At 70.4% G+C, this 57,671-nt stretch carries 51 protein-coding genes (1 of these 51 running past the window's edge); 15 read left to right on the forward strand and 36 right to left on the reverse strand.

Features of this window, described 5'->3' with window-relative positions:
• Positions 1-64: 64 nt before the first annotated feature.
• A complete protein-coding gene (locus tag ACFW0G_RS16400; RefSeq protein ID WP_378326080.1) occupies positions 65-2,524 on the reverse strand; it encodes a M14 family zinc carboxypeptidase in 2,460 nt (819 codons plus the stop codon).
• A 180-nt stretch (positions 2,525-2,704) separates the two neighbouring features.
• Between ACFW0G_RS16400 and ACFW0G_RS16405 the strand changes: the two genes are divergently transcribed.
• Positions 2,705-3,397, forward strand: a complete 693-nt coding sequence (locus tag ACFW0G_RS16405) for a DUF998 domain-containing protein (protein WP_378326081.1) — start codon at positions 2,705-2,707, stop codon at positions 3,395-3,397.
• 219 nt (positions 3,398-3,616) lie between these two features.
• Here the strand turns inward: ACFW0G_RS16405 and ACFW0G_RS16410 are convergent, their stop codons facing one another.
• From ACFW0G_RS16410 to ACFW0G_RS16430, 5 genes are all read right to left on the reverse strand, one after another.
• The gene (locus ACFW0G_RS16410) at positions 3,617-5,194 is read right to left on the reverse strand and encodes an FMN-binding glutamate synthase family protein (RefSeq protein WP_378326082.1); all 1,578 of its coding nucleotides are present in this window, start codon (positions 5,192-5,194) and stop codon (positions 3,617-3,619) included.
• A gap of 46 nt (positions 5,195-5,240) precedes the next feature.
• The gene (locus tag ACFW0G_RS16415) at positions 5,241-5,417 is read right to left on the reverse strand and encodes a CsbD family protein (RefSeq protein ID WP_378326084.1); all 177 of its coding nucleotides are present in this window, start codon (positions 5,415-5,417) and stop codon (positions 5,241-5,243) included.
• A 66-nt stretch (positions 5,418-5,483) separates the two neighbouring features.
• Positions 5,484-6,323: a hypothetical protein gene (locus ACFW0G_RS16420; protein ID WP_378326085.1), complete on the reverse strand. Its 840-nt coding sequence runs from the start codon at positions 6,321-6,323 to the stop codon at positions 5,484-5,486.
• Positions 6,324-6,546: 223 nt separating this feature from the next.
• A complete protein-coding gene (locus ACFW0G_RS16425) occupies positions 6,547-6,993 on the reverse strand; it encodes a nuclear transport factor 2 family protein (protein ID WP_378326086.1) in 447 nt (148 codons plus the stop codon).
• Positions 6,994-7,079: 86 nt separating this feature from the next.
• On the reverse strand, positions 7,080-7,529 hold the full coding sequence (locus tag ACFW0G_RS16430) for a DUF6294 family protein (protein WP_378326087.1): 450 nt from the start codon (positions 7,527-7,529) through the stop codon (positions 7,080-7,082).
• Positions 7,530-7,816: 287 nt separating this feature from the next.
• Here ACFW0G_RS16430 and ACFW0G_RS16435 point away from each other — a divergent pair, with 287 nt between their 5' ends.
• The 7 genes from ACFW0G_RS16435 to ACFW0G_RS16465 all read left to right on the forward strand — a co-directional run bounded on the left by ACFW0G_RS16435 (position 7,817) and on the right by ACFW0G_RS16465 (position 14,851).
• Positions 7,817-8,803: a LysR family transcriptional regulator gene (locus tag ACFW0G_RS16435; RefSeq protein ID WP_378326088.1), complete on the forward strand. Its 987-nt coding sequence runs from the start codon at positions 7,817-7,819 to the stop codon at positions 8,801-8,803.
• 66 nt (positions 8,804-8,869) lie between these two features.
• Positions 8,870-9,631 (forward strand): 3-oxoacyl-ACP reductase FabG, encoded by a 762-nt coding sequence (gene fabG / locus ACFW0G_RS16440; RefSeq protein WP_378326089.1) that lies wholly within the window; start codon positions 8,870-8,872, stop codon positions 9,629-9,631.
• A gap of 13 nt (positions 9,632-9,644) precedes the next feature.
• Positions 9,645-10,097: a MaoC family dehydratase gene (locus tag ACFW0G_RS16445; protein ID WP_378326091.1), complete on the forward strand. Its 453-nt coding sequence runs from the start codon at positions 9,645-9,647 to the stop codon at positions 10,095-10,097.
• Positions 10,098-10,211: 114 nt separating this feature from the next.
• A complete protein-coding gene (locus ACFW0G_RS16450; protein WP_378326093.1) occupies positions 10,212-11,237 on the forward strand; it encodes a phosphotransferase family protein in 1,026 nt (341 codons plus the stop codon).
• A 1-nt stretch (position 11,238) separates the two neighbouring features.
• A complete protein-coding gene (locus ACFW0G_RS16455; RefSeq protein ID WP_378326094.1) occupies positions 11,239-12,459 on the forward strand; it encodes an acyl-CoA dehydrogenase family protein in 1,221 nt (406 codons plus the stop codon).
• The gene (locus tag ACFW0G_RS16460) at positions 12,456-13,643 is read left to right on the forward strand and encodes an acyl-CoA dehydrogenase family protein (protein ID WP_378326096.1); all 1,188 of its coding nucleotides are present in this window, start codon (positions 12,456-12,458) and stop codon (positions 13,641-13,643) included. Before ACFW0G_RS16455 ends, ACFW0G_RS16460 begins: the two co-directional genes overlap by 4 nt.
• The gene (locus tag ACFW0G_RS16465; protein WP_378326097.1) at positions 13,640-14,851 is read left to right on the forward strand and encodes an acyl-CoA dehydrogenase family protein; all 1,212 of its coding nucleotides are present in this window, start codon (positions 13,640-13,642) and stop codon (positions 14,849-14,851) included. Before ACFW0G_RS16460 ends, ACFW0G_RS16465 begins: the two co-directional genes overlap by 4 nt.
• Positions 14,852-14,905: 54 nt before the next feature.
• Here the strand turns inward: ACFW0G_RS16465 and ACFW0G_RS16470 are convergent, their stop codons facing one another.
• From ACFW0G_RS16470 to ACFW0G_RS16585, 24 genes are all read right to left on the reverse strand, one after another.
• Positions 14,906-15,751, reverse strand: a complete 846-nt coding sequence (locus tag ACFW0G_RS16470) for a helix-turn-helix domain-containing protein (protein ID WP_378326098.1) — start codon at positions 15,749-15,751, stop codon at positions 14,906-14,908.
• Between the two features lie 86 nt (positions 15,752-15,837).
• Positions 15,838-16,476 carry a TetR/AcrR family transcriptional regulator gene (locus tag ACFW0G_RS16475; protein ID WP_378326099.1) on the reverse strand — a complete coding sequence of 213 codons (639 nt, stop codon included), beginning with the start codon at positions 16,474-16,476 and terminating at the stop codon, positions 15,838-15,840.
• Between the two features lie 62 nt (positions 16,477-16,538).
• A complete protein-coding gene (locus ACFW0G_RS16480; RefSeq protein ID WP_378326100.1) occupies positions 16,539-17,510 on the reverse strand; it encodes a phosphotriesterase in 972 nt (323 codons plus the stop codon).
• A 5-nt stretch (positions 17,511-17,515) separates the two neighbouring features.
• Complete coding sequence (locus tag ACFW0G_RS16485; RefSeq protein ID WP_378326101.1) at positions 17,516-19,171, reverse strand: AMP-binding protein; 1,656 nt, start codon at positions 19,169-19,171, stop codon at positions 17,516-17,518.
• 87 nt (positions 19,172-19,258) lie between these two features.
• Positions 19,259-20,278, reverse strand: a complete 1,020-nt coding sequence (locus ACFW0G_RS16490) for an NADase-type glycan-binding domain-containing protein (protein WP_378326102.1) — start codon at positions 20,276-20,278, stop codon at positions 19,259-19,261.
• Positions 20,275-20,802 carry a phage tail protein gene (locus ACFW0G_RS16495; protein WP_378326103.1) on the reverse strand — a complete coding sequence of 176 codons (528 nt, stop codon included), beginning with the start codon at positions 20,800-20,802 and terminating at the stop codon, positions 20,275-20,277. Before ACFW0G_RS16495 ends, ACFW0G_RS16490 begins: the two co-directional genes overlap by 4 nt.
• On the reverse strand, positions 20,802-22,751 hold the full coding sequence (locus tag ACFW0G_RS16500; RefSeq protein WP_378326104.1) for a putative baseplate assembly protein: 1,950 nt from the start codon (positions 22,749-22,751) through the stop codon (positions 20,802-20,804). Before ACFW0G_RS16500 ends, ACFW0G_RS16495 begins: the two co-directional genes overlap by 1 nt.
• Positions 22,748-23,164: a GPW/gp25 family protein gene (locus ACFW0G_RS16505; protein WP_378326105.1), complete on the reverse strand. Its 417-nt coding sequence runs from the start codon at positions 23,162-23,164 to the stop codon at positions 22,748-22,750. The genes ACFW0G_RS16500 and ACFW0G_RS16505 overlap by 4 nt, the downstream gene beginning before the upstream one ends.
• Positions 23,164-23,511 carry a PAAR domain-containing protein gene (locus ACFW0G_RS16510; RefSeq protein WP_378326106.1) on the reverse strand — a complete coding sequence of 116 codons (348 nt, stop codon included), beginning with the start codon at positions 23,509-23,511 and terminating at the stop codon, positions 23,164-23,166. The genes ACFW0G_RS16505 and ACFW0G_RS16510 overlap by 1 nt, the downstream gene beginning before the upstream one ends.
• Before the next feature lie 41 nt (positions 23,512-23,552).
• On the reverse strand, positions 23,553-25,304 hold the full coding sequence (locus ACFW0G_RS16515; RefSeq protein WP_378326107.1) for a VgrG-related protein: 1,752 nt from the start codon (positions 25,302-25,304) through the stop codon (positions 23,553-23,555).
• 3 nt (positions 25,305-25,307) lie between these two features.
• Positions 25,308-26,015, reverse strand: a complete 708-nt coding sequence (locus tag ACFW0G_RS16520) for a LysM peptidoglycan-binding domain-containing protein (RefSeq protein WP_378326109.1) — start codon at positions 26,013-26,015, stop codon at positions 25,308-25,310.
• Between the two features lie 47 nt (positions 26,016-26,062).
• Positions 26,063-26,488, reverse strand: a complete 426-nt coding sequence (locus ACFW0G_RS16525) for a phage tail protein (RefSeq protein ID WP_378326111.1) — start codon at positions 26,486-26,488, stop codon at positions 26,063-26,065.
• Positions 26,489-26,514: 26 nt separating this feature from the next.
• A complete protein-coding gene (locus ACFW0G_RS16530; RefSeq protein WP_378326113.1) occupies positions 26,515-28,431 on the reverse strand; it encodes a hypothetical protein in 1,917 nt (638 codons plus the stop codon).
• 499 nt (positions 28,432-28,930) lie between these two features.
• Complete coding sequence (locus ACFW0G_RS16535; RefSeq protein ID WP_179956874.1) at positions 28,931-29,089, reverse strand: DUF6760 family protein; 159 nt, start codon at positions 29,087-29,089, stop codon at positions 28,931-28,933.
• The gene (locus tag ACFW0G_RS16540) at positions 29,086-29,541 is read right to left on the reverse strand and encodes a hypothetical protein (protein WP_378326115.1); all 456 of its coding nucleotides are present in this window, start codon (positions 29,539-29,541) and stop codon (positions 29,086-29,088) included. The genes ACFW0G_RS16535 and ACFW0G_RS16540 overlap by 4 nt, the downstream gene beginning before the upstream one ends.
• Positions 29,542-29,575: 34 nt before the next feature.
• Complete coding sequence (locus tag ACFW0G_RS16545; RefSeq protein WP_378326116.1) at positions 29,576-30,013, reverse strand: phage tail protein; 438 nt, start codon at positions 30,011-30,013, stop codon at positions 29,576-29,578.
• A 21-nt stretch (positions 30,014-30,034) separates the two neighbouring features.
• Positions 30,035-31,555 carry a phage tail sheath family protein gene (locus ACFW0G_RS16550; RefSeq protein WP_378326117.1) on the reverse strand — a complete coding sequence of 507 codons (1,521 nt, stop codon included), beginning with the start codon at positions 31,553-31,555 and terminating at the stop codon, positions 30,035-30,037.
• A gap of 31 nt (positions 31,556-31,586) precedes the next feature.
• Complete coding sequence (locus ACFW0G_RS16555) at positions 31,587-33,452, reverse strand: DUF4157 domain-containing protein (RefSeq protein WP_378326118.1); 1,866 nt, start codon at positions 33,450-33,452, stop codon at positions 31,587-31,589.
• A gap of 6 nt (positions 33,453-33,458) precedes the next feature.
• Positions 33,459-35,462 (reverse strand): ATP-binding protein, encoded by a 2,004-nt coding sequence (locus tag ACFW0G_RS16560; RefSeq protein ID WP_378326119.1) that lies wholly within the window; start codon positions 35,460-35,462, stop codon positions 33,459-33,461.
• Positions 35,459-36,133: a DUF4255 domain-containing protein gene (locus tag ACFW0G_RS16565; RefSeq protein WP_378326121.1), complete on the reverse strand. Its 675-nt coding sequence runs from the start codon at positions 36,131-36,133 to the stop codon at positions 35,459-35,461. Before ACFW0G_RS16565 ends, ACFW0G_RS16560 begins: the two co-directional genes overlap by 4 nt.
• Positions 36,130-39,234 carry a hypothetical protein gene (locus ACFW0G_RS16570; RefSeq protein ID WP_378326123.1) on the reverse strand — a complete coding sequence of 1,035 codons (3,105 nt, stop codon included), beginning with the start codon at positions 39,232-39,234 and terminating at the stop codon, positions 36,130-36,132. The genes ACFW0G_RS16565 and ACFW0G_RS16570 overlap by 4 nt, the downstream gene beginning before the upstream one ends.
• A 107-nt stretch (positions 39,235-39,341) precedes the next feature.
• On the reverse strand, positions 39,342-39,959 hold the full coding sequence (locus ACFW0G_RS16575; protein ID WP_378326125.1) for a response regulator transcription factor: 618 nt from the start codon (positions 39,957-39,959) through the stop codon (positions 39,342-39,344).
• Positions 39,960-40,043: 84 nt separating this feature from the next.
• Complete coding sequence (locus ACFW0G_RS16580; RefSeq protein ID WP_378326126.1) at positions 40,044-41,348, reverse strand: hydrolytic protein; 1,305 nt, start codon at positions 41,346-41,348, stop codon at positions 40,044-40,046.
• Between the two features lie 656 nt (positions 41,349-42,004).
• Positions 42,005-43,786 (reverse strand): BTAD domain-containing putative transcriptional regulator, encoded by a 1,782-nt coding sequence (locus ACFW0G_RS16585; protein WP_378326127.1) that lies wholly within the window; start codon positions 43,784-43,786, stop codon positions 42,005-42,007.
• Between the two features lie 151 nt (positions 43,787-43,937).
• On the opposite strand from ACFW0G_RS16585, the gene ACFW0G_RS16590 reads away from it, so the two are divergent.
• Positions 43,938-46,712 carry a BTAD domain-containing putative transcriptional regulator gene (locus ACFW0G_RS16590; RefSeq protein WP_378326128.1) on the forward strand — a complete coding sequence of 925 codons (2,775 nt, stop codon included), beginning with the start codon at positions 43,938-43,940 and terminating at the stop codon, positions 46,710-46,712.
• Between the two features lie 14 nt (positions 46,713-46,726).
• On the opposite strand, the gene ACFW0G_RS16595 is transcribed toward ACFW0G_RS16590, so the two are convergent.
• Positions 46,727-47,542 (reverse strand): hypothetical protein, encoded by an 816-nt coding sequence (locus tag ACFW0G_RS16595; RefSeq protein ID WP_378326214.1) that lies wholly within the window; start codon positions 47,540-47,542, stop codon positions 46,727-46,729.
• A 384-nt stretch (positions 47,543-47,926) separates the two neighbouring features.
• On the opposite strand from ACFW0G_RS16595, the gene ACFW0G_RS16600 reads away from it, so the two are divergent.
• The 3 genes from ACFW0G_RS16600 (at position 47,927) to ACFW0G_RS16610 (ending at position 51,157) form a co-directional block, all read left to right on the forward strand.
• A complete protein-coding gene (locus ACFW0G_RS16600; protein WP_378326129.1) occupies positions 47,927-49,195 on the forward strand; it encodes an XRE family transcriptional regulator in 1,269 nt (422 codons plus the stop codon).
• A 135-nt stretch (positions 49,196-49,330) separates the two neighbouring features.
• Entirely contained in the window at positions 49,331-49,444 is a 114-nt protein-coding gene (locus tag ACFW0G_RS16605) for a hypothetical protein (RefSeq protein ID WP_378326215.1), read from the forward strand.
• A gap of 423 nt (positions 49,445-49,867) precedes the next feature.
• Entirely contained in the window at positions 49,868-51,157 is a 1,290-nt protein-coding gene (locus ACFW0G_RS16610) for a DUF222 domain-containing protein (protein WP_378326217.1), read from the forward strand.
• Positions 51,158-51,210: 53 nt separating this feature from the next.
• On the opposite strand, the gene ACFW0G_RS16615 is transcribed toward ACFW0G_RS16610, so the two are convergent.
• Positions 51,211-51,465, reverse strand: a complete 255-nt coding sequence (locus ACFW0G_RS16615; protein WP_378326130.1) for a hypothetical protein — start codon at positions 51,463-51,465, stop codon at positions 51,211-51,213.
• 192 nt (positions 51,466-51,657) lie between these two features.
• Positions 51,658-51,840, reverse strand: coding sequence for a hypothetical protein (locus tag ACFW0G_RS16620; protein WP_378326131.1), 183 nt, complete (start codon positions 51,838-51,840; stop codon positions 51,658-51,660).
• Between the two features lie 297 nt (positions 51,841-52,137).
• Here ACFW0G_RS16620 and ACFW0G_RS16625 point away from each other — a divergent pair, with 297 nt between their 5' ends.
• The 3 genes from ACFW0G_RS16625 to ACFW0G_RS16635 all read left to right on the forward strand — a co-directional run bounded on the left by ACFW0G_RS16625 (position 52,138) and on the right by ACFW0G_RS16635 (position 54,998).
• Positions 52,138-52,941 (forward strand): SDR family oxidoreductase, encoded by an 804-nt coding sequence (locus tag ACFW0G_RS16625; protein WP_378326132.1) that lies wholly within the window; start codon positions 52,138-52,140, stop codon positions 52,939-52,941.
• A 121-nt stretch (positions 52,942-53,062) separates the two neighbouring features.
• The gene (locus tag ACFW0G_RS16630) at positions 53,063-53,953 is read left to right on the forward strand and encodes a helix-turn-helix transcriptional regulator (protein WP_378326133.1); all 891 of its coding nucleotides are present in this window, start codon (positions 53,063-53,065) and stop codon (positions 53,951-53,953) included.
• Between the two features lie 211 nt (positions 53,954-54,164).
• The gene (locus ACFW0G_RS16635; protein ID WP_378326134.1) at positions 54,165-54,998 is read left to right on the forward strand and encodes a helix-turn-helix transcriptional regulator; all 834 of its coding nucleotides are present in this window, start codon (positions 54,165-54,167) and stop codon (positions 54,996-54,998) included.
• An 18-nt stretch (positions 54,999-55,016) separates the two neighbouring features.
• Here the strand turns inward: ACFW0G_RS16635 and ACFW0G_RS16640 are convergent, their stop codons facing one another.
• The 3 genes in view from ACFW0G_RS16640 to ACFW0G_RS16650 are tightly spaced (each overlapping or abutting the next) and all read right to left on the reverse strand, a layout consistent with a single transcriptional unit that may run on beyond the window.
• Entirely contained in the window at positions 55,017-56,573 is a 1,557-nt protein-coding gene (locus ACFW0G_RS16640; protein WP_378326135.1) for an acyl-CoA carboxylase subunit beta, read from the reverse strand.
• Complete coding sequence (locus ACFW0G_RS16645; RefSeq protein ID WP_378326136.1) at positions 56,570-57,355, reverse strand: SDR family NAD(P)-dependent oxidoreductase; 786 nt, start codon at positions 57,353-57,355, stop codon at positions 56,570-56,572. Before ACFW0G_RS16645 ends, ACFW0G_RS16640 begins: the two co-directional genes overlap by 4 nt.
• Positions 57,352-57,671 carry the final stretch of an SDR family oxidoreductase gene (locus tag ACFW0G_RS16650; RefSeq protein WP_378326137.1) on the reverse strand. 433 nt of this gene lie beyond the right edge of the window, so 320 of the gene's 753 nt are visible here — the last part of the coding sequence; its start codon lies off the right edge, out of view; it ends in the stop codon at positions 57,352-57,354. The genes ACFW0G_RS16645 and ACFW0G_RS16650 overlap by 4 nt, the downstream gene beginning before the upstream one ends.

The following is a 57,671-nucleotide window of genomic DNA, read 5'->3' on the forward strand; positions in this document are numbered from 1 at the left end:
CCTTCACAGCGCTCAACGCTGTGAAGGCCCCCTTCACGGCATCACAATCCACAAAGGACAGCCGTTACCGGACTCCGCGCTCCTTCGCCGCGGCCGCCGAACGGGTGCAGACCTCACCGACGTCGACGGTCTGGCCTCGGTCGGCGTACACGTCCGCCACGCCGACGAGCTGCCCTCGCGGCGAGGTACACGTCAGCTGGTACGCCTCCTTCGGCCCGTACGTCGGCGGAACCGGCGACGCGAACGAGACGCCGCCCGTCCAGTCGTCGGCCACGGCCGGGTCCGCCTGCGCGTAGTTCACCAGCACCGCCTTGTAGTCCCCGGCGGGCGGGTCGAACAGCACCGCGTGCTCCGACGTGGTCCCGCCGTTCGCCGACGACGTCACGAGGTTGCCCGCGGCGTCGTAGACGTAGAGGTCCCAGTCGGTGTTCGGGCTCTTCCACGCCACGTCGACGCTGAACTTCCCGTTGTCGGCCTTCGGCAGGCCGTCGACGTGGAAGGTGAAGCTCTCCGACGTCGCATCGGCCGGGTACTTCTTGTTCACCGCGGGCACGCCGGGCGGGTTGGCCACCGCGAATCCGGCCTGCGGCGGGCCCTGCGGGTCACGGCCGTAGCGGCCCGCGACGTAGGGCCGCGTCGACGGGTTGACCGACCACGCGAACCGGCCGCCGGTCGTGGTCAGCGACGAGTCCAGCTTGTCGGTGACGTAGATCGGGGGCTTCGTCGAACCGTCCGGCTGCAGGACCGGCGACGTCGGCGTCTGGAACGTCTTGTGCAGCTTGAGCTGGTAACCCCGCGGCGCCGAGCCGATCAGCGTCGAGTGCGCCGCCGGGTCGGCGGTGTTGGCCAGCATGTCCAGGAACGCCTGCCGGTTGCCGCCGTGCCCGGCGCCCGGCGCGGGCTTCAGGCCCGCGTACTCGGCGACGACACCGTCGGCGTAGGGCGGGTGGAACTCGGTCCCGCCGATTTCGAACGTGAAGCCCCAGCCACCGGTGGCCCAGTACGACCAGTCCTCGGTGCTGCCGGTGGTGTCGTACAACGCCCACGACGGTTCGCTCTTGTACTGATTGCGTGACGCCATCTGGTCGCCGAGCGCCTTGTAGGCGGGTTCGTCCAGCGGGGCACGGACGTCGGCGACGCCGGGCACGCGCAGGACGAGGTTCGAGTAGGTGTGCAGCGTCAGCAGGTTCGTGACCTGACGGCTCGACACGATCGAGCGCACGTTCCGCGTCTCCGGCTCGGAGAACGGGCCCGCACCACGGAAGGTGTCACTGCGCCACAACGTCGACGCGCCGTTGCCGCCCCAGAAACCGGCGTAGTTGCGGTTCGGGTCGGTACCGCGCTCGCGGCCGCCCGGGTTCGCCTTGCACACGCCGGTCGCGAACTCCTTCGGCGAGTCGGCGACGTTGCAGTTCTTGCGCTTCATCTCGTAGTCGAAGCGGGTGAAATCGCCCTTCGGCTCGGCCTCGCGGGAGATCTCGAAGCCGTCCGGGTTGATGATCGGGACGACGATGTTCCGGGTCCTGCCGACCAGCCCGCGGATCGCCGGATCGCGCTGGTAGCCGTTGATCAGCTCGTACGCCCATTCCATCGCGTGCTCACCGGCGGGCCATTCCCGCGCGTGGTGCACGCCCATGGTGAAGTCGACCGGCTTGCCGTCCGCGAGGTTCCGCACGTCGGTCGCGATCTCCATACCGACGACGTCGCGGCCTTCCCAGGTCGGCTCCGGCAGGGTGAACGCCGAGACGAGCGCGGGGTTCTTGCGCGCCAGCTCCTTGATCTCGTACTCGTAGTCGTAGAGGTGCCGGTAGCTCGTGCGGCCCGACGGGAGCGCCGAGCCGGGTGTCTTCGCCGCGTAGTCGCGGTCGGTTTTCGCGTTCTGCACCGACTTCGCGGACAGATCGGGCTGGATCACACTGGACTTGAACCCGCTGTCCGCCAAGGTCTTGCGGTCCGTGTCGTTGGCGAGGACGACCTCGACGCCGGTGGCGTCGGCCTTCTCCGTTACGTCGAGGCCGAGCCTCAGCAGCTTGTCCTTGTCCGTCTTCGCCGGGGTTTCGACCCGGACGAGCTCGGCGCGCTGCGGTGCCGCCGCCGTGCCCGTCGGCGTGCCCTGCGGGGTGAGGGCGAGGAAGTCGACGCCCAGCACCGCCTCCCGCGCGTTCCCGCCGTAGCGGCAGGCCTGCACGACGAGTTCTTGGCCCTTCTTCACGAAACTCTCGGCGAGTTCGTGGGTGCGCAGCGCCGCCGAGGCGGCCACGACGGCACCCGTCGCCTTGTCGAACACCGCGAGGTCCCAGTCCCCTTCCGGGCCCGGCGAGGGCGCCAGCCTCGCCTGGATCAGACCGTCCACGGTGGATGTCAGTTCGCGGCGGTCGGTGCCGGCGGTGCCCTTCGGCACCGGCGCGGCGAAACAGGACCGCGGCACCGAACGGTCGGCGCGGACGACGTTCTCCGCGGCGTGCGCGGTGGCGGCCGGAAGCGCGACGACGGCACCCGCGAGCACGGTCGCCGACGTCAGCATCACTAGTCTTCGTCTTGGTGAATTCCCCACAGCTTATGACCTCCTACCAGGAGAAACCGGCGCTTCGGACGCGCCGGCGGCGATCGACACTAACGGCGCGAAACGGCGCGAGGTACCGCCGGAAGTCGGGGGCGTGCGCGGTTCACCGGTGTCTCAGCTTCGGCTCGTTAGAGTCGGATCATGACCTTGACGCGGCGTTCCTCGATGACCTGGCTCGCCTGCCTGGTGGCGGTGGCCGCCGGCGCGACGCTGATCCTCACGCTGCAGCTCGTCCCGCCGACCGACGCGATCAGCGCGACTCGGCGCACCATCAGCGAGTACGCGCTGAGCGAGGCCAAGTGGGTCTTCGACGTCGCCGTCGGCCTGATCGCGCTCGGCTCGGTGGCCGGGTTCGCCACGCTCCGCCTGCGCGGCGCGCTCCCGGCGGCCACGGCGGTGTTCGGTACACTGTGGACGATCGGGCTCGTGGTGATCGTGGCGTTCCCCAAGAACGACTGGGCGATCGGGCCGAGCGCGAGCGGCACTGTGCACCGGTTCGCCAGCGTCGTGACCTTCGTGTGCCTGCCACTCGCGGTGCTCTTCGCGGCCCGCGCCGCCTTCCCCGCCGCACCGCGACGCCGCCTGCTCGCGCGGCTGCTCGCCGTCGCGTCGCTCGGCTGGTTCGGGATCATCCTCGGCGCGATCGCGGTCGCGGCGGGAACGGGCGCGCGCTGGTGGCTGCTGATCCCGCTCGGGCTGGTCGAACGCGGGATGGCCCTGACCGAGCTGCTGGCGTTGCTCGCGCTGGTGGCACCCGTCCGTTCCCCTGCGCCCCTGGTCACCCCGCTCGCGACGCACCCGTCGAAGGTCGCGGCCGGCGGAACCGGCACCTGAGCCCGTGCGCCCTTCCAGAGCGGACCCCGAGCACCGGCAGCGACCCGCTCGGAGCCCACTCCGCCGGGGGCAGTAGGCCGGCGGGGTCTGGGCCGGCCTGCCCGGAACGCAATTCTGTTCCCGCGCCGACCGCCGCACAGCACCCCGGACGAAACCATGTCGTCCCTGGTCAGCGGCCGGACAGAGCGGAAAACGAAACCCGGGCCGGACGCGGTGGGGTCAGCCGAAGGTGTCCGGATCCGCCGCGTGCCAGTCCTCCGCCCAGGTGGCGGGCGGATCCGCGGTGAGGACACCGGGCTCCAGCCATTCGTACAACTCGGCGTAGGAGCGCACGGTCGTCGCGTCGAGCCGTTTGCGCAGCAGGTGCGTGTTCAGCCGCGCGGGATCGGCCACCCCCATCGAGGCCATGATCTGCTGGGCCGACCGCACGGTCGCCCGCTGGAAGCGGTAGACCCGCTCCGTCTTGTCCCCGACGTCGAGCGCCCGCGCCCGGCGCGCGTCCTGCGTCGCGACCCCGACCGGGCAGTGGTTGGTGTGGCACCGCTGCGACTGGATGCAGCCGACCGCGAACATCATGGCGCGCGCGGCGTTGGTGTAGTCCGCGCCCTGGATGAGCCGCTTGACGATGTCGCCGCCGGTGGCGACCTTGCCTGCCGCGCCGATGCGGATCCGGTCCCGCAGCCCGGCGCCCACGAGTGCGTTGTGGACGGTCATCAGCCCGTCGGTCAGCGGCGCCCCGATGTGGTCGGAGAACTCGAGCGGCGCGGCACCCGTGCCGCCCTCGGCGCCGTCGACGAGGATGAAGTCCGGGGTGACGTCCTCGGCGAGCATCGCCTTGCACACCGCCAGGAACTGCCTCCGCGAGCCCACGCAGAGCTTGAAACCCGCCGGTTTCCCGCCCGCGAGCTCACGCATCCTGGCGATGAACAGCACCAGCTCGCGCGGAGTCGAGAAAACCCGGTGGTACGGCGGCGAAACCACGGTCCTGCCCTGGGGAACCTCCCGCACCCTGGCGATTTCGGCGTTGACCTTGCCGCCGGGCAGGACTCCCCCGATGCCGGGTTTGGCGCCCTGGGACAATTTCAGCGACACGCAACGCACACTGTCCACAGCGGACTTGTCGGCGAACTCGGCGGCGTCGAAGCCCCCGTCGCGCGTGCGGCAGCCGAAGTACCCGGTGCCGATCTCCCACACCAGGTCACCGCCGGGCCGCAGGTGGTACTCGGAAAGCCCGCCTTCCCCGGTGTCATGGGCGAAACCGCCTTTCGCCGCGCCGGCGTTGAGCGCCAGGATCGCGTGCGAGGACAGCGACCCGAAGCTCATCGCGGAAACGTTGAGCAACGCCATGTCGTAGGGCTTCCGGCAGGCGGGGCCGCCGATCCGCACCCGGGGTGGCTCCGGGGCGGGTTCGACGGGAGTCATCGAATGCGCGAACGACTCGTACCCGTCGGCGTAGACGTCGCGCTCGGTGCCGAACGGCGATTCGTCCTCGGTGGCCTTCGCCCGTTCGTAGACGATGCTGCGCACGTCACGGTCGAACGGCCTGCCGTCGGTGTTGCGCTCGACGAAGTACTGCTGGACCTCCGGCCGGATCGCCTCCAGCAGATAGCGGAGATGGCCGAGCAGCGGATAGTTGCGCAGCACCGCGTGCCGCCGCTGCGTCAGGTCGTACCAGCCGACCGCGGTCAGCGCGGCCAGCGGCACGGCCGCGAAGCACCACCACGGCGAAACCAGCGCCGCCGCCAACGCGGCCGTGACCGCCGCCGCGGTCAGTCCGAGGACAAGGGCGAAACGCACGCACCGAACCTAACCGAGCGCGGGTACGGCCGCACGCCGCGGCCGGTCAGTCCTTCAGGCCCTTGATGGCGTCCTTGGCCTTTTCCGCGGCCTGCTTGACCGCGCCCTTGGCCTGCTCCGCCTTGCCCTCGCCCTGCCACTGCTCGTTGCCGGTGGCGTTGCCGAGCGCCTCCTTGGCCTTGCCCTTGAGCTCCTCGCCCTTGTTCTCCATCTTGTCGTTCATCGAGGCTCCTTTCCCATCACCGCGGCCGACGCGGCCGCGGGCTGACCTCGCGCCCCGATTACCCCGTCACCGGATGGCTACACCTCCGTTCCGCGCCCGGTCGAGTGATCCGCGCAACCACCGTTCGAGGGCGAGCAGCTCATCGGCGGGGAAGGGGCCGCGCGCCCAGCGTTCGGCGTACTCGTCCTCGCCGAACCGGGTGAGCAGCGCCCGTGCCGCGCCGGCCACCGTGCGGACGAGCTCGTGGAGCGGCAGGTCCGCGGTCAGGAGCTCGTGCCCGTCGTTGCCCGGCAATCCGAGTGGGCGCGCCCAGTCGACCGCCAGGACACGTACGTGCGCGTGACCGCTGGGATCGGTGGTGATCAGCCAGCGGTACTCGATCGGCTCGCCGTCCCAGGACACCCGTACGCTCCGCTCGCCGGTGGTGAGCAAGAGCAGGGCGGCGAGCATGTCGCGCAGGGCCGGGGTGAGGTAGGAGGCGTACAACCGCCTCTCCCCGCGGCTGTCCCCCAGCACGGCGAGCAGCCAGCCGGTACCCACGAGATCGAGCGCGCACGTGAACGTGTCCGCCGCCCACGGCCGGAAATGATCCCCCAGCGGTTTTTCCGTCAGCAGAGTGCGGAGGTACGCCATCTCCGGCTGGGGGATCGAACGGGACAGATAGACCTCGTCGAGCGGCTCGACGAGGGCGCGTAACTCGCGCGAGGCCTTGGCGGGCAACGCGAACAGTGCCAACCGCAGTGCTTCCCGCCGCACCACCGGGTCGTCCCATCGGCAGCCAGGACACGTGCAGTCTTCGGGCGTGTAATCGTCGAGTGCGCGTACCGGACCGCGCACGAACCGGGCCCAGCCCGCGAGTGCTTCGGCGATCGCGCCGGGCCGCAGCCGGGCACGCTCCAGAACCACGATCGCTTGTCGCGTCGAGGCGGAAACCCGGGACACCTGCCGGATCGGCGGTTGTCCTTGTCCGCGCCGGATCGGAGAATCGGCGCGCAGCCGCGCGGGGCGCCTACGCGGCATTGCCCTTTCTGGTCGTCATGACCGTCATCCTCGCACAGAACTCTCGTTCGCGGTCACATCGGCCCGACGCGCACCGAAGGACGCCCTCGTCGCGGCGAATCACCGTCTCCTAGGACGCGTTCGAGACGCCGCCCAAGCCCTGTGCCCAGCTGCGTTCCTCGCTGCGGCGGGAGATCCGCCAGCCCTCCGGGGTGCGGACGTACTCGTCGAGGTACCACATGCCCAGCAGCGCGATCCGCGGATCGCCGTCCCCGACCGGCAGCGCGAGCGGGTTCAGGCACATCACCCGGCCCGTCGCCCGGTCGCCATCGACGCGGATGTCCGGGTTGGCGATCAGATGCTGGAACGCGGGCAGCATCGCCAGGCTCCGCGCGAGCCATTCCTTGACCTCGGCACGGTCGCCCTCGATGCCGCCGAACGCCGTGTAGTCGATCCGCGCGTCGTCGGTGAAAATCCGGTCCAGTGCGCCGAAATCCCGGGTGTCGATCGCGGTCGCGTAGGCCACCAGCAGATCCTGGATCTCCAGCCGGTCGGAAATCTCCTGAATGTCGAGCACCTGGCCTCCTGGAACACCGCGACGGGGACGTGATCACTCTACCCAGCGCGGAGACCGCGTGCCGGGAACCCGGGCCAGGGCAAAAGTCAGCAGTGGCTTCGCATGCGCATGCTGTTGATCCGGTCGAAGATCCCCGCGTTGAAGTTCCCGCTGGCGAACCACCAGTGCCACTGGTTCTTGATGGTGCCTTCGACGAATTTGGTGTCACCGCCATGATGCACCGGAGCCAGGATGATGCTGGAATCATCCAGGGTGTCCACCCACATCAGCCACGCGTCATTGGTGTCACTGCTGACTATCGCCGCCTCGAAGGACGCGCTGCCGTCCCGTCTGAGGGTCCATTTCGCGCGCTCCATGGCGCAGTCCCCCACCGTGATGCGTCCCCAGCTGAACGAACACCAGTCGTTGTTCGCGCAAACGGCTTGTACGGTCGCCGGCGTCTGCGTGGTGGCCGATGCCGGAGCGGCGACGACGCCACTGCCCGCGAGCACGAGCGCCGCCACGACGGTCAGTACCCGACGTGATTTGGTCATCATGTTTTTCTCCGCCAGAGGTTGCCGAACCTGTGCCGAATTCGGGGGAACCGGGGAAACCGGTCCCGAAATCGCGTTCCAGAACTTCGGGAAAAGCCGTTCGGGAAAGCACCCCCTTTCCACGGCTCCGCTCCGCGAATTCGCACCGGAGCGGTCCGGGTTTCAGTATCCTCGCGGCCGGGTCGCTTCGTCCAAGTCGCAATCACAATCGGCCGATAGGTCGACGTTATGCGCGCGACCCGGGCGCTAGACTCGACACGCCGGCCGGCGCGGTGGTGCGGAGGGTGGTCGTGGTGGAGTTGCGTCGCCTGCGTTACTTCCTGGCCGTCGCCGAGGAGGGCGGTTTCACCCGCGCGGCCGCCCGGCTGCACGTCAGCCAGCCCGGGCTGAGCCAGCAGATCCGTGCCCTGGAACGGGATGTCGGCGGTCCCCTGTTCGAGCGCCTGCCCGGCGGGGTCCGGCTCACGCCCGCGGGCCACGCCATGCTCGAACCGGCCCGCCGCGCGATGGCGGCGGTGGCCGACGGCCTGCTCGTCGCCCGCGACCTGGCCGGTGGCGCCAGTGGCTCGCTGCGGGTGGGCATGATCTACGGCGCCGCCGGCGCGGTGACCCAGCCGATCCTGTCCGCGTTCGCGAAGGCGTTTCCGGACGTCCGGCTGAACTTCCGCGCGGAACTCCCGGTCGGCCGGGCGTATTCCGCGCTGCTCGAGGACGAGGTGGACGTGGCGTTCACCCGGCTGCCGCTGCACCCGCAACGACACGCCTGGACCGTGCTGTACGAGGAACGCCGTGTGCTGGTCGTCCACGAGCACCATCGGCTCGCCAGAACGAGCAGCGTGACCATCGAAGAGGTACTGCCACTGCCCATCCTGTCCGCCAACCCCGCCGGCACCGCGCCGGAGGTCAACGACTACTGGCAGCTCAACGAATACCGCAACGGCGAGCCGCCCCCGCTCTTCCTCACCGAGGCGTGGTCGGTCCTGGAAGTCGCCTACACCCTGTTGCAGCATCCGGACGTGGTCGCCACCTGCGCGGACGTCGCGCGCCGGCACCACCCGCTGCCGGGCACCCCGCTGCTGTTCATCGACCTCCTGGAAGGCGGCGCCAGCAAGGCTGTCGTCGCTCGCCGTCGCGGCGACCATCGGCCCCTCGTCCGGGCGTTCTGCCACATCGCCGCCACCGTCGCGCACCAGCCCGGTGCCCCGCCCGCCGGTTTTCGCCCCCCGGACACCGCCGGCAGGCAAGAGGTCGAATCCTGGGGCACACCGGGTGACTGAGCGCTTATTCATCGGTTATGTTGAGGATCAGCAGCCCCCGCTTTCTCAACGACGAGGAGTTCACCCGTGAGCGAGTCCCCCTCCCGTGTCGCCATCGTGACGGGCGCAGGCCGCGGCATCGGCGCCGCGGTCGCCAAGCGCCTGGCCGCCGACGGGTTCGCCGTCGGCCTGCTCGACCTCGACGAGGCCGGGGTCAAGGCGGGCGCCGAGGCGATCGTCGCCGGCGGCGGCAAGGCCGTCGGTGTCACGCTCGACGTCAGCGACGCCGAACAGGTCGACGCCGCCGTCACCCGGGTCGCCGAGGAGCTCGGCGCGCCGACCGTGCTGATCAACAACGCCGGCATCACCCGGGACAACCTGCTGTTCAAGATGACCGAGCAGGACTGGGACTCGGTGCTGAACGTGCACCTGCGCGGCTCGTTCCTGATGACCCGCGCGGTGCAGAAGTACCAGACGCAGGAGAAGTGGGGCCGCATCGTCAACCTGTCGAGCACGTCGGCGCTGGGCAACCGCGGCCAGGTCAACTACTCCGCGGCCAAGGCGGGGATGCAGGGCTTCACCAAGACACTGGCCATCGAGCTGGGCAAGTTCGGCGTGACCGCGAACGCGATCGCCCCCGGGTTCATCGCCACCGACATGACCGCCGCGACCGCGGAACGGCTCGGCATGTCCTTCGAGGACTTCAAGGCCGCGGCCGCGTCGCAGATCCCCGTGCAGCGGGTGGGTACCCCGGACGACATCGCGAACCTCGCCTCGTTCCTGGTCAGCGACGGCGCCGGGTTCATCTCCGGGCAGGTCGTCTACGTGGCCGGCGGCCCGACGGACTGAGGGAGGAACGACGATGCGCGAGTTCTCTTCCCTCGACGAGTTCGCCGGGGCGGTCGGCGAGCACCTCGGGTACAGCGACTGGCTGACGATCACCCAGGAGCGGGTGGACCTGTTCGCCGACGCCACCGACGATCACCAGTGGATCCACGTGGACGCCGAGAAGGCCGCCGCGGGCCCGTTCGGCACGACGATCGCGCACGGCTTCCTGACCCTGTCGCTGATCTCGGGTTTCGTCGGCAAGATCTACCGGGTCCACGGGATCAGGATGGGCATCAACTACGGCCTCAACAAGGTGCGGTTCCCCCAGCCGGTCAAGGTCGGCGCGAAGATCCGGGCCGGGGCCGAGCTGGTCGAGGTCACCGACGTGCCCGGTGGCAAGCAGGGCGTGGTGCGGTGGACCATCGAGATCGACGGCGAGCCGAAGCCCGCGTGCGTCGCCGAAATGGTCGCGCGGCTCATCGCCTGAAACCCGGCCGTGAAAGCCCAGGCCGGGGCGGGGTTTCCGACCAGCACTGTACGACATACCGACTGGTCGGTACCCTGACGGCGGACGTCGACCACCGAGCAACGAGGAGACCGGATGAGCCGGACCGACCCACCGGGTCTTGACCTGGGCGCGCTGCGTGCCCACCTGGACGAGCACCGGCCGGGGCTGGTCACCGGGGAGCTGGGCGCCGACGTCGTCGCGGGCGGCCGGTCGAACCTCACCTACGTGGTGAGCGACGGCCGGTCGCGCTGGGTGGTCCGCCGCCCGCCGCTCGGCCACGTGCTGCCCACCGCGCACGACATGGCCCGCGAGTTCCGGGTGATCTCGGGCCTGCACGGCACCGCCGTCCCGGTGCCGGAAACGGTGCTGCTGTGCGAGGACCCCGACGTGCTCGGCGCGCGGTTCTACGTCATGGAGTTCGTCGAGGGCACGCCGTACCGGTCCGAGGCCGAACTGACCGCGCTCGGACCCGAGCGCACGCGGAAGATCGCCGACGCGCTGGTCGACACGCTCGTCGACCTGCACGCGGTCGACCCGGAGCCGGTCGGGCTCGGCGATTTCGGGCGCCCGGAAGGGTTTCTGGAGCGGCAGCTGCGGCGGTGGAAGAAGCAGCTGGACGGCTCCCGCAGCCGGGATCTCGAAGGCTTCGACCTGCTGCACGACCGGCTGGCGGCATCGCTGCCCGCGTCGGGGAAGCCGTCGATCATCCACGGCGACTACCGGCTGGACAACGTGCTGGTCGACGGCGAGGACCGCATCACCGCCGTGCTGGACTGGGAGATGTCCACCCTCGGCGACCCGCTGACCGACCTCGCGCTGCTGGTGGCCTACGCCGAGCGGGACAAGGCGTCGGCGCGGTTCGTGTCCACCGCGAGCGCGGCACCCGGGTATCCGACCTCGGACGAGGTGGTCGCGCGGTACGCCGAGCGGTCCGGGCGGGACGTGTCCGCGCTCAACTGGTACGTCGGGTTCGCGTTCTTCAAACTGGCGGTGATCCTCGAAGGCATCTACTTCCGGTTCAGCCAGGGCAAGACCGTCGGAGCGGGATTCGAGAACGTCGGCGGCGCCGTCGTTCCGCTGATCACGCACGGCAACGAGATTCTCAAAGAGGAGAAGTAGCGTGGATTTCGCCTTTGACGCCAAGACCGAGGAACTGCGCGGCAAGCTCCTCGACTTCATGGACTCGCACATCTACCCCGCCGAGCCGGTCTTCGAAGAGCAGCTCGCGGCCGCCACCGACCCCTGGGCCACCGCCCCGATCGTCGAGGACCTCAAGAAGGCCGCCAGGGAACGCGGCCTGTGGAACTTCTTCCTCCCCGGCGACCATGGCGCGGGCCTGACGAACCTCCAGTACGCCCCGCTCGCGGAGATCACCGGCCGCAGCATCCGGCTGGCGCCCACCGCGCTGAACTGCGCCGCGCCGGACACCGGGAACATGGAGGTGCTCTCCATGTTCGGCTCGGACGAGCAGAAGAAGCAGTGGCTGGAACCGTTGCTGGAGGGCGAGATCCGGTCGGCGTTCGCGATGACCGAGCCCGACGTCGCCTCCTCGGACGCGCGCAACATCTCCACCAGCATCCGCCGCGATGGCGACGAGTACGTCATCAACGGCCGCAAATGGTACATCTCCGGCGCGATGAACCCGAACTGCAGGATCTTCATCGTGATGGGCAAGACCGATCCGGACGCCGCCCCGCATCAGCAGCAGAGCATGATCCTGGTCCCGCGTGACACGCCGGGCCTGACGATCAAGCGCGGTATGCACGTGTTCGGCTACACCGACGGCGATCACGGCGGCCACGCCGAGGTCCTGTTCGACGACGTCCGCGTGCCCGCCGAGAACCTGATCGCCGCGGAGGGCGCCGGGTTCGCCATCGCGCAGGCACGGCTCGGCCCCGGCCGGATCCACCACTGCATGCGGGCGATCGGGATGGCCGAGCGCGCGCTGGAGATGATGTGCCGCCGCACGATGTCGCGGGAGGCGTTCGGCAAGCCGATCGCCGAGCAGGGCGTGGTGCAGGACTGGATCGCCGAGTCGCGGGTGCGCATCGAGCAGCAGCGGCTGCTGGTGCTCAAGACCGCGTGGCTGATGGACACCGTGGGCAACCAGGGCGCGCACACCGAGATCCAGGCGATCAAGATCTCCACGCCGATCACCGTCGAGTGGATCGTCGACAAGGCGATCCAGGCACACGGCGCGGGCGGGGTCAGCCAGGACTTCGGGCTCGCCGAGATGTGGGCCGGGGTGCGCACGCTGCGGCTGGCCGACGGCCCGGACGAGGTGCACAAGCGCTCGCTGGCGCGGCGTGAGCTGAAGAAGTACCGGACGGAGGCTCGATGAGCACGATCACCGCTGACAACCTGCGCGGGCGGGTCGCGGATTTCCTTGCCGCACATGACTTTTCGACCATGGAACGGCTGGAGTTCCTGCGGGCGCGGTTCGACGCCGGGCTCGCCTGGGTCCACTTCCCCGAGGGCCTCGGCGGGCTCGGCGCGGCGCGGGCACTGCAGTCCGTTGTGGACGAAGAGTTCGCCGCGGCTGGCGCGCCGGACAACGACCCGCGCAAGAACGTCATCGGGCTCGGCATGGCCGCGCCGACCATCCTCGCCTTCGGCACGCCGGACCAGCGCTCCCGCTACCTCCGTCCACTGTGGACCGGCGAGGAGATCTGGTGCCAGCTGTTCAGCGAGCCGGGCGCGGGATCCGATCTCGCGGCGCTGGGTACCAGGGCGGTGCGGGACGGCGACGACTGGGTCGTGACGGGCCAGAAGGTGTGGACCTCCGGCGCGCATATGGCACGCTGGGCCATCCTGGTCACCCGCACCGACCCGGACATCCCGAAGCACCAGGGCATGACGTACTTCCTGTGCGACATGACCGCGCCGGGCGTCGAGGTCCGGCCGCTGCGCCAGATCACCGGCGAGGCGGAGTTCAACGAGGTTTTCCTCACCCAGGTGCGGATCCCGGACGCGCAGCGGATCGGCGCCGTCGGCGAGGGCTGGAAGGTCGCGCAGACCACGCTGATGAACGAGCGGGTCGCGATCGGCGGCACGGTGTATCCGCGTGAGGGCGGGATGATCGCCCCGGTCGTGAAGACCTGGCGGGAACGTCCCGAACTGCGCACGCCGGAGCTTCAGGACCGGCTGGTGAAGCTGTGGGTGGAGGCGGAAACGCTGCGGCTGGCCGGGACCCGGCTGCGGCAGCAGCTCGCCTCGGGGGCGCCGGGGCCGGAGGGTTCGGCGATGAAGGTCGCGTTCTCCGAGCTGAACCAGGCGGTGTCCGGGCTGGAGATCGAACTGCTCGGCGAGGACGGACTGACCTACGACGACTGGACGTTCCGGCGTTCGGAGTCGGTCGACTTCACCCGCCGCAGCCCCGGATACCGCTATCTGCGGGCGAAGGGCAACTCGATCGAGGGCGGCACCTCGGAGGTGCTGCGCAACATCATCTCCGAACGTGTCCTCGGCATGCCGTCGGAACCGCGTGTGGACAAGGACGTCGCCTGGAAGGACCTTCCCCGATGAGCGAGGCGCGCGAGCCCGAGGTACTTACTACCGCCGAGGGCGCATCAGCAGAGCCCGAGGTACTTACTACCGCCGAGGGCGCATCAGCAGAGCCGGATCTGCTCTATTCCGAGGTCGAGGAGGACCTGCGGGCGAGCGTGCGGGATCTGCTCACCGACCAGGCGTCCCCGGCGGCGGTGCTGAAGCGGGCCGAGACGGCCGAACCGTACGACCTGAAGCTGTGGCGCACCCTCGCCGCGGACCTCGGCGCCGCCGGGCTCGCGGTGCCGGAGGAACTGGGCGGGCACGGCGCGTCGGCGCGGGAGGTCGCGGTGGTGCTGGAGGAACTCGGCCGGTCGGTGGCACCGGTGCCGTTCCTGGGCAGTGTCGTGCTCGCGACGTCGGCGCTGCTCGGCGCGGACACGACGGACGCCGTGGTCGGCGAGCTGCTCCCCCGCCTCGCGGCCGGTGACCTGATCGGTGCGCTGGCCGTGCCGCTGACCACCGCCCCGGACGCGGAATTCCCTTCCGCCGTCACGGTGAACGCCGACGGGTCGCTGAGCGGCCGGGTCGGCAAGGTGGCGGACGCGTCGGCCGCGGAACTGCTCGTGGTCCCGGCCATCGGGCCGGACGGACCGGGGCTCTACGCGGTCGAAACGGCGTCCTCGGGTGTTTCGGTGACGGAGCTGGTGTCGCTGGATCTGACCCGGCGGGTCGCCGACGTCGTCCTGGACAACGCGCCCGCGCGGGTCGTGGCTTCCGGCACCCACGCTCCGGCGGCGTTGACGTACGCGCTGACCACGGCGGCGGGGCTGCTCGCGTCGGAACAGCTCGGCATCACCGAATGGGCGCTGACGGAGACCGCGGAGTACCTCAAGACGCGTTACCAGTTCGGCCGTCCGGTGGGTTCCTTCCAGTCGCTGAAACACCGGCTGGCCGATCTGTACACCGATCTGGTGAACGCCAGGGCCGCCGCGCGCTACGCGGCCGACGCGCTCGCCACCGGCAGCGAGGACGTCCCGGTCGCGGTCGCCGTCGCCCAGGCCTCGGGCGCCCCGATCGCGGTGCACGCGGTCGAGGAGGCCGTCCAGCTACACGGCGGGATCGGCATGACGTGGGAACACCCGGCGCATCTGTACCTCAAGCGCGCCAAGGCCGACGAACTCGCGCTCGGCACCCCCGCCCGGCACCGGGCCCGGCTCGCCCAGCTGGTCGACCTGCCCGCGTGAGCTGAAGGGGACTTTCCTCGCATCGCATGTGAGGAAAGTCCCCTTCAGCTCGTCTCACGCACGGAAAGTCCCCTTCAGCTCTTGGAGCCGCACGCGGGATTCCTTTTCGGACAACGAATTCGCGAGCAGCTGCCGGGACAGATCCTGGTAGAGCCGGACGCCTTCGGAATCGTGCATGAACGTCCGCACGAAATGGTTTTCCAGGAAGATCGCCGGGGAGAACCCGTCGAACTCGTAGCGCACGTAGTTCCCGTGCATGCCCCCGTGGAAACCGGTCCCGGTGGGCACGATCCGCAGCACGACGTTGTCGAGTTCGCTCAGCGCCAGCAGGTGGTCGCACTGCCGCGTCATCGCCTCGGCGTCGCCGACGCGGATTTCGAGGGCGTGTTCGCTGATGAGGGCGAGCAGTTTCACCGGATCGGGCCGGGTGAGGACCTCCTGCCTGCCGAGGCTGAGCACGAGCCGGGTGTCGATCTCCTCCGGGCCGATCACGGTCTTGGTCCACAGTTCGCGGGCGTATTCGGCGGTCTGGAGCAGTTCCGGCAGGACCATCAGCGACCACGCGGTGACCCGCTCCGCGGCCCGCTCGTAGCCGAGCGCGGTCCGCTGTGCCAGCGGCAGCCGTCCGGCCAGGGTCGCCAGCCAGTCGGTCTCCCCCGCGTGCCGCGCCAGCCGCAGGGTCTGTTCGTAGCGCCGGCCGGTGACCTCGAGCGCGCCGAGCAGCCGCACGACCTGTTCCGGGCTCGGCACCTCGGTTCCCCGTTCCCAGGCGGCCAGTGCCGACGGCGCGATGCCGAGCATGGCCGCCAGCCGGTCCGGTGCGACCTCGAGGTCCAGGCGGACGCCGCGCAGGGCCGCGGACAGGGCCCTGGCGCACGGGGAAGCGGTCTTCGGTTCCATGCGGTAAGCGTACGAACACCGTCTATTCCCTGATCGGGCCACGGAGTTACGACTCGTACACACCCCGGCCCGGCACCGGGGCCCGCTCAGGAACGGCCGGGCGGCCGGATGGCGTCGAGGAGGAGGTCGGCGTAGTGGTCGCCGATCTGCCGGGCCGACAGCGAACCGCCGCGCCGGTACCACGAACCGAGGTGGTGCACCGAGCCGAAGAAGAAGTCGACGATCACGTCGGCGGGCTTGTCCGAGCGGAACTCGCCGGACGCCTGTCCTTCCTCGATCATCGAGCGGAACCGCTCGTGGTACTTGCGCCGCTCGGCCCGCACCGCCTTCTGTTTCTCGGCGCTGAGCTGGTGCATCGACTGCAGGAAGATCGTGTTGTCGTCCAGGTTGTCGATGCTGCTCACGACGACGTCCGAAGCGGCGGCGGCCAGGCGTTCACGCAGGGGCGCGTCACTGGAGGCGACGCCTTCGAGCTGCTTCGTCTGCTCGCGCAGCACGCGGGCGTAGATCTCGTAGAGCAGGTCGTCCTTGGAGCCGAAGTAGTGGTACATCGCCCCCTTGGTGACGCCGGCCGCCTCGACGATCTCCTGCACCGACGTGCGGTCGAAGCCCTTCTTGGCGAACAGTTTCGTGGCGTGCTGGAGCAGCCGCCGGGGCACCGCGGCCTGGTCTTCGCCCGGTGTTCCGGCCGCGTCGCCCGTTTTGCGGGCAGTCGCTCTGGTCACGGCCCGACCCCCTTCGTGGTACTGGGACGATCAGCATACCGGCTGGTCGGTCCCCCGCCCGGTCACCCACCGCCCAGGAAGCGCCTCGGGGTGTCGACCAGCATCGTGGTGATGTCCTCCTCCGGCACGCCACGCTCGCGCAACGCGGGCAGGACGTCCTTGACGATGTGCAGGAAATGCCAGTTCGGCGCCAGCGACGGGATCTTGTCGTAGTCGACCCAGTCGATGTAGCAGGACGCGTCGTGCGAGAGCACCATGCTGCTCGCGTAGCCGTGTGCGCACATCGCCGCGACGGTCGCGACCCGTTCTTCGAAGGACAGCAGCTGGTCGAGCCCGAAGCGGTCCATGCCGAGCAGCGACCCGCGATCGGCGAGCGCCTTCAGGTAGTCCAGATCCGTACTGTCGCCGGAATGGCCGATCAGCACCCGGCGCAGATCGACGCCCTCGGACGCGAAGACGTCCTGCTGGTCCAGGCCACGCCGGGTCCCCGCGTGCGTGTGGGTCATGATCGGCACCCCGGTTTCGAGGTGTGCCATGGCCACCGCGCGCAGGACCCGTTCCACGCCCGGCGTCAGGCCGGGCTCGTCGGTGGCGCATTTGAGGATTCCCGCCTTGACACCGGTGTCCGCGATGCCGTTCCTGATGTCCCCGGTGAACATCCCGACGAGCGGTTCGTCCCCGTCGAACATCGTCCCGGGCCCGCGGAGGCGCAGGTAGTGCGGGACGTCGTTGTAGGTGTAGAGCCCGGTCGCGACCACGATCGAGAGGTCGACCTCGGCGGCCACGCGTTGTACGCGCGGGATGTAGCGGCCCAGTCCGATGACGGTGGGATCCACGATCGTGTCGATCCCCGCCGCTTTCAGTTCCCGAAGCCGCCGGATCGCTTCGGCAACGTGTTCCTCTTCGTGGAAACCGCCGTGCTCGGGGTAGTTCGCCATGAATTCGGGGCTCAGCACGAACAGGTGCTCGTGCATGAGCACCCGGCCCAGCGCACCAGCGTCCACCGGCCCGCGCACGGTCTCGACGACGGCCATCGGCGCTACCCCCTCGCCCGCAGTTCGCGGCGGAGGATCTTGCCGCTCACGGTTTTCGGCAGTTCGCCGAGTACTTCGATCGTCCGCGGATATTTGAACGCCGCGAGCCGTTCCTTGCAGTAGGCCACGAGTTCCCGCGGATCGGCGGTCACCCCGGGTGTCGCGCTGACGTAGGCCTTCACGCTTTCCCCGCGATAGGCGTCCGGCACGCCGACGACGGCGGCTTCGCGCACGGCGGGATGCGTGTAGAGGACGTCCTCGACCTCGCGGGGCCACACCTTGAACCCGGAGGCGTTGATCATGTCCTTCTTGCGGTCCACGACGTAGACCCAGCCGCGTTCGTCCATGAACCCGATGTCGCCGGTCAGCAGCATTCCACCGGGCAGCGCGGTTTCCGTCGCTTCGGGCTGGTTCCAGTACCCGGACACGACCATCGGGCCTTCGACCGCGATCTCCCCCGCCTGCCCGAACGGCAGCTCGCGGTACTCGTCGTCGAGGATGCGCACGAGTGCGCCCGGCACGGGCAGGCCGATCGAGATCGTCCCCGACTCCGGGTCGATCGGCGCTTCGAGGGAGCCTGGCACGGTAACGCAGCCCGCGGTCGTCTCGGTGAGGCCGTAACCGTTGTGGATGTAGTGCCCGAACTTCTCCCGGAATCCCTCGACGATCGCGGGCGGCAGCGCGGCGCCGCCGGAATAGAGCAGCCGGAACGACGCGAAATGCTCACGGGTGACGCCGGGATGCGCCATCAGCGCCATGTACGCCGTCGACGGGCCGACCGTGTAAACCGGCTTGTGTTCCAGGAACGCGTCAAGCACGACGCCGGGGTCGAACCGGTAGGCCAGCGACAGCGTTCCGGCGATGTCGATCGCCGACGCGAGTTCGCAGACCATGCCGGTGATGTGGAACAGCGGCGCGAGCGCGAACAGTGTCTCACCCTCGGGCAGCCCGCTGAACACACGCAGCGTCGCGGCGTTCGTGCCGATATTGCCGTGGGTGTTGGTCGCGCCCTTCGGTTTGCCGCTCGTGCCGGAGGTGTAGCTGATCAGCGCGACGTCGTCGAGGGCGAAGCCGGGGTCGGGCAGGCGCGGGCCGGTGCTCGCGCGGGCGACCGCCAGCAGGTCGTCGGCGCCGGGCGTCGGCTCGCGCTTCACCTTGCCGAGCACGCGCGGATCGTCACGGGTCTGGAATTCGAGTTCGCTCGTGGTCAGCGCGATTTCCACCGGGGTGCCCGGGACGACCTCGGCGAGGTAGCGGTTCCACGCGCCCTGCGAGCACACGACCGCCTTCACGTGTGCGTCGGTCAGTACGTGGGTCAGCTCGGCCGCGCGGTACATGGGATTGACCGGGACGACGATGCCGCCCGCCTTCCAGGCGCCGAACAGGGCGAGGACGAACTGCGGGATGTTCTGCAGCACGATCGCGAGCCGGTCGCCGTGCCCGAAACCGGACGCGCGCAGATGCCTTGCGATGCCGTCGGAAAGCTCGTCGACGTCCTGATAGGACAGTGCGGCGTCGAAGTACGCGATGGCGGTGTTGCCCGGTGCGCGTTCGACGCTCCGCCGGAACGTCTCCGGCAGCGTGGTCGCCTCGACCGGCCCGGCGGCTTTCATCCGTTCGTCGTAGCTCGCGAGCCACGGCTTGTCCTCGTACCAGCTCACCCAGTGACCTCCTTTGGACACCGACCAGTCGGTATGCCGACGCTAGAAGCCGATCGCGACGACGTCAAGCCGCCGATCTCGCGTGATTCAGCAGCGGCCGAAGAATTCCACCTCGCCGAGGGCGACCAGCTTTCCGGGACCGGCGCCATAGGCCCCGGCGATGGTGAGCCGGATGCCGGTCACGTCGGAGATCGCCAGCGCGGTGTGCTGTGGCCCCGGCTGGTCGGCCAGCCGCAGGGTGGTGTTCTGCTGCCTCCCGTCCTCGGTGATCGCGGTGAGTTCGAGTTCCGACGGCCGGGCCTGGGTGTTGAAGACCTCCCGTTCGGCCGACGCCCCGTCGTTCACCACGACGTCGAGCAGCCGGCACGGGCGCCCGAACTTCGCGTCCAGATGTTCCCCTTGCGCGGGCGCGGGTTTCGCGGGTGCCCAGAACCTGTTGGTGAACCCGTCCATGGCCAGCTTCGCCGGATGCCCGTCGGCCTCGCTGGAGGCGGTGAGCGTCTCGGGGGTGAGGGCCACCGGCGTGGTGGTCTTGTCCTTCACCGCGGTCACGACGTCCGGTCCGTAGCGGACCGCCGCGCCCACCAGCAGCGCCAGGATCACCAGCACCAGCAGGAAGACCGGGAAGCGGATCCGCCTGCCCCGGAATCGTGGCAGGCGCAGGCGCCGCCACCACGGGATCCGCCGGACCTCGACCGCGGTTTCGCCGAGGACCGCGCCGCAGCGACGGCAGAACCGGCGGCCCGGCGCGTTGGGGGTACCGCAGTTCGGGCACGGGCGGTCGTCCGGGCCGACCGGGACCTCGGCGTCACCCGGGGCGCGGACGACGGGGCGCTTCTCGACCGGTTTGCCCGGTCGCACGGCCCCCGGCTGCTCGACGCCCGGTTGCCCTGCCCGCGGCTGCTCGGTACCTGGCTGCGCGACGTCCGGCTGCCGGTCGTCGACCGGAGCGGGAGCGGCAGGGGTGGGTTCCACCGCGGGCGCGGCCGGTTCGGGTGGCTTGTTCCAGTCCAGATAGGCCCCGCAGTTCCCGCAGAACGCCTCCCCCTCGGTCACCGGCGACCCGCACACCTCGCACCGCCGCACCGTCCCACCGACCGCGTTCATGCTGACAGCCCTCCGATTTCCACGGTGAACGGCACATGCGCCGGACAGGATTCGGCGACCACATGCTCGACGTCGTGCCGCCGGACGGCAGCCGGATCCGGTACCCGCAACCGGATCGACAGCATCGGCGCGGCGGGCGCGGGCAGCGCCGAGCCCGCGGTTTCCGACCAGCTCACCCCGCCCGGATCCGCGATGTCGACCTCGCCGCCGAACTCCGAGCGCAGCCGTTCGGCCAGCCCGCTCCTGGTTCCCCGCCGCCGATGCCGCGCCACCGCACGAGCCACCGGTTCCCGCTCGGACGGCCGGTCGGCGGCCACCCAGAACCCGAGCAGCGGCAGGAAATCCACTGGGGCCAGCGCGGGGTCGAAATAGGCGTGGAGGTTGTCCAGTACCGACAGCACCGGCGCCAGCACCTCGTCCAGTCCGGCCGTGAAGTGCTGCGCGAGCCGATCACCGGCGTACAGCCCGGGCAGTTGTTCCCCGAGCGGGTACCGGCTGGGCAGGCCGGGCACCGAAGCACGCATCAGGCGCCCTCCGTGACGGTGACCTGGTGCTGGTAGGAGAAGATCAGCGCGGTGCGGGAGATCTCCAGCACGTTCACCGGTTCCCCGCGCCTGCCGGTGATCGGGTCCGCGGGGAACATCCGCAGTTCGTCCACAACGGACACTCCGGGCGCCGCGGCGAGCACGGCGTGGACCTCGCCGAACTGCACCGGCCGCCCGAACGGCCAGCCCGTCCCGTCCGGCCCGCCCCGCACCGGGTTGAGGTACCGGTACAGCGCGTCCAGCGCCGACCGCCGGGCCTGGTCGGCCGAACCGGACGCGCGCAACCGCGCCACCACCGTCAGGCCCTGGTAGTACGGCGGTTCGACAAGCACCCGGGTGCCGACCAGCCTGCGTTCGTCGAGGCTCCCGGCGACCGCGGCGAGCATTTCCCTGGGCGGGATCAGCTGTTCGAGCCGCAGTTCGTCACCGACGTCGGCGGTCGCGTCAGGGACGACGAGCACCCGCACCGCCGGTCCGCCGGGGCCGGCGTCCGCGGCGGGCACGCACCGGACCCTGGCCGCCGCGGGCGCGGCGCCGCGCGCGATCAGCTCGAAATCATCCACCGTGACCGCGCGTTCCTGGGTGCGCAACGCCAGCGGCCCGCGCAGTTTGGCCGCTTCGACCGTCTCGCCGTCGACGCCGCCGCTCGCCGCCTCCCGGTTCTCCACCCACGCGACGTAGGGCACCGAGCTGCGCAGCACCGAAATCGCCCGGCGCGCGACATTGCCCGCCCGGCCACCGCCGGTCCGGTAACGCCGGACCCGGAGCACCGCGCCCTTCGGCGGCACCGCGCCGTAGTACCGGATCGTGCCGTCCGGCTCACGCACCGCGGGCCCGAAGGCGAATTCGCCGCCGGTGGCGTCCAGCACCACGTGCCGGTCGGTGGCCGAGGACGCCCCGAAATGGTCCACAGTGGACCATTCCTGCCAGCCGTCTCCTTCGGATACCTCCACCACCACCGGGGCGCCATCGGTCAGCACCGGTGGTCTGCTGACCGGGAAGCGTTGTCCCGCAACGCCTTCGGATTCGCCGATGACCTCGCCGAGGACGGTCTCCGCGTGTTCGGCGACGATCGTGCCGCCGATGGTGAACACCTCGGCCGCGCTGACCGTCGGCGACTCGGAGTAGAAGGGCTGCCCCGCCGCGGGTTCCACCACCCGGCAGCGCAGCCAGCCCGCCCGCGCCCCCGCGATCACCGACGCGGTGTGCGAGGCGGGCATGTGCAGCACGACGTCGCCCGGCCGGTTCAGCCCGCCGGTGCCGTCGGAGTCCACTTCGCACGGTGCCCAGCCGCCGCCGTCCCACGCCTCCCAGACCAGCGGTGGCTGGCGGGGATCCACGCCGACGCCCTCGACCTTGCTGTCCAGCCGGATCACCACCACGCAGCGGGGCACCGCGGCCGACAGCCCGAGCACCATGGTGTCCCCCACCGCGGGAGACGTCGCGAAGCAGGCCACGTCCTGGCCCGAGAGCAGGTCGTCGGTCCGGTCGGCCGGGGACCCACCGGCCGCGCCGGTCACCAATTTCTCCAGCGCGCAGGGCACCACGACCAGATCGTCCACGGTCGCGAAGGAAACCGCCTCCTCGGTCTCGCTGCGCGTCGTGGTCACCTCGGTGCCCGCCCGCAGCACCACCGGCTCCGGCTGCGGCGCGGACAGCCAGAAGGTGACGTCGGCGCGCGCGGCCGCCGGCGGGAACAACCGCACCCCGAGCAGTTCGAGGAACGCCAGGTAGTTGCGCTCGGGGACGCGGTTGAGCCGGTAGATCAGCTGATCGACCATGTGCGCGAAGGTTTCGATGAGGGTGACCCCGGGATCGGACACGTTGTGGTCCGTCCACTCCGGACTGCGCCGCTGCACGTAACGCTTCGCCTCGTCGACCAGCTGCTGGAACCGCCGGTCGTCCAGATTGGGGGCAGGCAGGGTCATGAAAGCTCGCTCGGCTCGTCGTGGGCTGGGATGACGTAGAAGGGGAAGACGAGGTTGCGTGGATTGTTGCTTTCCCGGATCCGGTAACGGATGTCGATGTAGAGGATCCCGCTGTCCACCGCGTCGTAGGCGACCGCGACGTCGTCGAGCTCGATCCGCGGCTCCCACCGTTCCAGCGCGATCCGCACCTCGTAGGCGATCCGCCCCGCGGTGGCGCCGTCGCTCGGCGCGAACACGTGCTCGTGCACCCCGCAGCCGAACTCCGGGCGCATCGGCCGCTCGCCGGGCGCGGTGCCGAGGATCAGCCGGATCGACTCCTCGATCTCCTGCTCGCCGGTCACGGTCGCGATGCCGCCGGTGGCGTCGGCCCGGAGCGGGAACGCCCACCCCCGGCCGATGAACCGGTCGCTCATCACCTGCCCCCGATCAATACGGTCCGCGCCCCGCTGCTGATGACGGCCTTGCAAGCGGTTTTGTCGCCCACCGCGGCGAGCGGGCGGCCACCGACGAGCACACGCCTGGTCGCGACCTCCGGCCCCGGCACGACGACGTTGGCGGGTCCCAGGAGCCGGTGCTGGGGCGGGACGTTGCAGCCGTTCATCGTGCCGGGGCCGACGACCGCCGCCGGCCTCCCCTCGATGAGCACGGCCGGCACTCCGGCGCCCTGGAGTGCGCCCGTCGGCGGCCCGGCCGCCAAGCCCAGCTTCGCCCCCGCGTCGACGTGGCTGGTCGCGTCCGTGATCCTGGCTGCGGGTGGCATCGCTCTCTCTCCTTTGTGGACGATCATTGTGGACGGTGTGGTCAGTTGAGGCGGATGACGCCTGCCCTGACCGTTGCCTCGGTGCCGCCGTTGACGCGCACCCCGGTGCTGCCGTTGATCGACACCGATTTCCCGCGCAACGACAGATGCCCCGCGCCGGCGTCGATCTCCACCCCGGTTCCGGTGATCTGGACGTACTTGCCGGCCTCGATCTGCACGCTGCCGTCGCTGCGCACCACGATCTTGGTGCCCTGCCGGTCGAGGTCGACCTCGAGTTTCCCGTCCCCGGTGCGCAGCTTCACCCCGCGCGGCCCGCCCTGGGTGTCCAGCAGTTCGACCCGGTCGCCACCGCGGGTCCCGAACGACCGGCGGTTGACCTTGCCGCTGGCCCGGTCCACCAGCGGGCCGTCGTGCGGCGACGGGAGGTCCACGCCGTTGTAGAGCCCGCCGAGCACGTACGGCTTGTCCAGCAGGCCCTGCTCGAAACCGACCAGGACCTCGTCGTTGACGTCCGGGCAGACCACACCCCCGCCACCGACACCGCCGAACTGCACGGTGCGGACCCAGTCGGTGACGTATTCGTCGTCCAGCCACGGGAAACACAGTTTCACCATGCCCGGCCCGTTCGCCGGTCGCCGCTGGACCTCGGTGACCTTGCCGATCGCCAGGCCGGGAATCCGCGGCGGGTCCGGCGGCCCCGCCACGGCGAGCCCCGCCAGCGACCGGTCCTCGGCGCCGCTGACCGTCACCGTGGTGCGATATCCGTTGCCCGGCTCGAAAACGTGACGGCTGGCGGTGGCCGTGTAGCGCCCGGAAAAGCTCGGGCCGAGGTTGCCCAGCGCGACGGGCACCCCGGCACGCAGATGCGGGTTGCCCTCGCAGACCGCCTCGACCTCGCCGAATCCGGCCGCCGCCGCGGTGGCCTGCGCGGCCGAAGCGGTGTCCACTTCGGACTGTGTCCGGTACGCGCCGTCGGTGACCAGCAGTTCGCCCGCCCCGCCGAACCGCGCGCTCGACTGTCCCGAGGACATCCCGGCCTGCACCGTCTTGGAGGTGGCCGCCCTGGTCCGCTTCACCAGCGGCCGTTTCGTGGTGACGTCCCAGCCGCGGACCGTCACGGTGTCCACCTGTTCGGCGGTGGACAGCCCGACCCGCACCGAAAACAGGTTCTCCCCGTATTGCAGCACCTGGTGATTCAGCCTCGCCGAGAACCGGGGTGACGGCGCCTTCGCGGCCGGGTCGGGCGCGGTGAAGTCGAGGCGGCCCTCGTCGTCGACCCTGACCACGGCGCCGTGTTCGGCGGCGAGCAGGCGGAGGAACTCCCAGTCGGTCATGTTCGCCTGGGAGATCTGCTGGTAGGCCGGGCCGGGCGCGCGCACCTTCCCGACGCCGAGCCCGGCGTTCTTGGCGATCTGGCGCACGATGTCGGCCGCGGTCATGTTCCGGAACGCGAGCACCCGGCGGCGCCGCATCAGCCGGTGCGCGCGATCGGCCGCGCGCAGCACGGTGAACGTGCCGGTCTCGTCGGATTCGGTCTCCAGCCCGATGATCTCCCCGGCGAACAACGGCAGCTGGGTGTTGTCCGCGACCGTGGTCACCGAGACCGTCAGCGGGGAGCCGATGGTGATGCCGGTGTCGGCGAGCAGGTCGTGATCGGGATCCCGGAAGGTCAGCACCGCGACCGCGGGCAGGTTCACCGCGTCGTCCACAATGCACTGGACGAGCTGTTCGGCCCAGACCGGCGCCAGCGGGCCGGGAGTGCCGACAACGGGTTCGAGGGCGTACGCGCGCACGGTTCAGCCCGCCGTGTCCGTGGCCGGGATCAGCAGCTCGGTTCCCGGCCGCAGCCGCATCGGATCGTCCAGCCCGTTGGCCTCGGCGATGATCCGCCACGCGGTCGCGTCGCCGTACTCGCGCCAGGCCAGCTGCGCCAGCGTGTCGCCCGCGACCACCCGGTGCCCGCGCCGGGCCTCGATCGCGCCGGAGGTGGGGTTCTGGCCCGGCGTCCCGCCACCCGCCTCGTCGATGGTCAGCGAGCACCGGGCACGCAGCGGGCTCCCGTCCACATCGAACAGTGAGTAGGTGACCGAGACGCTCTTGACGATCCCGTTGAACGACACGGTTTTCGACCGCCCCCATTCGAAACGCACCCAGGGACTGGCCGGGCGTTTCCTGCCGAGGCTCTGGGTGGTGGGAACGCAGGCGAGCAGGATCGTCTGCACGCCCTGCTCCACCGAGTCGTCGTGTTTCGCGGTGGCGTCCAGGAAGATCTCCACGGACAGGGTGCGGGGCGCGCTGCCGACGAACTCGGGCACCGCGGCCTGGTCCGCCATCCGGGACGGCTTCCGCCGCCATTCGGTGCGCTTGGTCAGGGTGAGCTGGTTCGGGTTGAACTGGAACTTGACGCGCGCGATCGTGCCTCCCGGTTTCGCGCCGACCTTGGCGGGCGGCTGCATGATCAGCAGTTCCGCGCGGACCAGGTTCGCACCGGCCGGTGCGGTCATGGTCGTCCTCCTCTCCTTGTGGTCAGTGGCGCGAGGCGATCGCTGGTTCAGCCGGGCTGCAGGCCGTGGTGCGCGATCTCCAGCCGCTCCACCGCGGCCTCGGAGCGGGCCGGGTCGAAGTCCGGGCCGCTCCAGCGCACCGGCACGATCCCGAGCACGTTCCAGCGCGCGATCGGCGTACGGTCCGGGCGCAGCGCGACGATCTCGCCGTTCTTGCGTTCCACCCGCTGCACGATCGTGGTGAGCCAGCGGGTCACCTTCGCGGTGTCCGCGGTGACCGGGCGCGTCAGCGTGATGTTGGACCAGCGGATCCGGCTCGGCAGCTGCCAGACGAACCCGTTGTTCCCGCCCTCCTGGAACTGTTCCATCTCCACTTCGGCGCCGAGCCCGGAACAGCTGTTGAACGCCCCGAGATCGTCCCCGCCGATCGTCAGCCGGAAGAAAACCGTGCTGGCGAACACGTCAGTGGACATGCGGCACCTCCTTCCTCGTCATCCGTTCAGCGCCGCCGGGTGTGCAGCCTGCCCGCACGTTCCCGGCCCGTCCGCAGTTCGGCGCGCAGCAACCTGCTCACCGGTTCGGCGAGGCGCCGGGCCAGTTCCTCGATGCCGAGATGCTCGGCGGCCTTGGGCGGTTCGCCGTCGGTGTTCTCGGTGGCCTCACCCACCGGTGTCCCGGGCGGTGTGTCGATCGGGGTTCCCGGCGGCGTGTCCGGCTCCTCGGGGGAACTGGTCGTGGCGGAAAACCCCGAAGTGACAACGGAAAGCCGCGACGGATCGGCATCCCGCTGGATCGTGGCCGCCGTTGACGCCGGGGCCGCGATGGGTAATTCGGGTACCCAGCGCGCCGGAACGACCGGGGCGCCGGGGGCCGCGGGCGGACGGACCGGCGCGACGACGGCCGGGGCAGTGCCCGCCGGTGCCCGCTGGACCGGCGTCTCCGACAACACCACGCCGTGCCGCGACGGCCAGTTGGGCGCGATCGCCGGGCGGGGCGAGGCCGGGCCGGGCTGTGCCGGGCCAGGCTGTGCCGGGCCGCGCAGTGCCGGACGAGGTGCCGCCGGGCGCCGCGGGGCCGCGGGTCCGGCCGTCGCGCGCTGGACCGGTGGACTGCCTGGCTGTGTGCCGGAGCGCACCCAGCGAACCGGGGCGACGACGGTGCGATCCACTGTGGACTCCGGCGCCGGCGCGGGTTCGGCCATCGACCGCGTCAGCGGGCGATCGGCGAGCAGCTCCCGGACGATCGGGCGTTCGGCCTCCCACGCGGGTTCCCCCGGCCGGGCGACCACCAGCGGGGGCTCCCCTACCGGACTCGCCGATGTCGGCGTGGCTTCTCCGGTCCGGGCGGATTCGGCGAACCGCTGGATCGGCGCCTCGGAGAGCAGCGGCACCGACGTCGGCTGTTCGGGTGTCGAAACCACCGGCAGTACAGGCTCCGCGGGGCGATGAGTGACCGGGCCCGTCCGCTCGGGGTCCGCGATCCGGTGAATCGCCCCGATTTCCGGCGCCGACGGTGTCTCTCCGACGAGCCCCGGAACCGGCCGCGCGCCGGGCGAAGGTGGCGCGAGACCCGCCGCCACCGGAGCGTCGGCGTCGTCCCGTGCCGAAACCACCGGCAACTCCGGCCCCGCATGATGGTCCGTGTGGGGTTTCCCGCCCCTGGTCTCGGAAGCCGCGATGCGCTGAACCAGTCCGCCTTCGGAATTCGGCGGTGCCATCCCGGAAACCGGGGCGAACGTGGGCGCCGCCGCCCCGCTGTCCATCGCCTGTGCGGTCGGCGGCAACGCGGGCAACGGTTCGCCCAGTATCGCCGAAGGTCGCGCACGACCGTCGTTTTCCGGGCGCTCGGTGTCCGAAGTGGACCTTCGGGATCTCGCGACCTCCGTCGCCTCCGCGATGCGCTGCGCCACCCCGGCCTCGGACACCAGCGGCGCCACCACCCCGGGGACCGCGCCGGACGGCGACGGGGGCACGTCCGGCCCGAGCGTCTTCGCGGTCGGCGGTAGCGCATGCAATGGCTCGCCCAGTCCGACCGGTTGCCTTGCCTGACCGGGATTTCCGGACCGTCCAGTGTCCGAAGTGGAGTTTCGTGGCTCCGGGGTGGTCCGCTGCGCGGTCACCGGCAGCTCGCTCATCGGCGCGCCGAGTCCGGGCTTCCGGACCTCCGGCGCCGGGATCACCGGTAGCGGCGAGGCGTCCGCGTGGACCCGCTGAAGAGCGACGTCCGGTTCACCAGGCTGTTCCGGGGTTTCCCCCAGCACCGGACGATCCGGAGCCGCGTCCGCCGGCGGAAGGCCGGGCCGATCGACACCCCGTCCTGGTGCGGGCTCGGCGGACGGCACCGCACGGACCCGCCGGACGGGCAGCGCGACCCGCGCCACCGTGAGCGTTCGCGCCGCCGGAGCGGGACGGACCACGGCAGGCTCCGCTCGCAGGCCGCCATCGTTCGAAAGCGGATCGGCCGGTGTCTCGATCGGCATCGCGAACGGGGGACTTGGGGTGCCGGAACGCGGAACTCGCGTGTCTGGACGCGCAACTCGCGTGTCTGGACGCGCAACTCGCGTGTCTGGATGGAGAACTCGCGTGTCTGGGGCGGCGGGGATGCGGTGTACGACCGGTGGGGTGGTGCTGGGGGCGGGCAGCAGGGGGCGGGCCAGGCCTTTCGCGACGCCGGACGGGGCGGACGTGCTGACCGCGTGTCCCATGTCGGTGCGGAAGGAAGGGTTCTGCCAGGCGGCGAGCCTGGCACGGAAGCCGAGCGGGTCCGACACCGTGGCCACGCGCCGCACGGTCGGCGTCATCGGGCGGGCCGCCCGCCATCCGCCGTCCGGCACCAGTGGCGGCGCCACCGCTGCCTCCCCCGCCGTCGCCGGGACGCGGCGGCGGCGGAACCGGTCCAGCAGACCCACTCCGCACTCACCCACCCTCGTTGATCCGGGTGTTGATCCCGGCGATCTGCTCCACCCAGCGGATCCGTTCGTGGTGTTCCAGGTCCAGGATCTCGTCGCGGGACCAGTGGAAGTGGTACGCGACGTACGCGACCTCCTGGTGGAGCCGGTCGGGCGCGTACGTCACGATTCCCCCAGGCGATCACCGGCGATGTCCACCTCGAAGGCCGAACCGCACGACGGGCAGCTCACCGCCGCCCTGGTGTGGCCCTCACTGTTGATCCGGCGGTAGAAATCCTGCAGGAACGCGATGTCCGAGGCGAACATCTGCTCGACCAGCCCGGCATGGATGTCGGTGACCGAGCCCAGCCGGGTGATCACCTGGCTGAGCAGCACCACGCTCAGGTACGCGGGATTCTCCTTGACCCGCAGGTCGATCAGCGGCCGCAGCTCGTCCCGCGCGGTGGCCAGGCGCATCGCCCCGGACCGGTGCGTGACACCGTCCGCGTCGACATAGCCACGCGGGAGCTCGAACTCGAACTCGGTGCGCAGATCCTCCCGCCGCGAGGCGGGCTCCTCCACCGGCGGCCCCGCCTCCTCGGCCGACGCGGTGGGCGCGCTGACTGTCCTGCGCCTCATGCGATGACATCCATGATTCGCTCGCAAGCATCGCTCATTCGACGGAGATCTCCTCGAACGTGATGGTCACCTTTTCCAGCGCCGCGCTGGACTCGCCCGCCTTGAACGAGGGGCCTTCCCATTTGCTCGCCCAGCCCTGCATGAGCTGCATCCGCCGCACGGTCGAGCCGTCCGCCTGCTTGATCTCGATGGTGATGTTCTGCCGCGCCGCTTCGACCGCGCCGTTGTTCAGCGTCTCGGTGATCCACTTGGTGAACTCGCTGCTCTGGTCGAGCCCCCGGGTGATCGTCACCTCACCGCCCTTGCGGGCCCCCGGCTGCTTGCGGATCACCAGCTTGCCGTCGACGACCTGTTTCACCTCCACCACGTCCTCCTCGACGGTCAGCCCGCTGACCTCCTGGATGGACTCGACCTCGTAGCCGCCGAGCTGCAGCCCGAAGATGTGGGTGGAGAGTGCGTCTCCCTGCGCCATCTTTGCGTGCCTTTCTGGGGATTATTCGCTGACCAGGCTGGTGCTGTCGGAGAACTGGGACAGCCGGAAGATGACGAACTCGGCCGGTTTCACCGGTGCGACACCGATTTCGCACACCACCTGGCCGGCGTCGATCGATTCCGCGGGGTTGGTGTCGGCGTCGCACTTGACGTAGAACGCCTCGGCCGCGGTCCGGCCGAACAGCGCGCCGCGCCGCCATTCCTCGGTGAGGAAGCCGGTGATGTTGCGGCGGATGCTGGACCAGAGCCGGTCGTCGTTCGGTTCGAAGACCACCCACTGGGTGCCCAGCAGGATGGACTGCTCCAGGTAGTTGAACAGCCGCCGCACGTTGAGGTAGCGCCAGGCCGGATCCGAGGACAGCGTGCGGGCGCCCCAGATCCGGATCCCGCGGCCGGGGAAGGCCCGGACACAGTTGACGCCGATCGGGTTGAGCAGGTCCTGCTCCCCCTTGGTGAGCCCGGTCTGCAGATCGATCGCGCCCCGGATGACCTCGTTGGCCGGCGCCTTGTGCACCCCGCGCTCGGCGTCGCTGCGCGCCCACACCCCGGCGACGTGCCCGCTCGGCGGGACGACGACGTTCTTCCCGGTCGCCGGGTCGAACACCTTGATCCACGGGTAGTAGAGCGCGGCGAACTTCGAGTCGTACCCGGCCTCCTCCTGGCGCCACTTCCGCACCCGCTGCGCGGTCAGCCCCGGCGGGGTGTCCAGCACCGCCACCCGGTCGCCCATCTGCTCGCAGTGCGAGACGATCGCCAGCTGCACCGCCTTGACGCCCTCGGCGTCGATCAGTCCTTTGTGGAACGCGCTCATCAGGTCCGGGATCGCGACCATGGTGATCTCGTCGATGGCTTCCAGCCCGCCGAGACCGGTGCGCCGGTCCAGATCGCCCACGTACTCGTCGGCGGTGACCCGGGCCGGGACGTCGGGCGCCGGAGCCGGAGCGGGCAGTGTCACGCTCTGGTTTTCCGGGCGGGTCAGCGCGCCGCCCTGCGCCTCGCTCGCGGTGACCAGCTTCGAGCGCTCCCGGATCTGGGTCACCACGTAGTTCTTGACGTTCTTCCTGGTGGACACGTCGAAGGTCTCCACCACCTTGCCGCCCTGGCGCACCAAGAGCCGGAACCGGTCCTCCGGCGGGTTCTCGCCCTCGGCGTCGGCGATTTCCACGGCGATGTCACCACCGGCGCCGGGAAGTGCCGCGACCTGGAGCCCGCCCACCGCGGCCGGGGCCGCGGCGGGCGGGGCACCGGCGTCGGCCGAGGCGTTCCCGACCCGGACCACGTATGCCGCGCCACCGCCGTTGGCGAAGTAGCCGTAGACGGCCTGTGCCAGGAAAGTCTCGGCGACGAACCCGCCGAACGTTGCCACGTAAGCGTTCCAGCTGGTCACCAGCGTCGGCTCGTGGAAGGGTCCCCGCTCGGCGAACCCGACGAACGCGGCGACGGCGGTGCCGACGCCCTCGATGGGCCGGGCCCCACCCTGAACCTCCTCCACGTAGACGCCTGGGGAGAGATAGGTCGGCATGCTCGCTCCTCCTCTGTGCCAAGATCAGCCACTATCCACTTTCGCTGTTTCGCCCTCGACGGCGCGAGTGCCTGCGAACCCAATCGAGGGCACGTTCGATGCGCCTTCGACCCCCTCGCGCTTCGCCCCGCTGTACCTCGCTGTGGTCCTCGGTCTCCGGTTCGCTGGGAGGCGCCACGGTCACCAGCCCTGGCTGACGCTCGTCGGTCACCGGCGGCACCGGTAGCCGCACCGCCGGAATGCCCAGGTACTGCATCACCCCGGGCACCGTGTCCGGAATCGCCTTGTTCGCTTCGGGTTCGTTGGCCAGTTCCCCTTTGTCCCCGGCGAACACGTGCTCGCTGACATGCGCGTGGCCGACGACGACCACATACTTTCCCGGCGTGCGCTCCTGATCCTTTTCCACGACATACCGGGCATAGACGTTCATCATGGCCGCGCGCTTGTGCGGCGCCCATTTGTTCCCGGACTGGTTGTAGTCCCGCGTTCGCTGCATGCTCGCGGGCAACGCACCGACTCCCTGGACCCGTACGCCATGACGTTTGGCCGCGATCAGGAGGTCCGACATCCCGTCGTGGTGGTTTTCGGCCCGGTACATTCCGAGGAAGGCCTGCAACGCGGGCGGCATCTCCTCGCCGGGACCGGCGAGGTACTCGTCGACCAGTGCCTGATGGCCGTCCTGCCGGATGGTCTCGACGTAGACCGTCTTGATCTTGCTCTCGCCCCCTCGACGCAGGTTCTCCACCACGAAGTTCCACGCCGTCGCCTCTTTGTGGTTCTCGCCGATGACCAGTGCGGCTTCCTCCGCCAGCAAGTCCTGGAACTCGTCCTGCGTGCCGACGTCGCGGTAGTCCTCGGCCCGCCCGGCGAACTTCTCCGCCTCCGTCGCCGCCGCCTCGGCCAGTGCCGCGACCCTGCCCTCCTGTATTTCCCAGTACCGGGCCGTGTCCGGTGTCCCTTTCCCGAACTCGTCGATCGGGTTCGCGAGCTGGTCGACGCCTTCCATGCCCGCGAGCTGTTGCCCGATCGGGCCTCGCAGGAGCGCCACGACGTAGGGATACAGTTCGAAGAGCGTCACCCGGTCGTAGTATGTTTCGATCCTGCGCTCCGCGTCGTCGAATCGAATACGCGAGTCTTCCCTGATTCTCGGGTACTGTCCGAGCACTTTGCCGCAGAATTCTTCCCATTCCCCGGGCGTCGTGAAGGTCACTTGCAGGGAAGGGCCTCCGGGGGCGTTGGCGGCCACGCCGAGCGCGCCTTCCTCCACCACCCGCTGGACGACCGCATGCTCCGCCGAACGTTGCGCCGCGTGCGCGTGGCCGTGGTCACCACCCGGTACCGGCGAGTGCATGACCCGCTCCGCGTTGGCCTCGGCGGCGCGTTCGAAGCGGTCCGACGGATCGGAGACCTTCACGCCGTCCCCGGTGTCGGTACCGGAAACCGGGCCGGAACGCTGCTGCACGACGTGGGTCAGCTCGTGCGCCAGCATCTTCTTGCCCGCGTGCGAGTCCGTGTCGAAACGCCCGCGCTGGAAGACGATGTGCGAACCCGTGGTGAACGCGTGCGCCTGAACCGACTCGGCGGCCTCGTGGGCGGTCGAGTCGGTGTGCACTCGGACGTCGGAGAAGTTCGCGCCCAGCCGCGATTCCATCTCCGACCGGACACCGTCGGCCAGCGGCCTGCCCGATCCGGACAGCGCCTCGTGCACCGCCGAGCGCTGCACGTCGAGGCCGTCCGCGTGCCCGGCGAACCGCTGCACAACGGCCGCGTTCCCGGCGATCCGCTGCAGTTCCAGCAACCGGGCGTGGTCCGGGGAAACCCCGGCTTCCGCACGCTCAGGTGCCGAGAACCGCTGCGCGGCTGTTGCCGCTTCGTCCTGCCGGTCCTTTTCCCTCATCGGTCATCACTCCAGCCAGTCGCCGAATTCGCTGTCCAGCAGCAGCCGTCCGAGCTTGCGGTACTCACGCCGGATCGCGGCGATCAGATCGGCCATCGACACCGGCCTGCCCGCCTCGGCCGCCAGGTAGGCCGCGGTCACCGCGCAGGCGCGGATCGAACCACCCGCCAGCTCGAACGACTTCGCGCAGAACGCGAGGTCCACATCGGACGCACGCGGCAGCTCGGGTCCCAGGCAGCGGTCCCACAGCGCGAGCCGTTGATCGGCGCCGGGCACCGGGAAATCGACCAGCACGTCCAGCCTGCGGGTGAACGCCTCGTCGAGGTTCGACCGGAGGTTCGTGGTGAGCACCGCGATACCGTCGAAGGATTCCATGCGCTGCAACAGGAACGCCGATTCCAGATTGGCGTTGCGGTCGTGTGAGTCCTTGACCTCGGTGCGTTTCCCGAACAACGCGTCGGCCTCGTCGAACAGCAGCAGCCCATTCACCCCGGCCGCCTCGGTGAAGATCCGGTCGAGGTTCTTCTCGGTTTCGCCGATGTACTTGTCCACCACTGTCGCCAGGTCCACGACGTACAGGTCGAGGCCCAGCTCGGCGGCCACCACCTCGGCGGACATCGTCTTGCCGGTCCCCGATTCGCCGGCGAACAGCGCCAGCACACCGGTGCCGCGCCCACCGCCGGGCCGCATCCGCCACGCGCCGAGCACCCGCTCCCGGTGCCGCGCCCGCAGCACCAGCTCGCGCAACTGGTCCAGCTGTTCGCCGGGCAGTACCAGATCCGCCCAGCCGACGGCCGGTTCGACGCGCCGCGCCAGCCTGGCCAGCCCGGCACCGTTCTGCGCCCGTACGCCGGCCCGCAGGTGCGCCGTGGTGACCCCGCCGCCGTCGAGCAGTGCGAAACCGGCCGCCGCGCGGGCCGATTCGACGAGCTGGGCCGGGCCGAGCGTGTAGGGGGCGAGCGCCGCTTCCACCGTCGCACTGTCCAATTCGGACACCGGGAAACCGGTTCCACGCACCGTGTCCCGCCAGAGCCGCGCCCGATCCGTGCCCACCACTCGTTCGGCGGTCAGCCGCAGCGGGACGGTGCCGGGCCAGTCCGGATGCCACGGCCGGTCGCCGTAGAGCAGCACGGGGGCCCGGGAGGACAACCCGGTCAGCCCGCGCAGCACCCCACGCCAGCGCGGGTCCGCGAGCGCCTCGGCCGGGCCCGCCACCACCCCGGCACCACGCAGGCCCGCTTCCCTGCCCAGCGCGGTCACCACCGCCGCGGGGCCGTCCGTCTCGATCAGCGCCGGCAGGTCCGCCAGCACGGCGCCGCGGCCGGTCTCGGCCAGCGCGGCCTCGGCCAGTTCCGCGCCGGAACCGCCGTCCTGCCGCAGGTACAGCAGCCGCACGCCCGCGCGGAGGGCCCGCGCCACGCGGTCCGCCCGCCCGGCGGCCGCCTGCCCGGTGGCGACCGTGGCGACGCCTCGCAGGACGGGATCCGGCGCCGGATCCCCGAGCAGGTGCGCGGTCACCCGGTCCGGGACACGGACGGTCCGCGACAGCACTGGCCGTTCCAGCTCCTCCACGAGCAGTAAGCCGTTGGCGCGCAACGGTTCCCCCGCGGCGAACCTGGCGCGTCCGGCGGGTGAGAACGGCGGTACCCCGCACAGTTCCAGTGCCAGGCCGATGGTGGGCCTGCGCCGGGTGACGTCGTCGTTGAGATAGCCGTACAGCCGCTCGAACCGGGCGTCGAGGTCGGGTGCCAGCGCGATCAGCAGGATCGCGACGTCCAGCGCGGTGAGCCCGAACGCGGCCGCGAACTCCGGGAGCAGCGGCTCATCACCGGCCAGGTCCGGGGCGGGCACTCGCACGGGATCGTCGAGAATGGCCTGAACCGCCTCCGGGGTGAGGTAGAGCCCGCGGTGCGGATCGTCCGGATCGGGATCGGCCGCGCGCCGGGCGGCCACCGCACGACGGACCCGCAGTTCGATCGCGGCGAGCCCGGCGGCGAGCGGCGCGGTCACGACTCACCCGTCCTTCGGCGTGTCCTGGTCCGCTGCGCGCCGAACTCGGGGACGTCGCCGTGCGGCCCGGTCGTCGCGGGTTCCGGATAGCGCAACCGCCGCCGTTCCTCCTCCACGCTCAGGACGAGCCCGTCGGTGACGGACGGGCCGACCGGCGTGAGCTCGCCGAGTTGCGGCGCGGTGACCAGCAGATCGATCGACGGTTTGAGTTCGCCGCCCAGCGCGGACCACAGCTCCGACAGCGACCGGCCCTCGCCGAGCGGCCGGGCGGCCTGCAAGGGCAGGGTCAGCCCGGTGTCGGCCAGCGACCCGGCGAGCGTACGGCGGGGCAGCTGCTCGGTCGCCCCGAAGCGGGCCAGCAGCGCGGAAAGCAGCCGGTGCTCGTCCTGCGGCCGCGTGGTCCACGCGGTGACCAGATAGGCCAGGTGGTACCAGCGTGGCGGCGGGCGCCAGCCACGCAGTTCACCGCGCTCGTCGTGTTCCTCCATCCGGCCGGTACTGCGCCGGGCCAGATCCTCGCGGACGTCGTAGAGGAACACGTTGATCGTCGGCCCGTTGCGGCGGGCCGCCCACTCCTTCGTCGGTGCCTCGAAGACCACCTCGATCTGCGAGCCGAGCCACGCGCCGTCGGTGATCAGCGTGCGTAGCGCCTCGTCCACCTCGTGAATCATCGGCGCTCCACGAAGTTCGGCGGGCCCACCGACGGCGCGACCACCATGAACGGCGTGGTCACCGGCGAGAACCCGGCACCGCGCGCGGTGATCGTCCTCGGCCCGAGCTGATCCTTCGGCAGGATCAGCAACTGGGCCGCGAAACTGCCATCGCCCTGCGGCACGGCCGGGGCCGCGACGGCGGTGATCCCGGGCGACCAGTTCAGGGTGACCGGGCCGCCGGGCGGGAAGTCGGTGCCGCGCACCGAGGTCACGAACCCGGGCGGCCCGATCGGCGGGAGGGCGACGATCTTCGGCTGCAGCACCCGCAACCGGGCGGTGGCGGTGTTGTCGGCGAGATCGGCGTCCTGGCCGCTGCTGGTGAGCACCCCGGCCACCCGGGTGTCGACCGCGGCGCCGGGCGCGAACACCACCTGGAGCAGTGCCGACCCGCCGGGCGGCAGGTCACCGACGAAGCACTGGCCACCGGGACAGCCCGGCGGCAGCGCGACCACCGGTACCCCGGCCGGCAGCACCAGCGACACCCGTATCCCGGTGGCCTGCTGCCCGCCGGAGTTGCCGATCCGGTAGGTGGCGACGGCCCGGCCGCCCACATAGGACGGATCCGGATCGACGCTCACGCCGAGGCTCGGGCCGGGCAACGGCGGTGGTGGCAGCGGCAGTGGCGGCGGGGCGGGTGGTGTGGACGGTGGCGGCTGCGGCGGGGTCGTCGGCGGCGCCGGTTTGTCCACTGTAGACACCCGGGCGGAGGCGAAGTTGTTGCCTGGATCGGCGTCGAGCACCGGCCCGGAGACGAACCAGGACAGCTCCCGGACGCCGGGCGCGTCGCCGACGACCTCGACGGTGATCCGCACCGGCTTGCCCGGCTCCAGCACCCCGAGGTCGCAGCGGAGTTCGGCGGGCGCGCAGGAACCCCGTTCGCCGGTCACCCTGGTCAGCCGCAGGCCACCCGGCGGAGCGAAGGTCAGCGTGGTGCCCGGGGACGGCGCGGGGCCGTCATCGGTCACTGTCAGTGTCAGCCGGGCGGGCGCACCGACTACTGTGGACGGTGGCGGGCTCGTGAGTTCGGTCCGCAGGTCGACCGAGCGCTGCCAGCTCGGCTCCTTCTGCCTGCCCGGCAGCGCGGCCGTGAGCTGCTCCAGCCTGCCGCTCGCGAGGTCCAGCGTCCGCAGGTGTTCCGGGCTCGCGTCCGCGCCCGCCGCCCGTGAGGTGAGCACGAGCTTCCGGCCGTCCGGGGAGAAGGTCGCGTCCCGCGGCTGGTACGGCCCCGTCGGCGGAGCGGTGATCCGCCCGGTGCAGGAACCACCGGCCGACGGCAGCAGGACCCGGCATCCCGTACCGTCCACATGGGATTGCAACAGCCCGTCGAACTCGCGGTTGAAGACGATGGTGCGGCCGTCCGGGGAGAACACCGCGCTGTCGTCGACGACGTCGCAGTTCCCGCCGCACACCACAGTGGACAGATCGCGCTGGGTGCCGAAGGTCGCGGTGTCCACGGTCCAGATCCGGTTGCGGCGTATCTCGGTTCCGGACTCCATCCTGATGGTCCCGCGGCTGAACGCGAGCGTCCGGCCGTCCGCGGAGAACGCGGGCTGGGTGTCGTTCTGCCCTTCCGCGCCGGGTGGCGGGGTGAGCCGGTGCACCACGGTGCCGGTGGCCACCTCGGCGACCACGATCCGGCTCGGGCCGCCCTTGTCCGGCGGGACACCGCCCGGCGACCGCCGCGACAACGCGATCTTGGTGCCGTCCGGCGACCATACCGGGTCGAACTCCCAGTCCCCCGGCTTGCGGTCGGCCAGTGGCATCGGCCGCGCGTTCCCGCCGTCGGCGTCGGCCAGCCAGATCCGCTCGATCCGGCCGCCTGCCGGGCCCTCGAACCGGGTGAAGGCCAGCGATCGGCCATCCGGGGAATAGGACTGGCGTTCCATCCACGGGTCGTAGCCGTCACCGGGATGGAACAGCTTGGTCCCGTCGGTGGCGGAAGCGGGGTCCTCCCGCAGTACCGAGTGGCCGAGGTCCCTGGGGTCGGCGCCGTCCGGCCGGATGTCCTGCAGGTCCGCGGTGTCCCGGTCGTCGGCGGTCAGCCGGGTGACCACCAGCCGGTCGGCGAGCCAGGTGGGGAAGCTGACCTGCCGGTCCTCGGCGAGCAGCAGCCGCGGCGGGCCGGACGGGCCCGCGCCGGGCGCGGGCTGCTCGTAGACCTGGTCGAACTTCGGCGTTCCGCACAGGCAGTACCGGCTGAGGAACAGCACCGACTCCCCGTCCGGTTTCCACGAGGGCTGGCGGCTCTGCCAGTCGTCGTGACCGCCGCCGACCAGCAGCCGGTCGCCGGTGCCGTCGACGTTGATCACGTGTGCTTTCTGGTCCTCGGTGGTGCCCGCGTCCCGGTCGTTGTCACCGACGTAGGCGATGACGTCGCCGTGCACCGGATTCCAGGACGGCTGGATCGCGTCGCCCGCGCGTTCGTCGCTGATCCGCGTCACCGCGCCCGAAACCAGGTCCAGTGCGTAGATCTGGCGGCCCCGCACGGGTTCCCGGTTGCTGCTGAACGCCAGCCTGCCGCCGTCCGGGGACCACGACGGCCACTGCTCGTCGGCGATCGGGCTGCTGGTCAGCTCGCGCAGGCCCGTGCCGTCGGCGCCGACCGTCCACAGGGTGTGCCGGGTCCCTTCGGCCGAGGCGAACGCGACGGTCCTGCCGTCCGGTGACAGCACGGGATGGCTGGTGTCGAGGCCGGTCGTCAGCCGTCGCACCCTGCCGTCGGCGGCCCGCAGATACACCTGCGGCTTCGGCTCGTCGCGCGGGCTGGTGAACACCAGCTGCCCGTCGCGGCCACTGGCCTCGGAGTCCCGATGCGCCGGTCCGGTCCCGAAGAACGGCGTGGTCTTCGCCTTTTCGCCCAGATCCGGCGCGGCGACCGCGCCGAGACTGACGTGCCGGGTGCCCGCGAACGCGATGCGGCCCCGGTCGGTGCCACCCGGTGCCTCGTCCGCGCTGGCCGGCCGGTCCTTCGGGACGGCCACGAGCACCACGCACGCCGCGACGACGCTCAGCAGGACCGCGCCCAGCACCGATGTCCTGGGGTGCCAGCTCCGTTTCACTCATGCCTCCCCGAGGTGTCCTCGCCATCGTTTCCCGTCCGTCCCGGCCGCCGCAGTGCCGTCGCGGCCCCTTTGCCGGGCACACCGGGAGCCTTTCGGGCACCGCCTCAGATCAGCCCGTGCCGCATCGCGTATCCCACGGCGTGTGCCCGGTTCTTCAGCTGCAACCGGCAATTGAGCTCGTAAAGGCATTTCTTGACCGTGCGCTCGGAATAGGACAGTTTGGCCGCGATGTCCGCCGTGTCGAATCCGTCGGCGACCAGCCGGAGCACGTCCTGTTCGCGGGTGGTGAGATGGGAGAATCCCACCGCCTGCCCGGTATCGGCCTGCCGTTGCAACCGGCTCACCTGCTCGAACAGCCTGCTGAGCAGATCCCCGGACATACTGCCCTTTCCCGACGCCGCGGCGAGAACCGCGCGCGGCAGGGAATGCTCGCCCACCTCGGCCCGCAGCATCAGCCCGGCCACTCCGCATTCGATCGCCGCGGTCAGCCGGTGCGCCTCGATCTGCCGGACCAGCAACACTATCCGCGTGGAGTGCGTGGAATGCAGTACCCGCAACGCTCGCTCGCCGTCGTCGTCGAGCTGATCGATCACCACCACGGTGACCTCGCCGGGCTGTTCCTGCCCGACCAGGTCGAATTCGGCCCGCGGCCGCAGGAGGCCGGTCACTCCGGCCCGGGAAACGACGTCTTCCGCGCATACCGCGACAGTCACTCGGGACATTCGGCTGCTCCCCTTCGATTCTTTCCCCTGATGAGCCGATCCAGCATCACCAGGGGGAATCAAGAATCGATAAACGCCGGGGGCTCAGCCCTTGTCGGCGAGGAATCCGTTCACCGTAACCAGTTCGGCGCAGTTGCCCGCGGGTGGCCCGCTCGGCGGTACCCCGGTCTTGGTGCAGGTCACGGTGACCGAGGCGGTGGCTTTCTCGTCGACGTCGACCGGGGTCACCCAGTGGTAGTCCTGATTGCGGAACGTCTCCAGCGCGATCGTCGCGATCGTCCGGTCCCCGAGCTTGATCGTGACGCGGCCCTCGTCACCCTGGAAGTTCGACAGCAGCATGTCGGTGACCCGGAACACCTTGCGCTCCGGCACGGTGTAGCCGTTCGCCGCGGTCTGTCCCGGGCTGGTCTGGACCTCGATGGCCGTGTCGAACTGCCGCCGGTTCCCCCCGGTGCCCCCTGCCGGATCGGTGCCGTCCGGATTGTTCTCGCCGCCCTGGCCCTTGCCCTGTTGCTGCCCGGCGCCGGGTTTTCCCTGCTGGTTGCCACCGGGTTTGCCGCCCGGCGGGGTGTACCCGCCCGCCTCGGCGATCTGGTTCGTCTTGTCGTCCACCGCCTGCCGCGCCGCCGAGTTGACCGCGGGCCGCACCAGGCCGAACCACAGCGCCAGCAGCAGCCCGAGCAGGGCAAGCAGGGCCAGCAGCCAGCGCGGCAGCACCGGACGCTGGGTGAACGTCCCGTCCAGCACGATCGCGGGCGGTGCCTCGGGAACGACCGTGTCGTCCTCGCCCCGGCGGTTCACCCGCACCTGGAACGGTTTGGTCACCGGTTTGCCGAACCACATCAGCTTGTGCGCACGGACAGTCAGTTCCGACTCGGTGGACTGACCGGGTGGCAGCGTCAGCAGGTCCGGGCGGGTGAACAGCGCGAGCTCGTCGCTGCCGGCCACCCCGTCCACCGCCAGCGCGGCCGAGTCGTTGCCGCGATTGTCCAGCCGGACCGTGTAACGGGCCTTCCGCCTGCCCGCCTTCGCCTGCGGCACCAGCTCGGCACCGGCGTCGAGGTACGGTGCGACGATCACGGTTTCCTCGAGCACCACGGTGTCTTCCGGACGCTCGGCGGGCAGCACCCGGACACCGACCGGCACCTGACCCACCGGCGCCTCCGGCGACCGCGGCGGGGAGATCGACACCACGACGTCGCCCGAAGTACCGGGATACAGCGAAATCCGCTCCGGTTCCACGACCGCCCACTGCGCGAGCGCGCCGAGCACTTCGAAGGTGTAGGCCTCGACGATGTCCGTGCGGTTGAACACCGTCACCGTGACGGTGCCGGTCTCCCCCGGGGTGATGACGGGCGCGCCCAACGCGAGATTCGCTGAAGTGACCACCGCACCACGGTAAGCACCGCGGTGGCACGGTGCGAGGGACTGCGGGGCATCATCGCGGCCCCTTCCGGTTCCCCGGCGGCTCCGCCGGACCGGTACCGGCGACCTCCGGATTTCGAGCGCCACATTGGGGTTTTCTCGGTAAGGGGCGGGAGTGTGGCTTCGCTGGGGGTGTTTTCCCGAGGTGGTCGGGTGACGTCGGTGGCTGGCGGGGCGGGCTTGCGGTGGTGCCGGTGTCTCGAAAGCTCCGTTGGGGACGGTGAACGTCCTGAACGACGCGTTCGGGACAGGGGCCCAGCACTGGAGTGTCGTGAATGGGACATTGACGGCGTTGAACGTCCCCCATGTCCCATCCGCGACACTGCCGACCAGGACGCAAGCCCGCAACCGCCGTCGCCCGGATCGAACGCAACCGACCACTACCGAGAAAACCTCAATGAGGCTTTCTCAGTGGGTGTGGTGGTGCTGTGAAGGCCTCCTTCACGGCATGCGGTGGGTCCGAGGCGTGTGTCGCGAACGCTCCGTTCGGGACGCTCATCGTCGGCAACGGAGCGTTCGCGACATCGCACGAATGGAGTCGGCTGGTGCGCGGCCAGTCCGAGGGACGCCCTGGGTGCTTCCACCGCGCACCGGGGAGCTGCCGATGGCCCAGACCTGCTTCAGCCGCGACTTTCCTTACCGCACAACCGATCCCGACCGTCGGCGAGCCCGGCCGCGAATCTGCGCACCACGTACTGGCATCCGTACCGGCCCGGGGCGGGCGAGGTGAGCAGGGTCAGATTGACCAGCGATTCGGCCAGTTCCTCGGCAACGTCTTCCGGCCGCTCCAGGATCCGGGCGACCTCGGACAACGAGAGGTCGCCCGTGGACGCGGCCAGCAGCCGCAACGCCCTGGCCTGCTCCGCGCTCAGTTGCTCGGAGCCCAGCCGGAATCCGGTACAGGAGACGACCAGGTCCGGGGTCTCGCGCAGCCGTTCGACGGCCGAGGCGAGCCGACGACGCGGGTTTCGTGCCAGCCGTTCCGCCACTTCCCTGACGGTGAGCGGCAAACAGCCGCAGTCCACCACCAGCGCCATCGCCGCCTCCCGCTCGGCCGCCACCCGGTGGTTGCCGACGATCCGGGTGAACAGGGCGAGCGATTCCCCCGGTCCTGGCACCTCGAGCCGGCAGGTCGTGACGCCGGGCAGGGTGGTCAGCGGGGTGCGCCCGGCGATCAGCACCGCGCAGCCGGGCGTGCCGGGCAGCAACGGGCGGATCCGCTCGGCGTCGCGGACGTTGTCCAGCACCATGAGCACCCGCCGGCCGGCGAGCGTCGTCCGCAGCAGCGCGGACCGCTGTCCCGGCGCCGATGGGACCTCGGCCGCGGGAACCCCGAGCGCGAGCAGGAAATCGCGCAGTACCCGGGAAGGCTCACCCGCCCCCAGATCGGCGTGCAGCTGGCCGTCCGGGAACCGGGCCCGCACGCGATGCGCGACGTGCACGGCCAGTGCCGTTTTGCCGACCCCGGCCATCCCGGAGATCGCGGTGATCGCCACCGCGGTGCCGGTACCGGCGACCAGCCGCTCGGCGAGCTGGGCGGCGATCCCGGCACGACCGGTGAAATCGGGCAGCTCGGCGGGAAGCTGCGCGGGCCGGGGCCGCCGGACGGTGATCGCCCGCCGCGGCTCGGGAGCGGGGAGGTCGCTGGTGAGGATGCGCCGATGCAGCGCCACCAGCTCCGGGCCTGGCTCGACGCCGAGCTCCCTGACCAGCGTCTGCCGGGTGTCGGCGTAGACAGCCAGTGCCTCTGCGAGGTTGCCACTGCGGTACAACGCGGTCATCAGCTGTCCGCGCAACCCTTCGCGCAACGGTTGTTCCAGGCTGAGTGCCCGCAGCTCGGGCAGGATCCGGGCGTGCAGGCCCAGTTCCAGATCGAGTTCGAACCGGGTCTGGAGCAACGCGAGCCGCCGTTCCGCGAGCCGCGCGCGCTGCCGGGTGGCGTAGGGCCCCGGCACGCCGGCGAGCGGATCGCCCGCCCACAGCGCCAGCCCGGAATCGAGCAGGTCGCGGGCCCTCGCCGACTCACCCGCCCGGCGCGCCCGCTCCGCCGCGACGAACCTGGCCTCCGCGCGATCGGCGTCGAGCATGTCCCCGGACAACGGCAGGGAATAGCCGCCGCCCACCGAAAGCAGTACCTTCGCCGGTGCCCTCGCCGGGCGATGCGGTTCGAGCATCGCGCGCAGTCCGAGGACGTAGGTGCGCAAAGCGGTCAGCGCCCGTGACGGCGCCTTCTCGCCCCACACGGCGTCGACCAGCTCCGACGCTGTCGCGGCCCTCCCGCCGCGGAGGAGCAACGCGGCCAGCACCGCTTGCCGCTTCGGCGGGCCGATGTCCAGCGGCCGGTCGTGGTACCAGCCGCGCATCGTGCCCAGGACCGCGAACCGGAGTTCGCAGGCGCCCATGGAGTTCCTCCCACCCGAACGCCGCGGCCCCAGCCTCCGGACGTTCACCGACAAGTGGAACCGCGAGAACCCCAGATACATTTCCTCGTCGTCGGATAATTCACACCATTGTCGGGCGCCGCCGCCACGCCGGAGTCGGCAGGCTGGTGAAATGGCGATGGCAGACGAGGAGCCGCGTTTCGAGGTGCTCGGCCCGCTCCGGGCGTGGCGGGGGAAGTCCGAGATCCCGCTCGGTTCCCCGCAGCAGCGCGCCGTGCTCGCGATGCTGGTCGTGCGCGACGGCGCGCCGGCGTCGATCGGCGAACTCGTCGACGGGCTGTGGGGCGAGGCACCACCGAACCAGGCGGTGGCGGCGCTGCGGACCTACGTCACGCGGCTGCGCGCCGCCTTCGGCCGTCACTCACGGGACCGGGTCGTCGTCTCGGTCAGCGGTGGCTACCGGCTCGCCGCCGGTCTCCGCACCGATATCGGGGATTTCGCGCGAAAGCTCGTCGAGGCGGACCTCGCGCGGGCGTCCGGCGAACCGGCGGCGGCCAGGACGGCCCTGCTCTCCGCGCTCGATCTGTGGCGCGACGAGCCCTTGGCCGGGATTCCCGGCCCGTACGCGCAAGCCCAGCGAGCACGGCTGACCGAGCAACGGCTGAACGCGCTGGAAACCCGGCTGGAGGTCGACCTCGCACTGGGCAGGCACACCGAAGCCGTCGCGGAACTGACCGGACTGGTGCGCCGGTACCCGTTGCGCGAGCGGTGGTACGGCCTGCTGATGCGGGCACTGCACGACGGCGGCAGGCGCGCGGACGCGCTCGGCGTCTACGCCGATCTCCGGCGGGTACTGGACCGCGAACTGGGCTGCGAGCCCGGCGAAGACCTCCGCGCGCTGCACACCCGGCTGCTCGCCGGGCCGGAACCGGACGGACCGCCCGGATCGCTCTCGGTACCGGCACAGCTGCCCGCCGACATCACCGATTTCACCGGGCGTGCCCGGCAGGCCGAGGCGGTGCGCTCGGCGCTCGTCTCCGGGTCTCCTGTCGTGCTGAGCGGGACCGGCGGAGTCGGCAAGACGACGCTCGCCGTGCATGTGGCGCACGCGGTGCGGACACACTTTCCCGACGGGCAGCTGTACGTCGATCTCGGGGGCACCGAACACCGGCCTGCCACCCCGGCCGCGGTGCTCGCCGATTTCCTGCACGCGCTGGGTGTGCCGCGGGCGCGGATACCGGCGAGCACCGCCGACCGGTCCACCCTGTTTCAGTCCATTGTAGACGAACGAAAAGTGCTGGTGCTGCTGGACAACGCGAGGGACGTCGGGCAGATCGAGCCGTTGCTGCCGGACGGGGACGGGTGCGGGGTGCTGGTCACCAGCCGGGCGCCGCTCGCGGGGCAGGTCTTCCACACAGTGCACCTGGACGTCCTGGACGTCGAGGAGGCGCTGGCCCTGCTCGCCCGGGTGGCGGGCGAGCGGCGGGTGGCAGGCGAACGTCCCGCCGCGCTCGAAGTCGCCGCCGCCTGCGGCTTCCTTCCGCTGGCGATCCGGATCGCCGGGGCACGGCTGGCAAGCAGGCCGGCGTGGACCGTCGAGTCGCTCGCCGCGCGGCTGGCGGGCGAACGGCGGCGGCTGCGCGAGCTGCGGATGGCAGGCCTCGCCGTCGAAACGACCTTCGATCTCGGCTACACCCAGTCCCTTGTGGACAGTGGTCTGCAGGATGAGCCGGAAGCCGGGCACTATCGGTTCCACGACCTGGTGAAGCTCTACGCCCGGCAGCGCAGCGAGGCGGAGGACGGGTCCACCGAACGAGCGGCGGCGCTGGAGCGGCTCTTCGATTTCGCACTGGCGACCGCCCGTAACGCCTACCGGAACATCGAACCGGAAAGCGTGCTCGCCGACCGCCTCTCGCGCAGTACCGCGGCCGGATTGTCCTTCAGCCACGCGAAAGACGCGTATCACTGGGTGACCGCCCGTCGTTCCGCGCTGGCCGCCACCGCCCGCCGGGCCGCCGAGAACCCCGATTGCCGATTGCTGCCCGCCGCCGATCTGCTGCTCGTCACCTCCCTGCTCATCGGTGGCGACATCGCGAGCACGGAATTCGGGCAGGCGGCCCTGACGATCGCGCGGCGCGCGGACGAACCGGCGGACCCGGCGTCCGCCGCGCGGGCGCACCTGGTGCTCGGCAGGGTGGCGCTGGGGAACGGGCGCGTGCACGAGGCCGAAGAGGAGTATCAGCGCGCGCTCCGGCTCAGCGAGCGGGTCGATGATCGGCCGCTGATCGCCATCTGCACTCTCGCGGCCGGGATCCTCGCTGTGGAAACCGGTCGCCACTCCGAAGCGGCCGAAACACTCGACGAGGCAGCGGCCGCCTACCGGGCGCTGGACGATCGGCCGGGCGAACTGTACGCGCTCGCCTACCGCGCGCGTGCCCTGCTCGGCCTCGGGAGTCCCGAAGACGGCCTGGTCACGGCCGAGCGGGCGGTCCTGGTCAGCCGGGTTGCCGGACCCGTCGGGCTCGCCGCGCAGACCGCCCTGCACCAGCTCGGCACCGTGCTCGCCGAACTGGGCAGACCGGACGACGCGATCGAAGTCCACCGGGAATCCCTTCACCTCGCCAGAGAGCTCGGTAACACCGCGAGCGAGGCAGCCACCCTGGTACGGCTGGCCGAGCTTTCCCTGCGCGCGGGCCGCCCCGCCGAGGCGATGAACTACGCGAAGCGAGGCAGTCTCGCGAGCCGGCGCATCGAGCACCCGCGGCTGAAGGGCTACGCACTGGAGCTACGCCGTCGGGCACTGACCGAACTCGGCCAGGCCCAGCAGCACAAACCACGGCGTGTCCCCAGCCGGCACAGTGCCGCCCGCGTCCGGCGTCGGCACGCTTCCGAGCGCGACGCCGGGCTCGAACGGCTCGGCTGCTGTGGCGGCTCCGAGGCGAGGTGAGCCCGCCACGCGTCCTACGGAGCCTCGGACTTCGGCGGCGCGGCCGGTGCCTGGTGCAGCGAAAGCGCTTGCCCCGCCTCGGAATCCGGGGCCCAGCTGCCGGACTCCACGGTCCAGGTCTGCCCGGCGAAACTCACCTTGTCGACACCGAGCTGGGCGGCGCGGCCGACCAGCCAGCTCGCGATCTTCCAGCCCTCGGGCACCGGGTGTGCCCCGCTCAGCCTGCCGGTGCCGAGTTCCCCGGTCGCCACCGCGGCGAGGTCCGCGGGCGGGGCGAGGGTGAGGTTGCGGCAGGTGAGCGCGGCCGGGTACTGGCCGTTGAACGCCGCCGCCATAAGCCGTGACTGCGGTTCCCACTGGGCGTAGGCCTCGGGCACGCCGGAGAGCTGGACGGCCTGCGCCGCCTCGGTGATCGGCAGGTTTTCCCAGTTCGGCAGCTTCGCGAGCTTCTTGTAGAACGCCGTCGCCGCGTACACCGGGTCACGCAGCTGAGCGGGTGTACCCCAGCCCTGGCTCGGACGCTGCTGGAAGAGCCCGACCGAGTCCCGGTCACCGCCCTCGAGGTTGCGCAGCTTCGACTCCTGCAACGCCGTGGCCAGCGCGACCGTCCCCGCGTGCGCGGGCATCCCCAGCTTGACGCCGACGGCCGCGATCGTCGCCGCGTTCCCCATCTGCTCCGGGGTGAACGTGTACGACGACTGGGCGCCGTTGTCGCCGGGCCTGCTCACCGTGCATCCCGGCGTGGCGACCGTGTCCCGCGTGAGCGCGACGCCGATGACGATCGCCGCGACCACCACCACGACGACGCCGAAAGCAATCGCCAGCTTCAGACCACAACCCCGCAAGCCGTCCCCGCCCTCACCCGTTCGTCCCAATCTGTCCCTATTGTGGACGTCGCGGGCGGGTGCAGGTTGCGACGGCTCGCGGTTCGGAAGTGTGACGGTCTTCGCAGGCGGTGCCCGGCACGCGTGGGGCGGCGAAACCCACCGCCCCACGCGACCGCCCCCAGCCCCCGGGTCACGGGGTGTCCCCCGACCAGCCCTACCCTGCCCCGGCGCCCGCCAGGCCGGGAGGGCGCCGAGCGGGGCGGAACGCCGGGAGGATCCGGGGAGGATTCCCGCGCGGCCTTGACATCCGCCGGTGGCCGTGATTGACATCGGGATCGGGGTACCTCACCGTGGGTGATGGTGTCACCGTCGACGGGGAGGTTGATCGTGACAACACCCAACACCCGGCTGCGGGCGGCCAGGGAGCGCACGCCCTCACCGCACCACCCCGGCGAATGCCTGTCCCGCCAGGAACTGGCCGATCGGGTCAACGCCCACCTGTGGGAAAGCCGCGCGCTGCGGACGGAGATCGACGCCGGGTACGTCGGCAAGCTCGAACGAGGCGTCATCCGCTGGCCCGGCGGTCACTACCGGGCGGCGTTCCGGGCAGTGCTGAACGCGGACACCGACGCCCAGCTCGGGTTCCGGAACACCCGGCGGGCCACCGCACCGCTGCCGGAGGGTGTCCCGGACCGGCTCGGCGCGTTCCCCGCCGCTGTTCCGCGTCCGGTGCCCGGCACGGTCCGCGACAGCCACCTCCGGGAGGTCGAAGGAGCCGCCGAGCTGTTCGGCCGCTGGGACCAGGTGCACGGCGGCTGGTCGATGCTCGAAGGCGCGCTGGCGCAGGCACGCTGGGCCACCCGCCTGGTCCGCGCGGACTGCCCGGGGCGGCTGCGCGGCCGGCTGTACCGGGGACTCGCGGACCTCGTGGGTACCTGCGCCTTCAAGCTCTTCGACAGCGGGGCGCACGAAGAGTCCTATCGCTACTTCCGGTTCGCGCTCGCCTGCGCCGAGGAAGCGGGCGACGGGCACCGACGGGCGAAGATCCTCGCTCGCCTGGTACGCCTGGCTTTGTGGACGGACCAGCCCGACCGGGCGCTCACCGTCGCCGAGTACGCCCTCGTCCGCGCCGACCGCCTGTCTCCGGCCAGGCAGGCCATGCTGCACGCCTCGCACGCCAAGGCGCTCGCCGCGAACCTGCGCGGGCAGGAGGCCCTTCGGGCGATCGGTGCCGCCGACGAGGCGTTCCACCAGGCACCGGACGACGACGCGGACACCCTGTGGGCGGATCTGTACACCGCCGCCCACCACGCCGGGGAGACCGGCGAGGCACTGGCGACGTTGCAGGCCAACGGACTCGGCCGGTTCACCGACGATGCCCGGTTCGCCGTGGCCCGCACCGGTTTCGGCGCGCACTACCCGCGCGCCAGGGTGCTGGCCGAACTCCAGTTCGCGTCCTTGGTGATGGCGACCGGCGACCCGGTCGAAGCCGCGCTGGTCGGCACGGACGCTGTGGACAGCGCCGAGCTGATCAGCTCCGAACGCGTCGGCAGCTTCCTGCGCGCCCTCGACCGGAACGCCGGACGGCACGACGGAATCCACGAGGTACGGGACCTCCGTGAACGCATCAGAGGAACGCTCGGCTCGCCAGGATGAGGGTGGACCGAGGGAGGTCACCCGTGCCGGAGCAGCCTGCCGAGTCCACTGTGGATGGTGTCGGTGCGGCTACCAGCACGCCGAGATCCGAGCCGCACAGCACTGGTCATCGGGGCGGACAAGCATTCGACGATCATGGACCGGAGCCGCCGTACGGTCAGCCTCTTCGGGGCCGCGGCGAGCGCCGTCGTACTGGGGACGGTCCCCCGACGGTTACGGCGTTCATGCCACGCACCTGGTCGCCGTTAGTCAGTACGGCGATCTGATCGAGGTCCCCGGCGGTGGCACCCGGCTACCGGCCGGCTCGGCCTCCACGAAACCGGAAGACCGCTTCTTGCGCCGAGCGCAGATCCACCGCCGGCAACACGGCTCGCACGCCGTTTGTCCATGACGAGTTCCGCACTGGTCCACTGCGGCGATGTGCAGGTGAAGCCCGGGGAAGGCAACCGAAAACTGATCCGGCAGCGAAGGCTATGGCCGCACACCGCCCCTCGCGCTTCACCGCTCGATGGCCTGTCCAAGCCCCCTTCGCCGACCTCAAGAACCCCCACCGACGCCGGAGAATTCCCATATATCAACAAAGGAGCCGCCCAACGGTCCGCCTCCCACCTCCGCCGGGACAACGTCAGCCGTTCACGACCCTCAGCGAGTTCACTCGTTCGTGTCGAACGTATGTTCTATCAGCTGCGGTATGATGGTGTCGTGTCCGAGAACCTGTCCACCCTGGAACCGCCGCAGGACCTGTGGCGGCGATCCGGTCGTGCACTCGCCGACGAGGTGCGTACCCGACTGGAGTCCCTGTGGCGCTTGGACGCCGAGCTTGGCCAGTTCCTCATGGAGATCGAGTCGCGTGGTGTGTCCGAGCTGTACGGGTATGGGTCGACAGCGGCATGGTTCGCGCACATGGCACGAATGTCGCGCGGTGAAGCCAAAAAATACCTCGACCGCGCCCACGGACTGAACCCCGGCCGCAACATCGACGGTACCGAACTCCCCGCCACCGCACCAGCAACGCGTGCCGCAGCACTCGACGGTGAGATCGGCCCGCACCACAGCGACCGGATCCTCCACTTCCTGAAGAAGGTTCCCAGATTTGTGTCCAATGAGGACAGAAGCAGCGCCGAGAAAATCCTCGTCGAACTCGCTCGCCACGCCACACCACAGGAAGTGGTCAAGGCCGCCGACGAGATCCTGGCACGGATGGACCAGGACGGGAAAGAACCGAAGGACCCGGACCCGTCAGAGCGCAAGCCCGAGTTACGGTTGCGGCAGCGCAAGGACGGCTGGTTCGACATCGACGGACAGCTCGATCCCATCACCGGCACCCGGCTGAGCACGATTCTCGATCCTCTCGCCACACCACGCCCCGCTGGGGAAGACAGGTGGCCGGATCTGCGGTCGCCGTCCCAGCGGTACGGGGAAGCCTTCGGCGAAGCCATCGCCATGCTCGCCAACGTGCCCGACGTGCCCGGCGGCGACCGCGCCCAACTCCTGGTCACCGTGACACTCGAAGACTTGAAGTCGAAGCTGGGCACCGCGTGCCTGGACATGGTCAGCACCATCACCGCCACCGAAGCCCGCATGCTCGCCTGCGACTGCCACGTCATCCCCGCCGTCCTCGGCACCAAAGGCGAACCCCTCGACCTCGGCAGAGCCAAACGACTCGTCACCCCAGCACTACGGAAAGCGCTGAATATCCGGGACGGCGGCTGCGCCTTCCCCGGCTGTCATCGCAAGCCCCGACACTGCGACGCCCACCACATAACCCTGTGGACCCACGACGGACACACCATCCTCCGCAATCTCGTCCTGCTCTGCGGCGCCCACCACCGGCTCCTCCACAAAGCCGACTGGAAAGTCCGCATCGCCGAAGACGGACTCCCCGAATTCATCCCGCCAGATTACGTGGACCCGCTACGCAGACCCAGACGCAACATCCTCCATCGCCCCGTTCTCGGCTAATACGGGTCTGTTCCCTCAATAGACCAGCCGGACGGTCGCTGGTGTTGTGCGGGTCATGCGGCATTGTCGGGGATGAGCTGGGAGATGTCGTAGCCCTGCTCGGCCAGTTCGATGAGCAGTCGGCGAGCGCGGTGTGCTTGGTGTTGGAGTGAGCGGGGTTTGCGGTCGAAGTAGTCGGGTCCGAGGTCGTGGTGGGCGATGTCGCTGGTGAGCATGTGCCAGATCGCGGTCAGGATCTTGTGTTGGACAACGACTTGGGCGCGTAGCGGCCCGCGGCGTTTCCGCAACCGCTGGTAGTTGCTCTTCAAGTAGCTGGGGGGCTGGCAGTCTGGGCGATGATGCCGCACGTGATCCGGTCAGAGATTGCGGGGATGGTCATCAGTAGTTCCTTGGCCCGCGCGAAAGGGGCGCATCGCCTCCTCGATTTTGACCACGTAGGCGGACCGTTGTGCGTCGAGCATGTCGATCTGCCGGTCTTGCATCCCTTGACCTGTTTGACATCACGCGGCCGGCTCCAGCAGTCCGTGGGTCATCGTCGAGAAAGTCTTGGTCTGCGAACGGAATCTGCCGTTCTTGTCCGGAACACGAACGCAGGCAGCGAGTTCTCTCTTGCCGATGTCCAGCCCGGCGACCCGGGAGTAGACGATCTCCATGCCGTCATCGACCGTCACGGTCTCGCTCACGGCGCACCTCCTCGACTTCCAGCGTGGTAGCCGTGCCTTTCGCGGCGGGCTGGACTGGGAGGGACCAGGCAACAGACCGCACTCTGTTCCACGTGCTCACTGGCAACAATTCACGGGCCCACAACTCCCACAGAGCGGCCTCACACGCTGTCAAACGAATGGGGATTGTGGCGGCGTGAGCCGGCGCACCAGGCAAGGGTGGCTCTCACAGTACCTGTATCGCCAGGGTCTCCCTGGCATCCAGGACGCCTGTCAATCTGGTTGAGCCGGCTTCCATGACAGAACGGACGAAGACCAATGGCGGACAACCAGTTCACCACTCACGCAGACCTTTTCGATCTGAGTGGGAAGTACGCACTTGTCACTGGCGGCACCAGGGGCATCGGGATGATGATAGCGCGCGGCCTTCTGCAGGCGGGCGCCCGCGTCGTTGTCAGCTCACGCAAGGCAGACGCGTGCGCGGAGGCGCAGCGTCTGCTGTCCGAATTCGGCGACGTTCAAGCATTCCCCGCCGACCTGTCCAGGTACGACGAGTGCCAGCGCCTCGCCGATCTTGTCAAGGCCGGCTCGGAACGCCTGGACATCCTCGTCAACAACGCGGGAGCGATGTGGCGCGAGCCGCTGGAGACGTTCCCGGCCGAGGCCTGGGACGCGGTGATCGACCTCAACCTCAAGTCGCCGTTCTGGCTGGTGCAGGCGCTGCTGCCGGCACTGCGCAGGGCGGGCACCGCCGATGATCCCGCGCGGATCATCAACATCGGCAGTATCGCCGCCATCCACGTCGCCGAGGCGCCCAACTACTCCTACGCCAGCAGCAAAGCGGCACTCCATCAACTCACCAGGGTGCTTGCCAGGGAACTGGGCCCACAGCACGTCACGGTGAACGCGGTAGCCCCAGGAGTGTTCCCGTCGCAGATGATGGCGGCCACGATCGATGCCATCGGCGACACGATCGCGGCGAAGGCCCCTCTGCGCCGGCTCGGCCGCGACGACGACATGGCAGGCACCGCCGTCTTCCTCGCCAGCCGGGCCGGGTCCTACCTGACGGGCGCCGTTATCCCGGTCGACGGTGGCACCGCCACGACCGCATCAGGTACCTAGGCGTCGACGCAGGCCTTTTCCCGCTACGCCGCTGGGCGCCTGCCACGTGTGAGACGGTGCGTAGCCATGGGGGTACCAGCAGAACCTCCCTTCGCCCGCGTACAGGGCCTAGGGTCAGGGGGTGGCCACGATCGACCTGCGCACCGAGATCAAGGAATTCCTGAGCTCGCGTCGCGCGCGGATCACGCCCGAGCGGGCCGGACTGCCCGCCTACGGCGGCAACCGCCGGGTCAAAGGTCTGCGTCGCGAAGAGGTAGCTCTCCTGGCAGGGGTATCGGTCGACTACTACGTGCGTATGGAGCGCGGCAGCCTCGCCGGCGCCTCCGACGGGGTGCTCGACGCGTTGGCCTCCGCCTTGCACCTTGACGAGGCCGAGCGCGATCACCTGTTCCACCTTGCGCGGCAGTCCAGGGCGCCCGGCGGTTCACGCCGCCGGCGACCCGCCGTGACGGTGCGTCCGGCACTTGAGCGGGTGCTCGACGCCATCACCGATGCGCCGGCGTGGATTTGCAACGGCCGTTATGACGTGCTGGCCATGAATCACCTCGCTCGTGCGCTGTATTCACCGGTGCTGGCCGACCCGCGGCGGCCGGCGAACACCGCGCGGTTCGTGTATTTGGATCCCGAGGCGGCAGAAACGTTCTTCGTCGACTATGACCGAATCGCCGGTGATGTGGCCGCGAAGCTACGCATGGAAGCCGGCCGCAATCCGCACGACGAGGAGCTGATCGCTCTGGTCGGTGAGTTGTCGACACGCAGTGAGCTGTTTCGGCGGCGGTGGGCGTCTCAGGACGTTCGGCTCCACCGGTCCGGACGCAAGCGTGTGCACCATCCGGTAGTGGGCCAGCTCGACCTGGACGTCGAGTCGATGGATCTGCCTGCCGATCCCGGCCTGCTCCTGATCGTCTACACCGCACCCGCCGGCACGGCGGCCGCGGACGGCCTGGCCCTATTGGCGTCGTGGGCAGCCGGCCAGGAGAGGCTGGCGACCGAGATTCAAGCACTCAGCTGATATTCCCCACCAGCACGCCAAGGCGCGGCCACCCGGTTCACAGCCGGTCGAGGAACCACGCCGAGCCGCGGTGTAGTTGTCGATGTCAAGGTGGACCTCGACCGGTACCTGTGCTCCGCGCCCGTCCGCGCGTCAGCAGCGATGCTCGTGCAGGAGATGAGGGAAGGAACTTCCTGGGAACACCAGACCCGCCCTGGCTGTTGGACAGATCATGACGACCCGCACCGTGGACACGACACAGGAGCTGGCCGCGTTCCTGCGGACCCGGCGCGAAAGCCTGGACCCCCGGGATTTCGGCCTCCCGTCGCACCGGCAGTCCCGGCGGACCCCGGGTTTGCGCCGTGAAGAGGTCGCCGAGCTGGCCGGGGTCAGCATCGACTACATCGTGCGGCTGGAACAGGGCCGAGGGCTGCGGCCCTCGGCGGACGTGGTGGAGGCGCTGGCCACCGCGCTGCGCCTGGCCCCCGGCGAACGCGCCTACCTCTTCGGCCTGACCCGGCAGCGCCCCCGCGGCACCGACAAGCCCGCCGCCGTCGCTGCGCCGCAGCTGACCCGGTTGGTCGCCGACCTGTCGCCGCTGCCCGCCATGGTGCTGAACCACCGCTACGACATCCTGGCCTGGAACGGCGAAATGACGAGGCTGCTCGTGGATTTCGACACCCTGCCGCCACAGCAGCGCAATGCGATGTGGCTGTGCCTGATGCATCCGGGGATGCGTGCGTTCTACGTCGACCGCGAACGCGTCGTACGGGAGGGGATCGCCCACCTGCGCACCGCGTGGGCCGCGCATCCGGAGGATCAGGCGCTGACCGACCTCATCGCCGAATTCATGGCCCACGACGAGGAATTCGCGCGATTGTGGGCCGAGCGGGACGTCAAGGTCAACGGCCGCGGGCGCAAGGAGGTCCGGCATCCTGACACCGGGGTGTTCGCGGTGGACTTCGAGGTGCTCACGCCCCTTCAAGACCCGGACCAGCGGTTGCTGATCTACCGCGCCGCGGACGAGGAGAGCCAGGCGGCACTGGACCGGTTGTGCGCACCGTAATGCGCACGCCGCGTTCTCTCAGGGCCGCATGCCGAAGGAGGGGCGGCCCAGTAGGCGAGGCAGGACGGCATAGGCGTCGCGGACCCATTCACACAGGCGCGGCCGGGTCTCCCGGGGATCGATGACGTCTTCGACGCCGAAGCGTTCGGCGGTGCGGAACGGGGAGCGCACCGCGTCCAGGCGGGTCCGGATCTCTTCGCGCAGGGCGGTCGGATCGGACGAAGCCTCCAGCTCGGAGCGGTAGGCCGCTTCGAGGCCGCCTTCGACGGGCAGTGAGCCCCAGTCCCCCGAAGGCCAGGCCCAGCGGCGGACGAAACGGTGACGGTTGGTCATGCCCGCGCCGCCGACGCCGAACACGCGCCGCACGATGACTTCCGCCGTCGGTACGTGCGACTGGTAGACGGCGGTCACCGCGCGGGCGCCGTGCCGGATCGCGCCGGCGCGTTCACCGGCGAGGCCGATCACCATGCCCGCCTGATCGGTCAGGCTCACCAGCGGCAGGTGGAACGTCTCGCACAGGTCGACGAAGCGGGTCACCACGTCCGCGCCTTCGGGGGTGAGGGTGGCGCCGCGGAAGGGGTCGGTGGCCAGGACGCCGACGGGATGACCGTCCAAACGGGCCAGTCCGGCGAAGGCCGAGCCGCCGGAGACGCTGTAGTCGAACACCGAACCGGCGTCGAACACCGCTTCCAGCAGGGGACGCAGGCGGTACGGGTGCCGGCGGTTGCGCGGCACCAGCGACAGCAACGACTCCTCGCGGCGGTCGACGTCATCGTCCGTTGTGGACACCGGAGGCAGCGAGTCCACAGAGGAGGGAAGGTAGCTCAGGAACTGCTTCAGCACGATGAAAGCTTCGGCTTCGCTGCCGACGATCCGGTCGATCGCGCCACTCCGGCGATGTACCGCGGCTCCGCCCAGCTCCTCTTTGGACAGATCCTCGCCGGTGGCGTGCCGCACCACGGGCGGACCGGCGACGAACAGCTGCCCGGCGCCTTCGACGAGCACGCACAGATGGGACATCACCGCCCGCGCGGCGCCGAGCCCGGCGACCGGGCCCAGACACGCCGAGACCACGGGGACGGTGGAGAGGTTGTCCACCACCAGATCCCACCCCGGGTTCACCGGGACATACGTGAACCCGTTCTGCTCCAAGGTTTTCACGCTGCCACCGCCGCCGGTGCCCTCGATCAGCCGCACCATCGGCACGCGCAGCTCGTTGGCCAGCCGCTCGGCGTGGATCTGCTTCTCCGCGATCCCGGCGTCGCCCGCTCCCCCTCGCACGGTGAAGTCGTCACCGCCGACGCACACTCGCCTGCCGTCGAGCCGCGCGGTGCCGTGGACGAAGTTGGCGGGGGTGAAGTCCTTCAGCGAGCCGGAATCGTCGTAGTGCCCGGTCCCGGCGAGCGCGCCGATCTCGTCGAAGCTGCCCGGGTCGACGAGCGCGGCGATCCGCTCGCGCACGGTGAGCCGTCCGGCCTCGTGCTGACGGGCGACCTTGTCCGGGCCGCCCATCCGCTCCGCAAGGGCCCTGCGCCGCGCGATCTCGTCGACTTCGGGCTGCCACTCCCCTGTCACGGGGACTCGCCGAGTGCCTGTTCGATCTTGCGCTGCAGCTTGTTCATCCCGCCGAGCCAGCGGTCCGGCTGCGTCGCGCGCGCGGCGTAGTAGCCGGCGACCTCCGGATGCGGCAGCACCAGGAAACGGTCCTCCTCGATGGCCTGGAACAACGCGTCGGCCACCTGAACCGGTTCGATCGCGGACGCACCCATGATGAGGTCGCCCGCCGGGCCGGTGTCCTCCAGCATCGCCGTGCGCACGCCCTGCGGGCACACCGCCTGCACCTTCAGGCCGCGATGCCGGTACGTCGCCGACAACCATTCCGCGAACGCGAGCGCGCCGTGCTTGCTCACCGCGTACGGCGCCGAGCCGAGAATCGTGAGCAGCCCGGCCGCGGACACCGTCGCGATGAAATGCCCTTTGCCGCGCTCCAGCCACAGCGGCATCAGCAATTTCGCCGCCCGCACATGCGCCATCACGTTGACGTCCCAGGCCCGTGCCCAGACGTCCTCGGGAGTGTCCTCGCCGCCGTGCGGCGCGATCCCGGCATTCGCGCAGTAGACGTCGATCTCGCCGAGGGTTTCGCGGGCGCTCGCGATCAGCCGGGTGACGCCGTCCTCGGTCGCGACATCGCCGACGAACGCGGTGCCGCTCACCTCCTTGGCGACGTCCTCGGCCGCGCCGGCGTTGAGGTCGGCCACGACGACTCGCGCGCCCTCGGCGGCGAACCGCCGGGCCAGCGCGGCGCCGATGCCGCCTCCGCCGCCGGTGATGACGACACCCGCGCCGGAGAAGCTCACAGGCCACCGCCGAGCGTGATGCCGCCGTCGAGCACCAGGGTCTGGCCGGTGATCCAGCCCGCGTCCTCCGACAGCAGGAACGCGACCGCGCCGGCGACGTCCGACGGCACGCCGAGCCGCTTCAGCGGGTAGGCCGCCGCGACCTCCTCCTCACGGCCTTCGTAGAGCGCGGTGGCGAACTTCGTCTTCACCACGGCCGGGGCCACGGCGTTGACGCGGATGTCCGGCCCCAGCTCGACGCCGAGTTCCATGGTGAGGCGGATCAGCGCGGCCTTGCTGACGCCGTAGAGGCCGATACCCGGCGACGCGCGCAGGC

The sequence above is a fragment of the Amycolatopsis sp. NPDC058986 genome (assembly GCF_042741125.1).
GTDB lineage: Bacteria > Actinomycetota > Actinomycetes > Mycobacteriales > Pseudonocardiaceae > Amycolatopsis.

Excerpts from the sequence above, each read along its gene's own strand:
- ACFW0G_RS16590 (WP_378326128.1), top strand. The coding sequence starts at position 43,938 with ATGGCGATGGCAGACGAGGAGCCGCGTTTCGAGGTGCTCGGCCCGCTC.
- ACFW0G_RS16575 (WP_378326125.1), bottom strand. The coding sequence starts at position 39,959 with ATGTCCCGAGTGACTGTCGCGGTATGCGCGGAAGACGTCGTTTCCCGG.
- ACFW0G_RS16480 (WP_378326100.1), bottom strand. The coding sequence starts at position 17,510 with ATGGCCGTCGTCGAGACCGTGCGCGGGCCGGTGGACGCTGGTGCGCTG.
- ACFW0G_RS16565 (WP_378326121.1), bottom strand. The coding sequence starts at position 36,133 with ATGATTCACGAGGTGGACGAGGCGCTACGCACGCTGATCACCGACGGC.
- ACFW0G_RS16450 (WP_378326093.1), top strand. The coding sequence starts at position 10,212 with ATGAGCCGGACCGACCCACCGGGTCTTGACCTGGGCGCGCTGCGTGCC.
- ACFW0G_RS16610 (WP_378326217.1), top strand. The coding sequence starts at position 49,868 with ATGTTCTATCAGCTGCGGTATGATGGTGTCGTGTCCGAGAACCTGTCC.
- ACFW0G_RS16400 (WP_378326080.1), bottom strand. The coding sequence starts at position 2,524 with ATGCTGACGTCGGCGACCGTGCTCGCGGGTGCCGTCGTCGCGCTTCCG.
- ACFW0G_RS16470 (WP_378326098.1), bottom strand. The coding sequence starts at position 15,751 with ATGGAACCGAAGACCGCTTCCCCGTGCGCCAGGGCCCTGTCCGCGGCC.
- ACFW0G_RS16465 (WP_378326097.1), top strand. The coding sequence starts at position 13,640 with ATGAGCGAGGCGCGCGAGCCCGAGGTACTTACTACCGCCGAGGGCGCA.
- ACFW0G_RS16545 (WP_378326116.1), bottom strand. The coding sequence starts at position 30,013 with ATGGCGCAGGGAGACGCACTCTCCACCCACATCTTCGGGCTGCAGCTC.
- ACFW0G_RS16540 (WP_378326115.1), bottom strand. The coding sequence starts at position 29,541 with ATGAGGCGCAGGACAGTCAGCGCGCCCACCGCGTCGGCCGAGGAGGCG.
- ACFW0G_RS16505 (WP_378326105.1), bottom strand. The coding sequence starts at position 23,164 with ATGAGCGACCGGTTCATCGGCCGGGGGTGGGCGTTCCCGCTCCGGGCC.
- ACFW0G_RS16405 (WP_378326081.1), top strand. The coding sequence starts at position 2,705 with ATGACCTTGACGCGGCGTTCCTCGATGACCTGGCTCGCCTGCCTGGTG.
- ACFW0G_RS16525 (WP_378326111.1), bottom strand. The coding sequence starts at position 26,488 with ATGTCCACTGACGTGTTCGCCAGCACGGTTTTCTTCCGGCTGACGATC.
- ACFW0G_RS16605 (WP_378326215.1), top strand. The coding sequence starts at position 49,331 with ATGGACCGGAGCCGCCGTACGGTCAGCCTCTTCGGGGCCGCGGCGAGC.
- ACFW0G_RS16495 (WP_378326103.1), bottom strand. The coding sequence starts at position 20,802 with ATGCGTGCTTCGGTGCCCGGCCTGCCCAGCCGGTACCCGCTCGGGGAA.
- ACFW0G_RS16490 (WP_378326102.1), bottom strand. The coding sequence starts at position 20,278 with ATGAACGCGGTCGGTGGGACGGTGCGGCGGTGCGAGGTGTGCGGGTCG.
- ACFW0G_RS16585 (WP_378326127.1), bottom strand. The coding sequence starts at position 43,786 with ATGGGCGCCTGCGAACTCCGGTTCGCGGTCCTGGGCACGATGCGCGGC.
- ACFW0G_RS16445 (WP_378326091.1), top strand. The coding sequence starts at position 9,645 with ATGCGCGAGTTCTCTTCCCTCGACGAGTTCGCCGGGGCGGTCGGCGAG.
- ACFW0G_RS16415 (WP_378326084.1), bottom strand. The coding sequence starts at position 5,417 with ATGAACGACAAGATGGAGAACAAGGGCGAGGAGCTCAAGGGCAAGGCC.
- ACFW0G_RS16520 (WP_378326109.1), bottom strand. The coding sequence starts at position 26,015 with ATGACCGCACCGGCCGGTGCGAACCTGGTCCGCGCGGAACTGCTGATC.
- ACFW0G_RS16550 (WP_378326117.1), bottom strand. The coding sequence starts at position 31,555 with ATGCCGACCTATCTCTCCCCAGGCGTCTACGTGGAGGAGGTTCAGGGT.
- ACFW0G_RS16625 (WP_378326132.1), top strand. The coding sequence starts at position 52,138 with ATGGCGGACAACCAGTTCACCACTCACGCAGACCTTTTCGATCTGAGT.
- ACFW0G_RS16635 (WP_378326134.1), top strand. The coding sequence starts at position 54,165 with ATGACGACCCGCACCGTGGACACGACACAGGAGCTGGCCGCGTTCCTG.
- ACFW0G_RS16430 (WP_378326087.1), bottom strand. The coding sequence starts at position 7,529 with ATGATGACCAAATCACGTCGGGTACTGACCGTCGTGGCGGCGCTCGTG.
- ACFW0G_RS16460 (WP_378326096.1), top strand. The coding sequence starts at position 12,456 with ATGAGCACGATCACCGCTGACAACCTGCGCGGGCGGGTCGCGGATTTC.
- ACFW0G_RS16510 (WP_378326106.1), bottom strand. The coding sequence starts at position 23,511 with ATGCCACCCGCAGCCAGGATCACGGACGCGACCAGCCACGTCGACGCG.
- ACFW0G_RS16500 (WP_378326104.1), bottom strand. The coding sequence starts at position 22,751 with ATGACCCTGCCTGCCCCCAATCTGGACGACCGGCGGTTCCAGCAGCTG.
- ACFW0G_RS16555 (WP_378326118.1), bottom strand. The coding sequence starts at position 33,452 with ATGAGGGAAAAGGACCGGCAGGACGAAGCGGCAACAGCCGCGCAGCGG.